The following is a 55,328-nucleotide window of genomic DNA, read 5'->3' as shown; positions in this document are numbered from 1 at the left end:
GCGGGACCTAAGCCTCTCAATGCGCAGGTGAAGACGCGTGAGGGTGGAAGGGAGAGATCACAGAGGAGGAGCCATGCAGGCAGCGAACGTCATCGCCTTCGACAAGCCGATCGTGGTCACGGAGATGCCGGTCCCGCGGCCGGGGCCCGGTCAGGTTCTCATCCAGGTCGAGGCCAGCGGGTTGTGCCATACCGACATCCACGCCGCGCGGGGGGAGTGGCCGATCAAGCCGCGGCTGCCCTTCGTGCCCGGCCACGAAGGCGTCGGGATCATCCGGGAGCTCGGCGCCGGCGTCACCGGGCGACGGGTGGGGGAACGTGTGGCCGTGCCCTGGCTGGGTTCGGCGTGCGGCACGTGCGCCTACTGCGTCAGCGGCCGGGAGACGCTCTGCGCGGAGCAGTCGAACACCGGATACTCCGTCGACGGCTGCCACGCGCAGTGGACCGTCGCCGACGCCCGCTATGTGGTGCCCGTTCCCGACGGCGTTCCCCCGGTCGAGGCGGCGCCTCTCACCTGCGCGGGTGTCACGTCCTACAAGGCCGTCAAGATGTCGCGGGTGCGTCCCGGGGAGGTCGCCGCCGTCTTCGGCATTGGCGGCCTGGGCCACCTGGCCCTCCAGTACGCCCGGATCTTCGGCGCGGAGACCGTCGCGGTCGACGTCACCGAGGAGAAACTGCGGCTCGCGGCCCTGCTCGACGCCGACCACACGGTGAACGCGGCCGAGCAGGATCCCGTCGAGGTGATTATGGAGATGGGCGGCGCGGACGTGGCGATCGTGCTGGCCGCCGAACCGGCCGTGCTGGAGCAGGCGCACGCCACCCTACGTCCAGGGGGCCGGCTCGTCCTGGTCTCGCTGCCCAAGGACAACGAGATGCGGCTGCCGATCTTCGAGACCGTGCTCCACGGGCTCAGCGTGATCGGTTCCATCGTCGGGACCCGCGCGGATCTCGCCGAGGTGTTCGCGCTGCACGCGGCCGGGCGTACCGAGGTCGTGTGTGAGACGCGCCCGCTCGACGAGATCAACGAGGCCGTGGAGGACGTCCTGTCAGGCCGCGTGGGCGCGCGCCTGGTGTTCACGTTCTGAGCCCGCGACCAGCCTGACGAACGCCAGCCCGGTGAGCGCCGCCACGGTCACGGCCATGGCGGCGCCACCCAGCAGCCCGATCAGGGCGATGAGCCAGACCGGCTGTCCCTCGTGCCAGAGCGGGGTCGCCACGGCGGCGAACACGCCGAGCGCCAGCGCCCACGCCCCGGCGGTCGCCGCGATCCACCACGCCGACCCCGGCGATCGGACGGCGAGCACCCGCCACTGCAGCACACCCATGGCGCACAGACCCGCCACTCCGAGCGCGACCCGGTCGCCGACCGTGGCCGGCACCGCACCCGCCGCCCAGGCGATCGCCGCCCCGCACGAGGTCGCACCGGCCCAGGCCAGGGTCGGCACCCAGCTCAGCACGGTCCGCAGCGCGTAGGCCTGGGCGAGGCCGAGCACCAGTCCCTCCACCGCGCCCGCCGCGATCAACGCCAGGGCCTGGAGCAGCGGCGACCCCGATCCGGCCAGGAACGCGGCCACCACGGCGGGCACGGCGAAGCCGGCCAGTTCGCCAAGGGTCACCGCACGGAACCATCGACCCCACCGGCCGGTCGGTGTGACCCGAGGGTCGGCCGGGCCGACGACCATGGAGATCGCCACCCCCTCGGCCAGCGACCTCACCACCGGCTGCCCGAGCTCGGTCAGCGCCGCGCGGACGGCCGCCGGGTCAGTGGTGGCCGAGCCGTGCGCCGGATGCGATCTGCCGCGCAGGACGACGGTCAGTGCCGCCCCGCCTTCCAGATTCCACCACCACGTTCGGCCACGCCGGCTGACCACCGTGAGGACGTCGCCGTTCTCGGCGTACCGGACCGGAATCGTGTAGGCACGGCCGGAGCGCCGCCCGGTGATCACCAGCAGAACCACGAAACGGGACAAAAGGTCGTGCAGCGGGGACATCAGAATCCGGCGCACCACCGCGTTGACGACGCGCATGAGGACCTCCTTCATCGGTCCCTCCACCGTCCAGGACGGCCGCCGCCGGGGCACGGGCCGAAGGTCACCCCGCCTGGTGCCTTTGTACTCAGGAACCCCCGCCCACCGGTCGCGATGCTGGAGGCGGAGGTGGTCGGACATGATCGACCTACTTGTGGGAAACGCCCTCAAGGCCCTGGACGAGTACGCCGCCTACACCCAGGAGCAGATCGACCACATCGTGAAGAAGGCGTCCGTCGCGGCGCTGGACGAGCACGCGGAACTCGCCGACCTGGCGGTCCGGGAGACCGGGCGCGGCGTGTTCGAGGACAAGGCGGTCAAGAACCTCTTCGCCTGCGAGCACGTGACCAACAGCATGGCGGCCCTGAGAACCGTTGGCGTGATCTCCCGGGACGACATCACCGGCCTGGTCGAGATCGCCGAGCCGGTGGGCGTGATCGCCGGGATCACCCCGGTCACCAACCCCACCTCGACGACCATCTTCAAGGCCCTCATCGCGCTGAAGACCCGCAACCCGATCGTCTTCGCCTTCCACCCGGCGGCCCAGCAGTGCAGCGCCGCGGCGGCCCGGGTCGTCAGAGACGCGGCGGTGGCGGCCGGCGCGCCGGAGCACTGCGTGCAGTGGATCACCGAACCGTCGCTCCAGGCGACGACCGCCCTGATGCGGCACGACGGCGTCGCGACGATCCTGGCGACCGGTGGGAACGGCATGGTGCGCGCCGCCTACTCGGCGGGCAAGCCGGCGCTCGGCGTCGGGGCGGGCAACGTCCCCGCTTACGTCGAGGCCACCGCCGACGTGCGGCGCGCGGTGAACGACATCGTGCTGAGCAAGGCCTTCGACAACGGCATGGTGTGCGCGAGCGAGCAGGCGGTCATCCTCGACGCCGCGATCCACGACGCCGCGCTCGCCGAGTTCGGCCGTCTGCACGCCCACCTGGCCACCCCCGACGAGAAGCGCATGCTGGAGGATCTGCTCTTCGTCTCGGGCGCCATCAATCCCGACGTGGTGGGCCGTCCCGTCGAGTGGATCGCCGAGCAGGCCGGGTTCACCGTTCCCGAGGGGACTTCGATCATCCTGGCCGAGGTGGCGGGCGTCGGACCAACTGAGCCGCTGACCCGGGAGAAGCTGTGCCCGGTGCTCGCGGTGCTGACGGCGGGCGACCGCCAGGAGGGCATCACGCTCGCCGAGCGCATGGTCGAGTTCGGCGGCCTCGGACACAGCGCCGCCGTCCACACCCGCGACGAGGCTCTGGCCGAGGAGTTCGGGGAGCGGGTGAAGGCCGTGCGCATCATCTGGAACTCGCCTGCCTCACAGGGCGGCATCGGCGACATCTACAACGCCTTCCTGCCTTCGCTCACCCTCGGATGCGGCAGCTACGGACGCAACTCGGTGTCGCACAACATCTCGGCCGTCGACCTGCTCAACATCAAGCGCATCGGGCGGCGCACCAACAACCTCCAGTGGTTCAAGGTCCCCGCCAAGATCTACTTCGAGCCGCACGCCATCCGCTATCTGACCGACATGGCGGACGTGCGCCGCGTGACCGTCGTGACCGACCCGACGATGACCCGTCTCGGCTACGTCGACCGGATCATCACCGTGCTGAACCGGCGTCCCGAGCGGGTCGCGCTCCAGATCATCGACGACGTCGAGCCGGAGCCCAGCGTCGCCACGGTGGATCGGGGCGCCGAGCTCATGCGTTCCTTCAAGCCCGACACGATCATCGCGCTGGGCGGCGGGTCCGCGATGGACGCCGCCAAGGTCATGTGGCTGCGCTACGAGCACCCCGAGGTCGTCTTTGCCGACATGCGGCAGAAGTTCTTCGACATCCGCAAGCGCGCGTTCCGGTTCCCGCCGCTCGGCGGGCTGGCCCGCCTGGTCTGCGTGCCCACGACCTCGGGGACGGGCGCGGAGGTGACGCCCTTCGCGGTCATCACCGACACGGCGACCGGGAAGAAGTATCCGCTGGCCGACTACGCGCTGACCCCGACCGTGGCGATCATCGACCCGGTGCTCGCCGCCGACCTGCCTCCGGTGGTCACCGCCGACAGCGGCTTCGACGCGCTCACCCACGCCATCGAGGCCTACGTGTCGGTGTACGCGAGCGACTTCACCGACGGCCTCGCCCTGCACGCCATCAAGCTGATCTTCGCCAACCTGGAGCGGGCCGTCCGGAACGGCGCGGCCGACCCCGAGGCGCGGGAACGTATGCACAACGCCGGGACCATCGCCGGCATGGCGTTCGGCAACGCCTTCCTCGGCATCGTGCACGCCATGTCGCACACCCTGGGCGCGACCTTCCACATCGCCCACGGCCGGACCAACGCCGTCCTGCTCCCGCACGTCATCCGCTACAACGGCACCGTCCCCGCCAAGCCCACCGGCTGGCCGAAATACGAGCACTACCGCGCACCCGAACGCTTCGCCGAGATCGCCCGCTCGCTCGGCGTCGACGGCGGCGCGGAGGAACTGGCCCAAGCCGTCGAGCGGCTGCGTGACGCCGTCGGCATCGAGCCGTCGTTCCAGGCCCTCGGCGTCGACGAGCGGGACTTCCTGGACGCCCTGCCCGCGCAGGCCCGCAACGCCTACGAGGACCAGTGCGCCCCCGCCAACCCGCGCATGCCGATGCTCGCGGACATGCGCGCGCTCATGCGCGCCGCCTATTACGGCGCCTCTCGTGGTGAGGAGTGACAGATGTCCTACGTACGTGACTTCACCGACGGTGGCATGGACCTCAAGGACCTGCTCGGCGGCAAGGGCGCCAACCTCGCCGAGATGACCCGGATGGGCCTGCCGGTGCCGCCCGGCTTCACCGTCACGACCGAGGCGTGCCGCACGTACCTCAAGCTGGGGGAGGCGCCCGACGGGTTGTTCGCCGAGATCTGCCGTCACCTCGGCGACGTCGAGCGGGCCATGGGCCGCCGTCTCGGCGACCCGGACGACCCGCTGCTGCTGTCGGTCCGGTCGGGCGGCAAGTTCTCCATGCCGGGGATGATGGAGACGATCCTCGACATCGGCCTCAACGACGCCACCGTCGAGGGCCTGGCCGCCGTCTCCGGCGACGACCGGTTCGCCTGGGACTGCTACCGGCGGCTCATCTCCATGTACGGCTCCACCGTGGCCCACATCCCACACGACCTGTTCGAACAGGCGCACGCCGCCGAATCCGATCCGCGCCGCCTGGTCGCCGCGTACAAGCGGATCTTCGCCGACCAGACCGGCCAGGAGTTCCCGCAGGATCCGCAGGCCCAGCTCGAAGGGGCGGTGCTGGCCGTCTTCCGGTCGTGGAACACCGAGCGGGCCCGTGTCTACCGCCGGGCCGAGCACATCCCCGACGACCTCGGCACCGCGGTGAACATCATGGCCATGGTGTACGGCAACCGCGGTCCCGCTTCCGGCACCGGTGTCGCCTTCACCCGCGACCCCGCCACAGGCGCCCGCGGCGTCTACGGCGACTATCTGCAGAACGCCCAGGGCGAGGACGTCGTCGCCGGCATCCGCGACACCCTTCCCCTCAGCCGGCTGGCCGAGCTGGACCGCCGGTGCTTCGACGAGCTCACGGCCGCCCTCGCGGCGCTGGAGGCCCGCTACCGCGACCTGTGCGACGTGGAGTTCACCATCGAGGAGGGCCGGCTGTGGCTGCTCCAGACCCGGGTGGGCAAGCGCACCGCGGCCGCCGCCTTCGTCATCGCGGCCCAGCTCGTCGACGAGGGCGTCATCACCCTCGACGAGGCCCTCCTCCGGGTTGACGGCGCCCGCCTCGCCCAGCTGATGTTCCCCCGATTCGACCTGGCCGACGCGCCGCCTCCGCTGGCCACCGGCGTGCCGGCCTCGCCCGGAGCCGCCTGCGGCAGAGTCGTCTTCGACTCCCGGAGAGCCACCGAGACGCGCGGCCCGGTCATCCTGGTCCGCCGTGAGACCAACCCCGACGACCTGCCCGGCATGCTGGCCGCGACCGGCATCCTGACCAGCCACGGCGGCAAGACCTCCCACGCCGCCGTCGTCGCCCGGGGCATGGGCCGCACCTGCGTGTGCGGCGCGCCCATCGAGGTCGACGAGGAGCGACGGGAGTTCCGCGCCGGAGACGTGGTGGTCGCAGAAGGAGACCTGATCTCCGTCGACGGCGCCACCGGCCACGTCTACCCCGGCGAACTCCCCGTCACGCCGTCACCGGTGGTCCGCTACTTCGACGGTGCGGTCTCCGCCGACTCCGGTCCGCTCGTCTCGGCGGTCGCCCGATTGGTCGGCCGCGCCGACGCGGTGCGCCGTCTGGGCGTGTACGCCAACGCCGACACCCCCGAGGACGCCGCCCGCGCCCGCCGCTTCGGAGCGGCCGGGATCGGGCTGTGCCGCACCGAGCACATGTTCCTCGGAGAACGACGCAGGCTCGTCGAGCGCCTGATCATCGCCCAGGACGAGACCGAGATCCGGGCCGCGCTCGACGCGCTGCTGCCGCTCCAGCGGGCCGACTTCACCCGCATCCTGGCCGCCATGGACGGCCTGCCGGTGACGATCCGCCTGATCGATCCGCCGCTGCACGAGTTCCTGCCGTCGTACGAGGACCTCCTCGGCGCCGCCGACGACCACTCCCGCGAGCTGCTGACCGCCGTACGCCGCCTGCGGGAGACCAACCCCATGCTGGGCCTGCGCGGAGTCCGCCTCGGTCTGCTCGTCCCCGGCCTCTTCGCCATGCAGGTCAGAGCCATCGCGGAGGCCGCCGCCGAGCGCACGGCCGCCGGAGGCCGGCCGAGGCCCGAGATCATGGTGCCCCTGGTGGGCGATGTCAGGGAACTGGCGGCCGTGAAGGCGGAAGCCGTACAGGTGATGGAGGGAATCTTCCCCGGCATCCCGATCGGCACGATGATCGAGGTGCCGCGCGCGGCCCTGACCGCCGGGCGGATCGCTTCCGAGGCCGAGTTCTTCTCCTTCGGCACCAACGACCTCACCCAGATGACGTGGGGTTTCTCCCGCGACGACGTCGAAGGGTCGATCTTCCCCGCCTATCTGCGGATGGGGATCCTGGAGGAGTCCCCATTCGAGACCCTCGACCAGCCCGGCATCGGCCGACTGATCACGATCGCCGTGGACGAGGGCCGGCGCGCCCGCCCCGACCTGCGGATCGGCGTCTGCGGCGAGCACGGCGGTGACCCCGCCTCGATCCGGTTCTTCCACGAAGCCGGGCTCGACTACGTGTCCTGTTCGCCCTTCCGGGTCCCGGTGGCCTGTCTCGAAGCGGCCCGTGCCGCCCTGCTGTCCCCGGAATGAGAGGAGAAAGACCATGCGTGTCAGCGTGCGGGACGTCATGACGCCCGAAGTGGTCTCCGTGTCGGCCGGGACGAGGACGATCGGCCCGCCTGGCGGGGACTTGCGGCTCTGCCCGCCGGCCCTCGCCCGGGATCGAATGGAACCGAACACAGCACACCAGGAGGTGGAGCGATGAGCACACTCACGCGCCGGGACAGGGGGATCATCCCCGAGATCTTCGAACTGCTGGAGACCCCGTTCCTGGGAGCCCGGCCCCTGCGGCTGGAGGGCGTCGTCCACGACGGACGCTACGTCCTGCGCGCCGAACTCCCCGGCGTCGACCCGGAGGACGTCGAGGTCACCCTCACCGGTGGCGTCCTGACGATCCACGCCGAGAGGCACCGCGAGGACACCGACGCCGTCCACACCGAGTTCAGGTACGGCAGCCTGACCCGGTCGGTCACCCTCCCGAAGGGTGCGGAGGAGAAGGACGCGACCGCCGTCTACGACAAGGGCATCTTGGAGATCACCGTCAAGCTGTCCGACACCAAGGAAGCGGGCACCCGCATCCCGGTCACCGTCCCCAAGTAGTCGACCCCGTCACGGGCCCGCCCCCGGGCGGGCCCATTGAGGACAAGATCATGCGTACCAAGGTGAAAGACATCATGACCGCCGAGGTCGTGACCGTCGGCGAGGACACGGCGTTCAAGGAGGTGGCCGGGACCCTGCTGAGCAACCGGGTCAGCGCCGTCCCGGTCGTCGATCGGGACGCGCACGTCGTGGGCATCGTCTCCGAGGCCGATCTGATGCGCAAAGAGGAGTTCCAGGACGAGTACAAGCAGCCCTGGAAGGTGCGGCTCCGCCACCGGCTGTCTCCGGAGGGCGCCCACCCCGCAGGCAAGGCGGAGGCGCTCACGGCCGCGGACCTGATGACCGCTCCGGTGCGGACCGTGGGTCCGGAAGCCCCGGTGGCCGCCGCCGCCCGGCAGATGGACGAGTTCGGTGTCAAACGCCTGGTGGTCACTGCGGCCGACGGGTCCCTGTGCGGCGTGGTCAGCCGGGCCGACCTGCTCAAGGTGTTCGTCCGGTCCGACGCCGAACTGGTGGAGGAGGTGCGGCATGACGTGCTGGGCCGATACCTGTGGGTCGACACCTCCGACGTGCGGGTCAGCGCCGAGCAGGGAGTGGTCACCCTCGGCGGCGCCATCGGCAGGCACAGCGACGCCGAGATCGCCGCTCGGCTCACCCGCCGGGTGGACGGCGTGGTCGACGTCGTCAACGAACTGGAATGGCAGCAGGACGACCTGCGCACCCGGCACGCCCGGACGGCGTAGCCCACGACATCAGGCCCCGGTCCTCCGACCGGGGCCTGATGTCGTCTTGGATTCGTCACGTCTGGCGGGGCCGGCGCCACCGCCGGTCGGCGGTCAGCCAGTCGGCGTCCCACCGGGTCAAGCGGCGACGGTCGAGGAAGGAACGCGCCCACATGTACACCACCGCCAGCAACCCGGTCGCGGTCAGGGCGGTGCCCAGTCCCGTGACGGCGGCGGCCAGAGCAAGCTCCTCCGGATCCCTCGGCCTCGGGGCGATCTGGTGCAGGCGGTCGATCCACACCTGGCGAACGGCGTCCGCCGGGTCCGCCGGACGGGTCAGACTCCTCCCGGTGACGACAGCGCCGTCGGGCGAGCGCCACTGGTCCGAGGCGAACCGGATGACCACCAGTTCCCGCCCCGGAGGTGCGGCCGCCTCGGCCTGGACCTCGCTGTCGTACATGGCGGAGGCGATCCACACGGCCGGCCACAAGGACAGCAGCGCCAGCGACACGAGGACGGCGACGACCGCGGCCTCCCCTCGGTCCGACGGGCGACGCAACGGATTGCGGTCGGGCCGGTACAACCGGACCATCCTCATGATTCGATCGGCCGATCTCATGGCCACGCCCTCCTCGGCAGGTCAGAGAGTCGAAGCCGTCTCGGCCAGAGACCGCCCCCAGTCGAACGCACGGGCCGCCTCCGTCTCCTCGAGCGGACCCTTGGTCGCGGTGACGTAGAAGTTCTCCGGCGGCGCGATGAGAATCATCCGATGGCGTCGCAGTGCCTTGTGGACCGCCTTCGCCGCCGAGCCTGCGAACAGACCGGCTCTGATCCGGGTGTCGAAGGCCGCCGCCGCGGTGGGCCTGTTCACGTGCAGCGCGTTCAGCCACTCGCGCACGCCGCCGCCCTTGGACACGAGGCCCTCCGGGGCCTGTTCGAGGGCCGACTTGCGGGTTCCCGGCCGTGACATGCCGAACGCGTGCGTGGGCCCGCCGACCACGAGAAGCCCCACGTCGGCGGGGAGGACGGCAGGCGCGGCACCGACCTCGACCACCTCGGCCGGCATGGTGCCGCCGAGGCCCCGTGCCACTTCCTCGGCGATTTTCATGGTGTTGCCGAACATGGATTCGCAGACGACAAGCGCACGCATGGCGCCCATCTCCCCTCGTGGGAAAGACCTCGACCTTGGCGTTCCCAGTGTCCGAGGAGGATTGAGGGCCGCATCAGTGCCGAAGACCACCGGCGACCGGGACTTTGGTCCATCACCGCGCGGACGCTACCGGCAGATGAGCCCAGGAGTGTGGCTGACCGGGGTCGTGCTCGCCACCGGAGATCACACACGGAGCAGCGCATCGCCGGAGACCAGCCCGCTGGAACGCCAGGTCCAGCGGTGGGGGCGCCGGCTGACAGGGTGCGGGGCCGGTCCGGCAGAGGACGGCGTCAAACGGTCGAGACCCTAGGTTTCCGACTTCGTGCGTCAGAAGTTCGCGGCCTGGCACGCCAAATACGCACGTCCTGTCGGAGGAGTCCCGCTCAGCCGACCTGGTGGTGGCCGGTTCACGCGGCCTGGGTTCGCTCGTGGCGGCCGCGATGGGGTCGGTCGGTCACGGTCTGCTGCACCACGCCCACTGCCCGGTCGCGATCGTGTCGGCCGAGGCGAACGCCGGAATGCGGCCGGGCCGTGGCGACGTACCCCTTGCAGGGGGTGGGGCCGATGGGTGTCAGGGTCGAAGAGGTCATGACCAGGCAGGTGGTCTCGGTCCGGGAGGACACGTGCTTCAAGGAGGTCGCCGCCGAACTCTTCGAGCACGGGGTGGCGACGGTCCCGGTGCTGAACGCCCGGGGCCGCGTGGCGGGCGTGATCTCGGAGGCCGATCTGCTGCGCACCGAGGAGTTCCGGGGCGGCCAGATGCCCGCCAGCTCCCATGCCACCTGGCGGGCGGCGGGCACCAAGGCGGGGGATCTGATGTCGGCTCCCGCGATCACCGTCACGCCGGAGACGTCGGTGACGGTGGCGGCCCGCATCATGAACGGCTGCGCGGTCAAAAGCCTTCCGGTGGTCGCCGCCGACGGGCGCCTGGTCGGCGTCGTCAGCCGTCACGACGTGCTGAAGGTGTTCGTCCGCTCTGACGCAGATCTGGAGCACCAGATCCGGCTGGAGGTGCTGAACAGGTCGTTGTGGATGGACGCGACGCGGGTCCACGTCGCCGTCGCCGACGGTGTGGTCACGCTCAGCGGGCGGATGTGCCTGCGGCGAGACACCGTGATCGCGACCTGGATGACCCGGCAGGTCAACGGCGTCGTCGATGTGATCAACGAGATCGACTGGGACCGCGACCTCGGCTGAGATCCCGGTGACCCGTGTCGTCGTCAGCGCGGGACGGGACCCGCACGACGGCGAGCGGGCACGGGGCAAGGTGCAGCAGCGCCTGGCTGACCGATCCGAGCAGCATCCCCGCCAGGGTGCCGTGCCCATGAGAACCGACGACCAGCAGGTCGGCCCGGTCGGCGGCATGGCGCAGCACGTCGACCGGATGCCCTTCGACGATCTCCGTCGACACCTGGACCTCGGGGTACCTGTCCCCGCGGCCCGCCAGTGCCTCCGCCAGACCCCGCCTGCTGATCTCGGGCTCCTCGCCGAGGGTCTGGTTCGCGGCGACGACCCGCCAGTTCCAGGCGAGCACGGCACGAAGGCGGGCGCCACGCGCCGCCGCCGCCGCGAACGCGAAGTCCAGAACGGTGTCCTGCGCCTCTGAGGCGTCGGCGCCCACGACCACCAGAGCACGACGATCTGGGGCCGTCTCGCGGACCACGACCACGTCGCAGTGGGCGTGACCGGCCACCCCCTGCGTCACCGATCCGACGAGCAGGCCACGAAGCGAGCTGAGCCCGGAGCCTCCCATGACGAGCAGGTCGGCCTGGCGGGAGATCTCGATGAGTTCTCGGCGCGGGTCGCCGCCGAGCAGCGCGGTGTCGATGGCGATCCCCTCCGCCACGTGCCGGGCGGCGTGGACGGCCTCCGCCAGCGCGCTCCGACCGCCCTCACGCATCCACGCGCCGATGCCCGCGACCGCTCCCGACAGGCCATCCTCCAGACACCACGCGGGAACCACGTAGACGATCTTCAACGCGGTTCCGCGCAGCAGCGACTCCCGGGCCGCCCATTCGGCCGCCGCGACGCCAGCGGGCAGCCCGTCAACTCCGACAACGATCACGTCACTAAGAGTAGTTATTCATGGGTGGCGGGCGCACCACTCCCTGAAGGCGGACACCGTCGTGGGGAGGGTGGGGAACATGAACTCCTCGCCGATCGACCTGCTCAGCCCGTAGGAGTCCAGATAGTCGCGCAGGTCCTGCTTGACCCGCGCGAGGCCGAAGACGATCCCACGCCTGGCGAGTTCGGTCCGCAGGGATTCGACGGCGTCCAGGGCGGTGATGTCGACCTCCACGTTGGCTTCGACGTTGAGCACGAACCACCGGACCACGCCGTCGTGATCGTCGACCGAGGCCAGGGCACGATGGCGGAAATCCTCGGCGTTGGCGAAGAACAGGGGCGAGTCGTAGCGGTAGATCACCAGGCCGGGAACGGTCCGCGCCGCGGGGTAGTCGTCGACGTCGTGCATGCCGGCCAGACCCGGGACCAGCCCCAGGACGGCGTCGTGGGGCCGGGCGATCCGGGCCAGCATCTCGGCGACCGACAAGGCGACGGCCAGCAGCACCCCGTAGAGGATGTCGAAGATCAGTACGCTCAGGCAGGTGGCCGACGCGAGGACGAACTCGCTGCGGCGGAAGGCCAGCAGCCGGCGGAACTCGCCGAAGTCGATGAGGCGGGTCGCGGCGAAGACGACGATGGCGCCGAGCGCGGCCATCGGGAACCCGGCCAGCAGCGGCCCCGCCGCGACCAGCACGACGACCACCGCGACCAGGGTCACCACGGAGTGGACCTGGGTCCGCGCGCCCGCCGTCACCCCGAGGGCCGTTCTGCTGCCGCTGCTGCTGATCGGGAAGCCGCGCAGCAGTCCGGCGCCGACATTGGCGCAGCCCAGGGCGAGCAGTTCCCTGTTGGCGTCGATCCGCTGGCTGGTGCGCGCCGCGAACGAGCGGCCGGTGAGCATGTTGTCACTGAAGCCCACGAGCAGCACCCCGGCCGCGGGCAGGATGAGTTCCCCCCATCCGGCTGGCGTCGGCAGTTCGGGAGTGGGGAGTCCGGCGGGGATGGGGCCGATCACGGCGATGCCAGTTCTCTCCAGCCCGAACATCGCCACGATCACCGTTGCCAGCAGGACGGCCAGCAGAGGGCCGGGGAAGGCGGGTAGCAGCCGGTCCAGCAGGAAGAGGAAGCCCAGCACGACCAGGGCGAACACCAGCGTCCACAGCTCCGCCTGATTCATGCCGGCGGCGAAGGACAGCAACTCCTCGAAGAAGGTCTCCCCTCGGACGGGGACCCCGGTGATCCGCTCCAACTGGCCGACGATCATGGTCAGGCCGAGACCGGTCAGATACCCGATCAGCACCGGCCGGGACAGCAGATCGGCGACGAAGCCCATCCGCAGCAGCCAGCAGATCAGTGCGAGCCCGCCCACCACGATGGCCAGCGCGGCGGCCAGTTGGGCGTACCGGACGGGGTCACCGGCGGCCAGCGGCCCGATCGCAACGGCGGTCATCAGCGCGGTCGACGACTCGGGGCCGATGGACAGTTGCCGGGACGACCCGAGCAGCGGATACAAGGCCAGGGCCGGAAGCGCCGCCCACAACCCGGCCACGGGCGGTAGCCCGGCAACTGTCGCGTACGCCATCACCTGCGGAACCAGGTATCCGGCCACGGTGAGACCGGCGAGCAGATCGCCTCGTAGCCACGCCCGCCGGTAGTTCCGCAGGTCGGTGACGACTGTCGGCGCATGGATCATGACCGTCAGTGTCGCATTCGGCGGGACCAAGGTCTCTCCTCAAAGGGCCCCCCGCCCCTGCGGCTCGCCCGGCCGCGGAGAGACAGTGGAGGTGAACCGAGAAAGCGCTGGTGAGACGTATGACCACGATGAACGGGGTCGTCGTCGGCTACGACGGCTCAGATTTCGCGATGCAGGCCCTGGACTGGGCCATGGACGAGGCGGAGATGCGGAAACTTCCGCTCACGGTCGCCCACGCCTGGCACTGGCCTTATGGCGAGGCCTCCGACGAGGCCAAGGATCATCTGCGCCGGGCCGCCGATCACGTGCTCTGGCACGGCGTCTCATGCGCGCGGTCCACCAGCGCGGTGACGGAGGTCAAAGGGGAGTTGTGGCAGGGGGAGGCCGACGACCAGCTCGCGGCCCTGTCCGGGTCGGCCGACCTGATCGTGGTCGGCTCGCGGGGACTGAGCCGGATCCCGTCCAAGATGATCGGCTCGGTCGCCTGCCACGTCGCCGCCCACGCCGCCTGCCCGGCCCTGGTCGTACGCGGGCCGGGCCCGGTCCCCGCCCCGCTCCACCCCGGGCCCGTCGTGGTGGGGGTCGATGGAGCCCCGGGAGGCAGGGCCCGGCCGGTGGTCGAGTTCGCCTTCGCCGAGGCCGCACTCCGGCAGCTCCCGCTGGTGGCCGTCCGGTGTGGCCTGACCGCCCCGTCGTTCGGCACCGCGATGGCTCTGGTCCCCGACCTCACCCTGGCCGAGGAGGCGCTCGGCGAGGCGCTCACCGCCTGGCAGGAGCGCTACCCGGAGGTGCGGGTCACCGCCAAGGTCACGCTCGACGCCCCGCGTGAGACCCTGACCAGCCTGTCGGCACAGGCCGGGCTCGTCGTGGTGGGACGCCGCCGCTTCGGCCACCTGGGCTCGACCGCCGACCCGCTGCTCCGGCACGCCGCCTGCCCTGTCGCCGTCGTCGCGATGGCCGACTGACCGCGCCACGAAAGGAGAACGAGCATGACCTCGACCATCGTCGTGGGCGTCGACGGATCAGCGCCCTCTCTGGCCGCGGTGGAGTACGCGGCCCGCGACGCGGCCCGCAGGAACGCCGCGCTGCGGATCATCCACGTCTGGCCGCCCCTCACCGTGGGCGACCAGGAAGTACACGAGACCGAGCGCCGCCACCACGAGGACGTCATCGCCGAGGCCCAGCGACGGGCCTTCGACTGCGCCCCGGACATCGAGGTCAGCACCCAACTGATCAGAGGCGACGTCACCGACCGGCTCGGCAGGGAGGCGATGGGCGCCGACGAGGTCGTGATCGGCAGCCGCGGCCGGGGCGGCTTCGCCGGCCTGATCCTCGGATCGGTCGGCCTGGCCCTCGCCGGTCAGACGGCAGGCCCCCTCGTCGTCGTCCGCACGTCTCCTCGGCACACCTACGGCCGGCTCGTCGCCGGGTACGACGGCAGCGAGGAATCCGAGACGGCCCTCGACTTCGCCTTCGCCGAGGCCCAACGGCGTGAAGCCAGGCTCAAGCTCGTGTACGCCTGGCAACCGCCGACGCTCGCGGCCTCCGCCGCCGGCTACGGCACCCTGATCCAGAAGTGCTTCGACGAGCAGATGACCTCCGTCCGCCAGCAGCTGGCGCCCTGGACGGAGAAGTTCCCCCAGGTCCCGGTCGAGCAGGTGGGCGTCTGCGGTCATCCGGTCTACGTCCTGTCGGAGGAGTCCCGTACCGCCGACCTGGTGATCGTCGGTTCACGCCGACGAGGAATGATCCGCTCCACCGCCCTCGGATCGGTCGGCTACGGCCTGCTGCACCGGGCCCACTGCCCGGTCGCCATCGTCACCGAGAAGGAGGACGGGCGATGATCGACCCGACGACGCTCGCCGCCGGAGACGTCATGACTCGGGTGGTCGTCACGGTCACCCCGGACGAGTCCCCGATCATGGCCTGGGAACTCATGCGCAAAGGTGACATGCAGGACATCGCTACCGGCTGCCCCGGGCACACCAGCCGAGCTGTCCCGCCGCAAGTGGGCGACCTCATCGAATCGACCCGGCGCTGTTCCGGGTGGAACCCGTGACCTGATCTAGGAAAGGACCTCCACCAAGGGGCGGCGGAAGGAACGGGTCGTCCCGAGCGGGTAACCCAGCCGCAGCACCACCTGCGGATACTCGCCGGAGCACAACTTCTCGCGGAGGAACTCGCGCAGATGCGGATACTCCAGGAGCTGGGTGTGGAAGGCGGCCTGTACGCCTCGGGAGGAGGCGTACAGGAGAACCGACTCCAGCGCCTGCCCCGCCTGGACCCAGTCGATCCGCTCGTCACCGGTCGTGGTGATCACCGCCACCACTCCGGTCGCCCCGGGCTGCTCATCGTCGGCGCCCCAGCCCTGGCCCCGGCTGTAGTCCCGCTGCGGAAACTCCGGGTGGGTCTGCGGGGTCCGCCGAGGATAGGCGTCGGCGGGCACGCCGTCCCTGCGCGGACTCCCGGGACGCAGCCCCCACCGGATCATCTCCAGCTCGAACTCCGGATCCCGTGCCTGCAACTCCTGCGCCACCGTGGTCAGCGCTCCGAGGATCCGCACGTCGCCCGGCGACCTGAACGGAATCAGCCGGACGTTCTCCATGGCGGCCATCGCCCTCAGCGACTCGACCAGGTCATCGGGGACGGGCCGCTCGGCGAAGCCACCCCGGTGGGTGCGCCGCCGGGGGATCTCCTCGCGCACGGTCGTGACCTCCTCGCACGGAGGCTCTCCGGGACCGACGCGCACCGTGGCGACCAGGCCCGGCCGATCGGGATCGGGCAAGGTCCTGACCTGCGGCTGACGGCCCATCGCCCGGACGACGGTCCGCATGTTGAACAGCGCCGCGCCGCAGCTGATCGTCAACTGGCGTCCCTGCGGATCGCTGACGGGAAGCCGGCGGTCGGGGTCGGAGCGCAGACTGATCTCCTCTCCGGCGATCGCGAAGGACCACGGCTGGGAGTTGTGGATCGACGGCGCCCAGGTCGCCGCCTCCACCACCGTTTCCATATCAGCCGCCGGCTTTCCCGGCGAGATCGAGGGCGGGGCAAGATCGCAGTTGACCTCCACGACGCCGTCGATCCCCCGGAGGGCTTCGACGAGGCGGGGGACCGGCGTTCCGGCGGGGACGGTTCCGGCGAGATCGACGACGCCCTCGCCGACAGTGATCGAGACGGTGCCGGGGTCGAGATCGGTGATCTCCCGGATCAGCGAGACGACCTCTTCGCGCACCTCGCCTGCCAGGTGGGTGATGATGGGCAGCACATCCGCCTGCGCGACGACACCGGCGATCTTCCCGTCGGCGGGGTCCACGACGGGCAACTGATCCACATCGTGGATGTACATCAGCCGCGCCGCCTCCCTGACGCTGATGTCAGGCGTCACCGTGACGGCCGGTGAGGTCATCAGATCGCCGGCGGTCAGCCGGTCGCTCCGTCCCTTGTCGGAACGCAGATCGGTCTCCGACACGGTGCCCACCGGGCGATTGTCGTGATCGACGACCGTGACCTGCCTGATTCCGTACGTGTCCAGCGCCGACACGATGTCCGCACGACGCGTTCCGCGCCGTACCGCCACCGCGGTCCGGCCCATCACCTGTCCCACCTTGATCGGCATGGGACCCCCTCCAGCACCGCCGCCCCATTTCTCAGATGAGGCGGAAGGTAGAATAAGGAGTAGTTACCTTCTTCCTTCCTAGCAGACCGCAGTCAGCCGGGCGATACCCGGGCGAGGAGAGGAGATCCCATTGAGTGCGATGCGCGATTCGGGTTCGAGCACTCTGGAGGAACTGAGCGAAAAGGAGTGCCTCCAGCTCGCTGAGCAGGGCGGAATCGGGCGTGTGGCGTTCGGGGGAGCGGGGGGCCCGACCGTATTCCCGGTGAATTACCGGTTGATCGACGGTCAGATTGTGTTCCGTATTCGCAAAGGCGGAACCATGGATGAGAGCATTTCATCGGGAATCGACGATCTGGAAGTGAAAATCGCCTTCCAGGTCGACCATATCGACGAGCAGAACCGCGACGGCTGGAGCGTCCTGATCCAAGGGCCCGCCCATCACGTCTCGGAGGGTGAGCTGGCGGCGACGGGTGCCGAGGACGTCGACTCCTGGGCCGGAGACAGCCGTGACCACTACATCCGCATCGCACCCCAACGCGTGACGGGCCGCAAGATCAGCCGGATCTAGCTCTCGGGCGGAAGCACACGCCGTGCGAGTAGGGAACAAGTGATCTTGGTCAGGCGAGCCTCAGCAACCATATGCTTGTGGCGCAGATCCGGCCTCAACGGCAGACCATCTCGCTCACCACAGCTGCCTTTCTGGGCGAACCGGTTGAGGCGGATGGCCGTGTCGCCAGCATCCGGAGAGCCGTGCAGGCGGCCGGAACCGAGGAGACCGTGACCACTCATGACTGGTTTCTTCTCACGATCAGCTGGCGTCGACGGGCCGCCGGCCGCCCGCGATGCAGGCCAACCGGCACCACCGACTTGATTAGAGAATCGTCTAATCAAGTCGACGTCGCCGAGGTGCTGTGGCAGTTCGCCATCCGGCCGCTCGGCTGGGTCGAGATCTACAAGGTCTTCGCGACCATCAAGGCCAGCATCAAACCCGTCAAGCTCGACACCACGGGGTGGGTGACCCGTAAGGACCTGAGCCGGCTGACCGAGAACTGCAACCGGCCCGAACTCGGCGGCCCCACCGCCCGGCACGCCCGTCTGGCGGGACACCTGGGCTCAGACCCGCCCACGATCACTGATCACCGTGATCACCCGCCGGTGGGTGGAGAGCCTCAGCTGACCGCGGTGGGGTGTCAGTGGCTGCCGGACAGTTCACCCGACAAGGTGGAGTGCATCCTGGCGCTGGCCTGGTTGAGGCCGATGATCTGTACGGTCTTTCCGCGAGCGGCGTATTTGGCCTCGACCGCGTCCAGGGCCGCGACGGAGGAGGCGTCCCAGATGTGGGCGTCGGTGAGGTCGATGACCACCTCGTCGGGGTCGTGCGCGTAGTCGAACTGGGACACCAGGTCGTTGGAAGAGGCGAAGAACAGCTCTCCGGTGACGGCGTAGACGACCTGGCCGCCGTCGGGGTCGAGGACGGCGGAGACCTGGGCCAGGTGAGCGACGCGGCGGGCGAAGATGACCAGGCCGGTCAGCGAGCCGACCACCACGCCGATGGCCAGGTTGTGGGTGGCGACGACGACGGCGACGGTGACGACCATGACGGTGATCTCACCGGCGGGCATGCGCCGGAGCGTGGCCGGGGCGATGGAGTGCCAGTCGAAGGTGCCGACGGAGACCAGGATCATGACGGCGACCAGGGCGGCCATCGGGATTTGCGACACCCACGGGCCGAACACGATGCACAGGACCATGAGCATGATGCCGGCGGTGAAGGTGGACAGGCGGGTGCGGGCGCCGTTCTTCACGTTGATCATGGTCTGGCCGATCATGGCGCAGCCGCCCATGCCGCCGAAGAAGCCCGTGACGATGTTGGCGATGCCCTGGCCGATGGACTCGCGGGTCTTGGACGAATGGGTGTCGGTCAGGTCGTCGACGAGTTTGGCGGTCATCAGCGATTCCATCAGCCCGACCAGCGCGAACCCGAGCGCGTACGGCGCGATGAGGGTGAGGGTGGCGAAGGTGAAGGGGACGTCCGGCAGGCCGGGCACGGGCAGCGCCGATGGCAGTGCGCCACGGTCGCCGACGGTGGGTACCGCCAGGGCGGCGCCGACGGTGATGGCGGTCAGTGCGGCGATGGACACCAGCGGTGCCGGCACGGCCCTGGTCAGCCGGGGGAAGAACACCATCAGTGCCAGGCCTGCGGCCACCAGCGGATACACCATCCACGGCACATCGGTGAGTTCGGGCACCTGCGCCATGAAGATCAGGATGGCCAGGGCGTTGACGAAGCCCACCATGACGCTGCGAGGCACGAACCGCATGAGCTTTGCCACACCGAGGGCGCCCAGCGCGATCTGGATCAGCCCGCCGACGATGACCGTCGCGACCAGGTAGCCCAGGCCGTGCTCGCGTGCCAGCGGCGCGACGACCAGGGCGATGGCGCCGGTGGCCGCGCTGATCATGGCAGGGCGGCCACCGGCGACGGCGATGACGACAGCCATGGTGAAGGAGGCGAACAGGCCGATGCTGGGGTCGACTCCGGCGATGATCGAAAAGGAGATCGCCTCGGGGATGAGGGCGAGGGCGACGACCAGGCCGGAGAGAATCTCGGTGCGGGCCACCGAGGGCTTGAGCCAGGCTGGCCGTGTCAGCCGCGGGCGGCCGGGAGACGACGTGGATGCGCGGGAGGGCACAGAGGGCAACGGACGTCCTTCGTGGAGCGGCCCCTGGCAGGGGCGGCGAGCCGGCATGCCATCGGCCGACGGCGCGGTGGCAGCGGATGGGGAAGCGGCCGAGCGGAGGGCCGCTGGGAACGCCGAGACGTACCCGCGTCAGGGAGAAGGCGGCCGACCGGCGATGACGGCGGTGTCTGCGGCGCTACCTTGGGCAGATCACGGCGGGCAGCAGGCGGCGATCAAAGGCATGCGCGCGTCGATGTTCCTTGCCTTGTGATGGAGGCGGCGCTCGTACAACGCCGGAATGTGTCGCCGAACGGGGTGTGTGCCAGGATGGCGCGATTCTGGTCGCGCCGCGCACCCCGATGCTGTCCGATCACCGGAAACTCTACCCTAACGTTAGAGTAGAGATTCGGCGGATCGGCGGTGAACGCCCGCACCGCCCAACCAGCCGAGCAGTGAGCCCGAGCAGTGAGGTCGTGCAGGACATGGACGAATCGGCGCCTTCCACCCCCGAAAGCGGAGTTTCGGCACCGGCGCCCAGCGGCGGAGATCACATGCACATCGGGCAGGTGGCGACCCGCACCGAACTGTCGTTGCGGACCATCCGGCACTATGACGAGGTCGGTCTGGTGCGGCCCTCGGCACGCAGCCAGGGCGGTTTCCGTCTCTACACCGAGGCCGACGTGGCACGGCTCATGGTGATCCGCAGGATGAAGCCGCTCGGCTTCACCCTGGAAGAGATGGGTGAAGTCCTGGAGATCACCGACCGGCTCGACGACAGCGGTGCGGCACCACCGGACGCGGCCGAACAAGAATGGCTGCTGGCCAGGCTGGGCCGGTTCGAGCAGGCCACCCAGGACCGCTGCCAGGCGCTGCGTACGCAACTGAGCAGGGCCGAGGAGTTCGCCGCCGAACTACGGCGACGCGCCGTCCATCTGACCGGCGGAACTTCCTGATCAGCAGCGCGACCTCCGCCGCCGTGCCATCGGTGCCGATGAGGTGACGGCACGGGTTCATCTGGCGGCAGGCGACAGTGTCAGCAACCACGCACTCAACGGGCTTGCGGCCGGAAGGACCGGCCGATCGCCGACGGCCGTGTCGGCCTTGCGGCAGCTTGCTCCACTGCACGTGCGCAGTGTCCCCAGCCGGGAGGCCAGGTAGGACTGCAGGGTGCGGTCGACGCTACCCACGAGGTTGTGCAACTGATGGGGGTCGGCGAGGTTGTCGTAGAGTTGCCGCTCGCCGGTGGCGTATTCGACGTAGGTGTGGTCGGCGGTGCGCAGCGCGGCGTAGCTGGGCGGGCAGCCGCCATCGGCGTATGGCGGGCGCTGGAATTCCACCAGCAGGGCGTCCCGCCAGGGCACCGGCCCCCCGGCCAGCACGGGCAGCAGCGAGCGCCCTTCGGAGATCGCCGGTGTCGGCGTTTTTGCGATGTCGGCGAAGGTCGCCCCGAAATCCACGGTCGAACCCAGTGCCGTCGTCGTGGTGCCGGGGGTGATCCCGGGGCCGGCGACATACATGGGCACCCGGATGTCCTCTTCGAACGGCGTGGTCTTGCCGCCGCGCAGGCGGTGCTCGCCCAGGTGGAAGCCGTTGTCGGAGGTGAAGAAGACATAGGTGTTCGCCAGCTTGCCCGCCGCATCCAGGGCCTTGGTGACCGTGCCGACCAAGTCGTCCAGGCCGAGCGTGGAGCGCAGCCGGTCGCGGTACTGCTGGTCGAGGTCGGCCATGGTGGCTTCGCTCAGCCGCTTGCGTTTGTGCAGGTAGTGAGGTTCGACGGAGAGATCGGCCTGGTCCCAGGAAGGGCCGCGGGGGGCTTGAGCGTCGGGGAAGGCGGCCTCGTGGCGGGGGGCGAAGTTGGCCGGCCGGTGCGGCGCCGTCGGGGACAGGTAGAGGAAGAAGGGGTCGTCCCGCTGGACGAACTCGGCGGCCTTGGCGGCCAGCACGTCGGTCAGGTACGCCTCGGGCTCCTCGCCGTACTCGACGATCTTGCCGTTGTCGTTCAGGGTGTAGTCGTACTCGCGGTACAGGTTGCGGATGGGCGAGGCCCATTCGTCCCAGCCCGGCGGGATGTACGTCGGGTCGGCGCCCTTGGGGTACTGGTTGAGGTACTTGCCGAACAGGGCGGTGCGGTAGCCCGCATCATCCATCCAGGTGGCGATCGTCTCCTTCTCCAGCGGGCGGAAGCGCACGAAGCCGCCCGTCGGGGCCCGGTTGCTCAGCACGCCATGGCTGTGGACGTACTGCGAGCGCAGAATCGAGGCTCGCGACGGACAACACCACGGATTGGTGGCGTAGAAGCGGGAGAACGTGGCGCCTCTCGCGGCCAGCGCCGTGATGTTGGGGAACTTGTCCGCGAAACGCTCCAGGATGCCCGCGTCGAGATCGTCAGCGACGATGAACACGACGTTGGGACGGGCCTTCGCCGCGACCGTCGACACCGGGACCGCGGCCATCGCGATCGAGGCGAAGACGACGAGTGGGACACCAGCGGCGAAGGTTCTTCTCAGCATGGGGCAGATCATTGCCGAAGCAAGTTCACAGAAAACGCGCAATTCGGAGTTGAGTGATCACACTCTGCAACCAATGTGCTGACATCAGAGCCTGGGCGATCACGCCCAGGCGGTCCGTGTTGCAGGCCGCCGTGCTCAACGCCGCCGATCCAGCCGAGTTGAACAGGTCGGCCTGCGGCCATCGGCCTGTTTGCAAGGCGGCGAAGTCGGCGTGAGCCTGAGTTTTGTCGTGGTCGGCCAGGGCGTGGCCCTTGCGCCTGCCGGTCGGGATGATGAGGTCGGGGCGGATCTGCTCGACGGTCTCGCCGCCGGCGCGGCGGCGCAGCACGGTGTGGAGCATGTCGTCGGTGATGACGGGCGGGCGGCGGTGTGCCGGGCCGCCGGGGCAGCGGTTGGCGGGAGTCTGCACCCGCAGGCGCTCGGCGAGCCGGGCAGGCCGCGTGGAGCGGCCGGTGTGACAGGTCCCAGCGACGGCGCCAAATCGGGATCTGCAAGGCGATCCGGGCTCGACGCCGCATCACGGACACGGCTGGCGTTCGACTTCGTCGGCGCCGGTCAAGTCGATGGCGGAATCGGGAGAGCCGGGAAGATCGTTTCACAAACATTTCTCGGAACAGAGTCGCCTGTGTGTTTGAGTGAGAACGAGCGCTGAGAGGAAGTCCGCCTTGTCGAGGCCCTCGCGCGGAGGCGTACGCTCAGGTCGGAATGGACCGTTGATGCGAACCTGTGATGCACAACCCCGTTGGGCTACAGGCTGCGTGATAGGAGCGGCGGCCTGTCCGGCCATGAAGCGTCGATTGCCTTTCACCGCCGGACCAGCAGCATGGCGGCGTCATCTGGCAGCGGGCCGCCGACGTGGTCGATGAGGTCTGCTCGCAGATCGTCCAGTGCTCTCTGAGGATCGGCGTGGCCGAGCAGAACGAGGCGGTCGGTCAACGGATAGAACGTCCCGTTCCCGTCGCGGGCCTCGATCACACCGTCGGTGTAGAGCAGCATCTGGTCGCCCTCTGCGAACGGCACCCGCAGTGGTTTCGGGCCCGGGAGCCCCAGCGCTGCGAGCCCGAGGGGAAGGCTGTCCTCCTCCGGTTCGAGCAGCACGGCTCGCCCGTCGTGGCGAATGACCAGTGGTGGGGGGTGCCCGCAGTTCAGAATGGAGATCTCGCTGTCGTAGGCTTCGGCGATGACGGCGGTCACGAAGGTCTCTCCGCTCAGATGCCGGGCGAGGCTGGCCTCCAAACGCTCGCCGACCCCGGTGAGGTCATCCTCCTCATAGGCAGCTTCCCGGAAGGCCCCGAGCACCCAGGCGGCCGTCTCAACGGACGCCAGTCCTTTGCCCTGGACGTCGCCGATCAGCAGACGCACCCCCTTGGGTGTGGTCACCACCTCATAGAGATCGCCGCCGATCTGGGCTTCCGCGGCGGCGGAGGTGTAGGACAACGCCACCCGCAGAGGGCCGGCCCGTCGCGGGACCGGCCGCAGCAGGACACGTTGGGCCGCCTCTGCCACCAGCCGGAGGTTGGCCAGTTCCCGCTCCCTTTTGAGCCTCAGATGGCTGACTACGGTGGCGGCGCAGGTCACTCCGACGATCGTTGCCAGAGTGACGTTGTTCTGCCTGGTGAACAGCAGGTCGTTGTAGGCCGCAAGCGGCAGGCACAGGGCGAGGGCCACCAGCCCGGTCACGGCTGTGCGCCGGACGCTGCCCACGGCGGCGCCGAACGTCGGGCCGAGAGTCAGAAGAGGGAGAAACCCCAGCGTCGGTCCCGCCATGACGTCGGCGATCGCGACGGCGAGCATAACCGTGAACGGCAGCGCCCCGAGAACCGCCTGCGGCCTCATCTCATGCACCTCTTTCCGCGCTGACCCGCTGCTCTACCCAGTCACAACGATTGCATACTGCAATTGTTTGGTGCGCGGCTTCTCAGCTCGCCGACGGATCGGCACTCGTGGGTTCCGGCCTGGCACGGTGACGTAGACGGCGGGCGAGGCCGTGCCAGGCCGGGTCGAGGAGTGCAGCAGGATCGACAGGATGATCGTCACGGCGACGAGCTGGAAGACCTTTTCGGCCGCGGCGATTCCCGAGGCGAGCACGAGCAGTCCGTACACGACCGAGGCGAAGCTCTTGAGTCCGAACCCGGCGAAGGTCGCGATGACGTCGTCGTCGGGACGCAGATGGACGAGACCGAACGCGCCGTCACCCAAGAGAAACCCGGCGACCAGGAACAGCCCAGCTGTCGACAGGATCGTGGGGTTGGCCAGGCTGGAGAGCCCGGCGAACGCGGGCAGCAGTGCGGCCATCACGGGCCTCCGGTAAGCGCAGATCAGACGACTCGAACATTGCCGACCAGACTTCCCGGCGCACCGGAACTCACCTTAACAGCGGCTTGATTGCTTGCGATAGCAAACATTGCACATTGCATCCTTCTGCTAACGTGGGCGTCAGGTGTGCCGGGAAGTCTGGTCGGCGAGTCCGTTTTCGCGCTCCATTCTGGAGGCCACCCGTGCTCGTCCCCGATTGTCGCTGAGTCTGTAATGGCTGAGTTGTCGGTCTCCCAGTTCCTGATCGTCGGCCAGATCGTCATCCTCCGGATCGGCGGAGAGCTGGCGGTGGACAACTGCGCCGCCGTTCAGCGGGGCCTTGCCCGCGCTCTGGCCGTTCATGATCCGCCTCGCCTCGTGGTCGACCTGAGCGAGCTGTCCTCGTCCGACTCCTACGGACTCGCCGCTCTCATGGGGGCTGATCGGCACGCCCGGGAGACGAACGGCCAGATGCTCGTCGCGGGTGCCACAGACGTCTTCCGGGTGGAGCTGCGGAGGCGAGGTCTCGACGAGATGCTGACGCTCCGGCGAACGGTCAGCGAAGCCATCGTCGAGCTCCGGATGGCCTTTCCTGACAGCTAGAAGGAGGGCCAGCCGAGGGGATGCGCGGCGGTGGGCGGTTCGCCGCCGGCCTCGTTGAACGCCGCCATGGCATGCACGAGGGCCTGCCGCTGATCACTCGTGAGACGCGAGACGATCTTCTCGATCTCGGCGCTCCGGCGGGCGGTGACCTCATCGACGATGCGTCTGCCCTCGGGGGTGAGGCCGATCAGGCTTTCCCGCCGGTTGTCCGGATTGGTCGCCCGCACGATCAGGTTCGCGTTGACCAGCCTGTCGGCCATACGCATCGCGGTGGACGGGTTGACGTCCAGGGCCTCGGCCAGTGTCACCAGCTTGGCTTCACCTCGTCCGGCCAGGACCACCAGCATCCGGAACTGGGGCAGCGTGACCGCCTCGTCGACCGATGCCAGGGAGCGGGCCGCGATCGACACCAGTAGCCGCGACCCCGTCAGCACCGCGGAGACGACGGCGTCGAGACCACCCTCGTCGGCACGCTCACCACTCATGAGGAGTTTCTACACGCATGCCTGCACTGCGCAGAACAGCACGGGGATGTTGCTCAGACGGAGCCGCGGGTCGAGAAAGCCGCAGCTTCCAAGACGGCCTCGGAGAGAGGGGCCTGAATACGGAAACGCCGGTCCAGCCGGGTCAACGTGAGCAACTGGGTCATCTGCCGGTTCGGAGTGCTCAGCACCACGATCCCACCCGACTCGGCGCCTCGGCGGACGGTGCCGATCAGCACGCCCAGGCCGGCCGGGTCGCACGACATCAGGTTTTCCAGGTCGATGACGAGTCGCGGCGGAGAGAACAGGGCGAGCGCTTCTCGGGCGGATTCACGGAAGCGGGGAGCGACGGTCAGGTCGAGATGCCCGTTCGCCCAGAGGACCACGACCTGATCGTGCAGTCCGAGAGTGCACGAGAAGACGGCGATCTCCTCTTCATCCGCGTTCATTCGCACTCCTGTAGCCGCTGTACTTAATCATTGCACCATGCAATAGTTCCAGGTCAAGTGGAGGGAACGGACCCCGCGTTCGGCTACGTGCTCAGGTCTGGCGCTGGTCGTCGGCCGGGAGTACCGTGATCGCTGGTGCGCCGGGAAGCCTGGTCGGCAATGTTCTGTCCGATCGGTTTCTGGAGGCCTCGGTGCCGGAAGACTCCGCCGTCCTGGTTGACGGCCTGACCAAGCGCTTCGGTCGCGTTCACGCCCTCAACGGTCTCGATCTCGAGGTCCATACCGGTGAGGTGCACGGTTTCCTCGGCCCCAACGGCGCCGGGAAGACCACCGCTCTGCGGATCATGCTCGGGCTGCTGCACGGCGACGAAGGCCGCGTCGAGGTGCTGGGCGGGCATCCCTTCCGGGACGCGGTGGCCCTGCACCGCCGCCTGGCCTACGTCCCGGGCGACGTCACGTTGTGGCCGACGCTGTCCGGCGGCGAGGCGATCGACCTGCTCGGACGACTACGCGGCGGGCTCGATCCACGTCGGCGGGCCGAGCTGGTCGACCGGTTCGACTTCGACCCGGCCAAGAAGGGCAGTACTTACTCCAAGGGCAACCGGCAGAAGGCCGCGCTGATCGCCGCGCTCTCCTCCGGCGTGGAGCTGCTGTTGCTCGACGAGCCGACAGCCGGGCTCGACCCGCTCATGGAGGCCGTCTTCCGCGAGTGCATCCTGGAGGAACGCCGGGCCGGTCGCACCATCCTGCTGTCCAGTCACCTGCTGGCCGAGGTCGAGGCCCTGTGTGATCGGGTCACGATCATCCGCGACGGGCGCGCCGTGGAGTCCGGGACACTGGCCCAGCTACGGCACCTGACCCGAACGTCGGTCACCGCCGATCTGAGTTCCGTCCCGGATTCACTCGGCGGCCTGCCCGGGGTGCACGACCTGACCGTCACCGGCACCCGGGTCGGCATGGAGGTCGACGCCGAACACCTCGCAGCGGTGTTGCGCGTGCTCACCGGCGCGGGGCTACTGGGGCTCACCTGTCAGCCCCCCACGCTGGAGCAGCTCTTCCTGCGCCACTACCAGACCACCGCGTCATGAACCGGGCCATGACCGGGACGGGTGTGTTGTTGCTGCTGGCGCTGCGCCGCGACCGTGTGGCGGCGCCGTTCTGGGTCCTGGCGGTCGTCGCCCTGCCGGTCGGCACCGCTTCGGCCATCGCCGAGCTGTATCCGGACGCGAGCCAGCGGCTGGCCCTCGGCATGACGATCATGTCCAACCCTGCCCTGAGGGCGTTGACCGGGCCGGTCTACGACGCCGCCTCGGTGGGCGGACTGACCGCCTGGCGGGCCACCAACGTCGCCGCCGTGCTCGCCGCCCTGATGAGCGCGTTCCTGGTGGTTCGCCACACCCGGGCCGAGGAGGAGAGCGGTCGCGCCGAGCTGATCGGCGCGGCCCCGGTCGGCCGGTACGCGCTGCCCACCGCCGCGGTGCTCATGTCACTCCTGACCAACCTCGTGATCGCCGTCCTTCTCACGGCGGGGCTGATGGGGCAGGGGCTGCCCGTGGCCGGGTCGCTGGCCTTGGCCGGTGCGGTCGCCGGGGTGGGCCTGGTGTTCACCGGGGTCGCCGCGGTGGCCGCGCAGGTGACCACGAGTGCCCGCGCGGCCAATTCGATCGCCGTCAGTGTGCTGGGAGTGTTCTTCCTGGTCCGGGCGGCGGGAGACGCGGCGGCCGTGGACGCCGTGTCATGGCTGTCGCCGGTGGGCTGGGCACAGCGTGTCCGCGCTTTCGCCGGGGAGCGCTGGTGGCTGGTCGCCCTGTTCGCGGTCGTGGCGCTCGTGCTCCTGGTGGGCGCCGACCTGCTGGCCCGGCGGCGTGACCTCGGTGGAGGCCTGCTGGCCGAACGCCGAGGGCGTGCCGTGGCCGCGCCGTGGTTACGGTCGCCGCTGGCGCTGGCCTGGCGGCTGCAACGCGGCCCGCTGGCCACCTGGGCGGTCGCGTTCGCCGCGGTCGGGGCCGTGTTCGGGTCGCTGGCGGCCAGTGTGGGCGACCTGGTCGGCGGCAACGAGCAGATCGCCGCAATGCTCGCCAGACTGGGCGGCGCCGACGCTCTGATCGACAACTTCTTCGCCGCCCAGTTTCATCTGTTCGCCCTGGTGATCGGCGGCTACGCCGTGCAGGCCGCGCTGCGGCCCCGAGCGGAGGAGATCGCCGGACGGGCTGAGCCGGTGCTGGCTGCGGCGGTGCCGCGCGGGCGCTGGCTGCTTGGGCATGTGGCCTGCTCGCTGGCCGGATCGGCGCTCATCCTGACGGTCGTGGGGCTGGCCGCCGGGTTCGCCCACGGGCTGCGGGTCGGCGAACCGGTGCGGCAGGCGGTCAGGCTCCTCGGGGCCGCCTTGGCCCAGGTTCCGGCGGTGTGGGTGTCGGCCGCGATCGCGGTCCTGCTGTTCGGCTTCCTGCCACGAGCCGTTGCGGCGGCGTGGGCGTTCCTGCTCGTCTTCGCCGTGCTGGACCTGTTCGGCCAGTTGTTCCAGCTCGACGAGACGGTCCGCATGCTCTCGCCGTACGCCCACGTCCCGGCCCTGCCCGGCGGGGAGCCGGCTGCCGGGCCGTTCGTGTGGCTCTTCCTGGTTGCCGCGCTGGTGATCGGCGCGGGTGTGGCCGGATTCATGCGACGGGATCTGGCGGCCGACTGACCGGGCGTCAAGGACACGTCAAGATTCCGGACATCTCGGTGGACCGCCGATAGCGTTCCGACCTGTGCCGATACGGGCCGTGGTGCTGGGGTTCGCCGTTGTCGTGGTCGCCGGAACCGGCTGCCTGATGTTGCCGGGCGCGACCGCCTCCGGCGCGTCGGCCGACTGGGTGACCGCATTGTTCACCTCCACCTCAACGGTGTGCGTGACCGGGCTGGTCGTGGTCGACACCGGCGCCTACTGGTCGGTCTTCGGCGAGGTGGTCATCGCCGTCCTGATCCAGGCCGGCGGGCTCGGCATCATGACGCTCGCCACGGTGCTGACGCTTCTGGTCTCCAGACAGCTCGGCCTTCGTGCCCGGATGGCCGTCCAGGCGGAGACCAAGGCGCGGACGATGCTCGATCTGCGGAAGGTCGTGCGCTGACGATGCGGTTCGCACTCGGATACGACTGGTCCATCGGAGACGCTACATATCTGGGCCTGTTCCACGCGGTGTCGGCGTTCAACAACGCCGGGTTCGCGTTGTGGCCCGACAGCCTCGTGCGTTTCGTCGCCGATCCGTGGATCTGCCTGACCGTCGCCGCTGCCTCCATCGTCGGCGGGCTGGGTTTTCCCGTGGTGTTCGAGCTGCTGAGAGGTCGTCGGCCACGGCAGTGGACGATGCTGACACGGGTCACCGTGTCCGTCACCGTTTTCCTGCTGGCCGCCGGGACGCTGGCCTTCCTGGCCGTCGAATGGCACAACCCCCAGACGCTCGGCCCACTCGGTGACGGCGCGAAGCTGCTGGCCGCCTTCTCCGCGGCGGTCATGCCGCGGACCGCCGGGTTCAACAGCCTGGACGTCGCGCAGATGAGCGATTCGAGCTGGCTGATCACCGACGTGCTGATGTTCATCGGCGGCGGCAGCGCCGGAACCGCCGGAGGAATAAAGGTCACTACCTTCGGCATGCTGGTCTTCATCGCGTGGGCGCACTGCCGAGGTCGCGCGAGCGTCGAGATCGGGCACCGCAGTCTTCCCGCCGACACCCAGCGCCAGGCCGTCGCGGTCACCGTGCTCAGCGCCGGCCTGGTCGCCGTGCGTGTACGCGCTGCTGCTGTGGTCTGCGCACTCGCTGGACCGGGTGATGTTCGAGGTCGTCTCCGCCTTCGGCACCGTCGGGTTGTCGACGGGCATCACCGCCGGCTTTCCCACGGCGGGCAAACTCCTTCTGGTGGCTCTGATGTTCGTCGGCCGGGTCGGGCCGCTCACGCTCGGGGCGGCGCTCGCGCTCACCAGCCGTCCGCGTCGTTATCAACTTCCCGAGGAGCCGCTGTTCATCGCCTGACGGCCACCGACTCCAAGACCTTGATCGCGGCGGCGACCCCATTCTCCGCCCGCATCGCCTCCTCCAGAAGGCGGGCGCGCTCGGCGAGCCCGGGATCGGTGACCGCCCGGCCGATCGCCTCGCCCAGACCGTGGGCGGTGAGGCGGCGTTGTGGCTGGGGTTCGGGCGCTGCTCCGGCCGCGTGGACCCGGGCCGCCCAGAACGGCTGGTCGGCGACGAACGGGCAGATCACCTGAGGTCGCCCGGAGGCCAGCGTGGCCCCGGTCGTGCCGCCTCCGCCGTGGTGCACCACCGCCGCCATGCGGGGGAACAGCCAGTCGTGCGGGGCCTCGTCGAGCAGCATGACGTTCGGGGGCAGGTCGGCGACCCTCATGCCGCCCCAGCCCGACACCAGGATCGCCCGCACCCCGGCCAGCCGGATCGCCTCCAGCACGACGCGGCCCAACCGCTCGGGGTCGGTGCCCGCCATGCTGCCGAACCCGATGGACACCGGAGGCGGGCCCTCGTCCAGGAAGGCCGCCAGTTCGGGGGACGGCGTCCAACCGCTGGATGCCGGCAGGTACCAGAAACCGGTGGTGTGCACCCAGGCCGGATAGCGCGGGTCGGAGGGCAGCAACCGCGGGCTGAAGGCTTGGAACACGGTGGCCGGGCCGCCAGGCTGCCGGAGCGGATCGTGGCGGCCGCGCCGCCGGGGCAGCTCCAGCTCCTTTTTCCTGACGGCGTCGGTGACGCCGGCCAACGACCGCAACATCAGCTTGATCGGCCAGTAGCTGGCGCGGTTCAGCGCGCGTGGCAGCGGGACGGGCAACATCGGGTTCGGGAACGCGCTGGTCGGCACCCAAACCGGTTGCAGGGCCACCGGCACCGAGGGCACGCCGAGCTTCTCGGCCACGTGGTGGCCGGGGATGCCGAAGCTGTGGACGACGAGGTCGGCTCCCTCGCGGCTGGTCTGGGCCATGTCGTGGATGACCTGCCCCATCAGGGGCTTGCTGCGGCGCATGACCCGCAGGGCGGTTCTCATGCCGTGCGGCCCGCGGTAGTTCGTCTCGATGGCCTCGCGGATCTCCGGCTCGTCCATCAGGGTGTTCGGGCCGTCGTGCAGCGGCTGGAACGGCAGGTCGTAGCGGCTCGCCAGGGACGCCGACGCCGCCGGGGCGGCCAGCACCGCCTCGTGCCCCGCCTGGTGGAGAGCGTGGGCGAGGGCGGCGAAGGGCTGCACGTCGCCGCGGGTGCCGTGGGTGAGGATGAGGACCTTCATCGGGATTCCCGTTCCTTCTTGACGGCGTCCCAGGCGGTCAGCGCGCGTGCGTCGGCGAAGACGCCGCGGGTGAGCATCTCGACGACGACCCGGGAGTAACGCAGGGTCGCGTCCATGCCGTGCAGGTCGTCGACGTCCAGTGCCCTGGCCAGATGGCTTTCCAGGATCAGCGGGGCCAGCAGCCAGGAGACGTAGAGGGCGGCGCGGGCCTGCGGGTCCTCCGACGGCTGGGCCCAGCCCTCCAGGGTTCCTTCGGCCAGCCAGGCTCCGGTCAGGGTCACGATCTCGTCGAACAGGGCGGCGGCGTCGGCCGAGCCGTCGACCAGAGCGCGGGCCAGGTAGCGGCGGACCGGAGCGGCCGCTTCCAACATCGCGGCCAGGCCGGAGGTGTCGGACAACACGTCGGGGTCGGCGCCTCTGATCACCGCCACGACGTGGGCGTCGCAGGCACGGCGCAGGCCCTCCTTGGAACCGAAGTGGTGCAGCACCAGGCCGGGAGAGACCCCCGCGGCAGCGGCGACGGCCCGCACGCTCACCCCGTCGGGGCCGTCGGCGCCGAACAAGTCCAGGGCGGCGTCCCGGATCCGGGCGCGTGCCGTCAGGTCATCGGTTGAACGCATGTTCAGCATGCTAACCAGATGTTCAATCGGTTGCCCGTAGGGAAAGCGTCAAGAATCCCGCGATGGGCGTATTGATACGATCAGGGAAGGTGTGCCGGGAAGTCTGGTCGGCGGAAGTTGTCGCGTTCCTCCTACCAGAGTGGAGTTCCATGCCCGGCACCCAGATCCGTCGTGCCCCTCGTTTGTTCGACCGCAGCACCTGGCCCGAGGCCAGGCGGATCGCCGACATCCTGCGCAAGGAGACCATCGGCGGCGCGTTGCTGCTGGCGGCGGCCCTGGCCGCGATGGTGTGGGCCAACTCCCCATGGGCGCAGGCATACCGGGACCTCGGCGCGGTCGAGGTCGGCCCCGCCGCGCTGCACCTGGACCTCGACCTGGCCACCTGGGCGGCCGACGGCCTGCTGGCGATCTTCTTCTTCGTGGCCGGGCTGGAGCTCAAACGCGAGTTCGTCGCCGGGGACCTGCGTGACGTCCGCCGTGCGGCGGTGCCCGTGGCGGCGGCCTTCGGCGGGGTGCTGATCCCCGCCCTGCTCTACCTGGCCATCGCGGGAGAGGCCGGAGCACGAGGGTGGGCGATCCCGACGGCCACCGACATCGCCTTCGCCCTGGCCGTGCTGGCCGTCGTCGGCCGGAACCTGCCCGCCGGGCTGCGTACGTTCCTGCTGACCCTGGCGGTGGTCGACGACCTGATCGCCATCGTCATCATCGCCGTCTTCTACACCGCCCACCTGTCGGTCCTGCCCCTGCTGCTGGCCCTGGCGCCGCTGGTGGTCTTCGCCGCGCTGGCGCGGCGGCGGGTGCGCGCCTGGTGGCTGCTGCTGCCGCTGGCCTTCGCCACCTGGACGCTGGTGCACGCCTCCGGCGTCCACGCCACGGTGGCCGGGGTGCTGCTCGCGCTGACCGTCCCGGTGCCCCGCCGCGACGGCGGGGAAGGCCCGGGGCTGGCCGAGCACTTCGAGCACCGGTTCCGGCCGATCTCCGCCGGGATCGCGGTGCCGGTCTTCGCCTTCTTCTCCGCCGGCGTCACGCTCGGCGGCCTCAGCGGCCTGGCCGGCACCCTGAGCGACCCCATCGCCCTGGGCGTGGTCGCCGGTCTGGTGGTCGGCAAGCCGGTCGGCATCCTGCTGGCGACCTGGCTGGTGGCCCGCTTCACCCGGGCGAGCCTGGACGACGGCCTGGCCTGGATCGACCTGGTCGGACTGTCGGTGCTGGCCGGGATCGGCTTCACCGTCTCCCTGCTCATCGGCGAGCTGGCCTTCGACGGGCAGAGCGGGGTCAAGGTCGCGGTGCTGGCCGGGTCGCTGGCCGCCGCCCTGCTCGCCACGGTGATCCTGCGCATGCGGGCCCGCGTCTACCGGCGGTTACACGAGGCCGAGACCCGCGACTCCGACGGCGACGGCATCCCCGACTGCTACGAGTGAGGCCGCGCCGTCCCCAGCACGTGGGGGATTCGGCGGTAGGAGAACCGCGCCAACTTCTCGATCACGAAGCCCGCTCGTTCGATCGCGGCGACGGTGTCCCTGGCCGGGCGGCACCCTCCGGCGGCGGGTGACCAGATCGGCGTCACCAGCGTCTGGGCCATCGCGACCAGGGGGCTGGGCGATCGCTGGTGCTCGTAGAAACGCAGCCGTCCGCCCGGCCGCAGCGCCCGGCGGATCTCCTCCAAAGCCCGTTCGGGGCGGCGCGAGCAGCACAGAACCAGCGAGCAGATCACCGCGTCGCACGAACCGTCGGCGACCGGCAACCGGTCGAGGTCGCCGGTGATGATGCGCAGCGGAGTGGAGATCGTGGTGTTGCCGGCCGCCGCGCGCAGGAAGCCGTCGGGCTCGATGAGGATGATCTCCGCGACGGCGGGCGGATAACAGGCGAGCTTGACCCCGTCGCCCGCGCCGATCTCCAGGACGGTGCCGGTCAGCCCGGCCATCAGCTGTTCGCGCTCCGGCGTCGGCCGCAGCCGGTCGTGATGGCCGCTGCAGACCGGGCGGGGATGGTGGAACTGTTCCATTCCGCGTTGGCTCCGCACCCCTTCATAGTGCGGCCGGTGAGCCGTTTTCTCAGCCGGTCGGTACGCGACCATGACGCCCCGGTGTGATTTCTCTACGCGATCCCTACAGCAGGTACCGCAGCCACAGGTAAGGGGTGACCAGGGCGACCGTGACCACGGTGACGACCAGGCCGTACTTGGTGAAGGTCCAGAAGCTGATCGGCTGGCCGTTGCGGGCGGCGATGCCGATCACCACCACGTTGGCCGCCGCGCCGACGGCGGTGGCGTTGCCGCCCAGGTCGGCGCCGAAGGCCAGCGCCCACCAGAGCACCTGGGCGTGCTCGTTGCCGCCGTTGGCCTGGACAAGGTCGGCGGCGATGGGGCTCATCGTGGCGACGTACGGGATGTTGTCGACGATCGCCGAGATCCCGGCCGACCCCCACAACATGACCATCGTGGCCAGCCCCAGACGGCCTTCGGTCGCCTCGGTGGCCAGGCGGGAGACCTGGCCGATGACGCCGGTCTCGACCAGGGCGCCGACCATGACGAACAGGCCGATGAAGAACACCAGGGTCGGCCACTCGACCTCGGCGATGGCCTCCTCGGTGGTGACCTTCGTGGCTGCCACCAGGATGCCGGCGCCGAGGATGGCGACGACCGAGGGCTCGTAGTGGAGCACCGGGTGCAGCACGAACGCCACCAGGACCAGGCCGAGAACCACGAGGCTCTGCCAGAGCAGCCGACGGTCGGAGATCGCCTCGCGTTCGTCGAGCTGCATGATGTCGGCGGCGCGGCGTTCGTCGTACACGAACGCTTTTCTGAACAGCACCCGGCACAGGCCCAGGAACACCAGGACGAGGACCACCACCATCGGCGCCATGTGCACCAGGAAGTCGTTGAACGACAGTCCGGCCCGGCTGGCGATGATGATGTTCGGCGGGTCGCCGACCAGGGTGGCCGCGCCGCCGATGTTGGAGGCCAGCGCCTCGGCGATCAGATACGGGACCGCGGACAGTCCGAGCCGGGCACAGACCAGGAACGTGACCGGGGCGATCAGCAGCACCGTGGTCACGTTGTCGAGCAGCGCCGAGGCGCCCGCGGTGATCAGGACGAGCAGGACCATCAGCCGGTAGGGGCGGCCCTTGGCGCGCTTGGCCGCCCAGATGGCCAGGTATTCGAAGACGCCCGTCTGTTTCAGCACGCCGACGATGACCATCATGCCGAGCAGCAGGAACACGACGTTCCAGTCGATGCCCGTCTCTTCGGAGAAGAACGCCGCCCCCGCGTCGGTGGCGTGGATCCCCAGCATGATGCCCGCACCGCCGAGCGCGGCGGCCACCCGGTGGACCCGCTCGGAGGCGATCAGGGCGTAGACGCCCAGGAAGACCGCCAGTGACACCCAGGCGAGCGCGCTCACGCGCCGGAGACCCGGTCGAACAGCACCGTGAGAGTGATCGCCCCGAGATAACGATCCCCTTCCACGACGGCGATCAGCGGACTGCGGGTCCGGGCCATCAGCGCCGCCACCTCCAAGATCGTGGCCTCGGGGTCGATCACGGGGAGTTCTCTCGGCTGGGGCGGCAGCGCATCCCGCACGGTTCGGTCGCCGACGTCGTCGAGGAAACGGTCAGCGTGTGCCTCGTCGACGACGCGGGCCAGCGCAGGGTCGTCCTGGCAGTAGCCGGGCACCGCGAGCGCGAGGACCTGGGTCCCCGGCAGCACGCTGTGCGGAAGCCCGTCCTCGTTCAGCACGATCAGCCCGGCCAGGTCGAGCTCGGCCATCAGCCGGGCGGTTTCCCTGATCGGGGTGTCGAGGGAGACGGTGGGGAAGTCGGTGAGCAGATCGCGTGCACGCATGGCGCTGGGCCCTTCGAAGACGGCAAAATCGCGCCGACCAGACTTCCCGGCTCACCAGGCACGAACTCTAACAACTGGTAGCGGAAAAGGCACCGGCAAGGTGCATCAACGAATGTCCACACGATCTAGAAGCATCCGCGCCGAACTCTCGGCTCTCGCCGTCTTCTTAAGAAGCCAGAGAACATGCCGTCGTATTGGGCTATGTGAAAGGCATCTGTCACCGCACGACAAGGGATCGGAAGACGATCCTTAAGCGAACCCTCGATAGCTCGACCGGCCTCAACTCCTGTGCGACACCGAGGTGCAGCTGAGGCCCACCGCTGATTTCTGCACTCATCCTCCCCGGAGGCCAGTACACCGGCACCTACACGATCCCGGCTGGCCAGACCACGACGCGCTTCTGCATCGCCTGGGCGATCAGCGCGGCGCGCTTGTCGGCCTGCTCGGTGAAATGCAGTAGCCAGCGACAGGTGCGCCCGTTTCGGGGGCGGCCTGACGGTGCCTGCGGGCCTGGTCCTTACAGGCCTCGCAGCAGTAGCGGCTCGGTTTGGTCTTCGGCTTGGGCAGGGGCCGCGGCTGCCCATCGGGGGTCTCCCGCAGCTCGGCGCACCCGGGATTGCCGCATCGCCCATAGGGAGCACCCGAATCCGTGCTCGATTTCAGATCGAGACCCAGCCCGGGTTCCGCATCCCACGGATCATCCTCAGTCGACGGATCCCTGTCATTCCTTATCGGAGGTCAGAGACCGGTCCGTGAGCACCACGGACACCCGACCGAATAGGGGCATGAAAGCCGCATGTAGGACGAGACCGGACCGCTCGCGCTCCCGGAGCCGCACCGAACCGGCGGCGGGCATCCACTCGCCCCCGCAGCCGGGCCGCAGGATGCCGGGGGTGGCGTCGCGCACACCGCGGCCGACTACGTCCTCAGCGAGGCGGCCCGGGCGCTGCCCGCCACCGGTCACACGCTGGCCGAATACACCGCGGCGCTGTGCGCCGCCGACCAGGCACCGACCAGTATCGAGCAGGCCATCGCCGCCATCCGCACCATGCACCGGCTGTCCGGACACCCTGGCCAGCCCGCCACCGAGGCCGCCCGGCTGGCCCTACGCACCCACATAAGACGCCGCGCCACCAGCGGAAACGTCCGCCGCCAGGCGCCGCCGCCGACCATCCCGGACCTGCGCGCCATGATCGACGCCTGCGACCTGACCAGCGTGATCGGGCTCCGGGACCGGCTGCTGCTGGTGCTCGGGCCGGCCCTGATGGGCCGCCGCAGCGAACTCGTCGCGCTACACCGCGCCGACGTCCGGGAGGTCCCCGACGGGCTGGAGGTGCGAATCGCCATTTCCAAGACCACAAGGACTCGGCCGGGCAGACCATGGCCATCCCGAGCGGCAGCCACCCGCTGACCGACCCGGTCGCTGCCTGGCGGGACTGGCTACAGGCCCTGGACCAGGCCGAACAGCATCGCGACGACGGCCCTCCAGGCACCGCACCGTCGGCCCCTCACTGACCGGCGACTCGGTGAACGTCATCGTCGGCGATCTCGCCGTCCGGGCCGGGGTTCCCAACGCCGAGACAGCCACCGCGCACAGCCTGCGCGCCGGCGGAGCGACCGTCGCCTACGCCGCCTCGGTCATCGCCGCACACGGCCGCTGGGCACCCAACTCCCCGGTGGTGCTGAACTACATCCGCGCCGTGGACCGCTGGCGCGACAACGCCATGCGCAACGTCGGCCTCTGACCAGGGAAAACAGACTCAATCTCGGCTTGGCCACGCAGTCTCATCGATGTCGGCCGCCGCTTCGTTGTGCCAAGAAGTCCGCGCATCCAGTGTCAAAGGTCCGCGTTCGACAGACGCTTAGCGATCATTTGGTGCCACTTTCACTGGGCCGGGACATGTTCCGTCTCGCTCAGCACTGGATGAGCAGGCCGACTCCCGCCAGGATGGCCACGGTGACGGCGAGCGCCGCGATCAGTATGAAGAAGCGTGGGTCGGGTGCGGACAGGTGGCGGGGTGGTGACCCTCCGTGCGCCTGTTAGCGGTGGCGGTAGGCGTACGCGCCGAGCAGCACGGCGATGGCCAGGCTAAGCGCCCCCGCCGCCAGCAGGGCGTCATTGCGCCCGACGGTCAGTATCACCAGGTCGGCCACCAGCGCGGTGGCGGCCGCCAGGCACCGGTTCTGGGTCGCCTGACGTGCCCGGTTCTGAGCGTCATCGACCGGCAACCATGGTGTTGTCATTCTCAGCCTCCCTGATATGGGGCGGAGCACCCGCGAGCGAGTCAATGGCATAGGTCAGCGCGTCCAGCCCGGTCAGTGCGGTGTGGACGAGGACGGCATTGGTACTCCTCCAGCGCGCCAGCACGCTCCCTGTTTACTCTGCGGCGGCGGGAGTCAGCTGGAGGTGGGGCGTACGGACGGCTTTGCGGGCCGGGGCGAGGGCGGCGGCGAGGGCGGCTCCGAGCAGGAGGAGGGTCAGCGCGGAGAAGCTGTGGATGTAGCTGGAGTCGTACGGCAGGCCGGAGGGCTGGAGGTGGCTGGTGACCAGGAGGCTGGTGATCGCGGTTCCGATGGCGCCGCCGACGGAGCGGAGGTTGGCGTTCATGCCGGTCGCGGCGCCGGTCTGCTCGGCAGGTACGCCGCCGACGATGAGGTTGGCCATGGATGCGAAGGCGAGACCGACGCCGAGGCCGAAAACGCCCGCCGCGACGGCGATCTGCCACTCCTGGGTGTGCCACAGGGCGAAGATGGCGCAGGCGACTGCGGCGGAGACGGCCCCCGAGATCAGCAGGCGTCTGGCGTCGACCTTGGGTTCCAGGCGTCCGCTGACCACACCGGCGACGAACATCGCGATCAGCATGGGCAACATGAGCAGTCCGGACGTGGTGACGCTGGCGCCGAATCCGTAGCCGGCGGAGCGGGGTGTCTGTACGAAGCCGGGCAGGAACGACCAGACCGAAGACATGCCTGCGCCGAACAGCAGAGCGGCGGCGTTCGTGGTCCACACGGACCGCACGCGCATGATGCGCAGGTCGATCAGCGGGCTGCGGGAGCGGGACTCCGCGAACAGCCACAGGGCGAAGAGCACGACGGCCGCGGCGAACAGCGCGATCACAGCAGCGGAGCTCCAGCCCCACCGGCTGCCGCAGCTGACCGGCAGGAGCAGCGCGACCAGCCATCCGGACAGCAGCACCGCGCCGGACCAGCTGACCCGTCCCTTCGCCCGTCGGGGCGACTCGGGGACATAGCACAGGGCTAGCAGGGCGGTGACGGCGACGATGACGACGGGAAACCAGAACAGCCAGCGGTAGTCGAGCCCGGCCACGATGGGACCGGCAGCGACTATGCCGACGCCGCCGCCGGCGGCGATCACGGCGGACAGGTTGCTGATGCTGCCGCTGACCCTGCCGGGTTCGAACTGGTCGCGGATGATGCCGAAGGACAGTGGGAACACCGCGCCTCCGGCGCCCTGAATGATGCGGGCGATGATCAAGACGCCGACGTTCGGAGCGAGGGCGGCGAGCAGACAGCCGGCGAGGACGGTCAGCAGCACTGCGACGAGGGTGCGCTTCTTGCCGGCCAGGTCGCCGACCCGGCCGATGATCGGGGTGCACACCGAGGCGGACAGCAGGTAGGCCGTCATTACCCAGGTGGCGGTGGATTGGGAGGTGTGCAGTGCGTGTTGGATAGTCGGCAGAGCCGGCGCGATCAGTGACTGCAGCATGGAGAACACGCCCGCCCCGCTCGCGAGGACCGCGAAGATGAGGCGGGTGGACTTGCTGGGCATGGGGTTGTCTCTCCGGGGAAACGGGGGCGTCTTGACGACGGCGCGGGACAGGTCGCGGGTCTCGCGCATGCGGGTGGCACGCCGGTACAGCGATTGCGGGGAGCGGTCACGGCCAGGAGGTGGGGCCTGCCGACCGCACTGCGGGTGGTTCCGGCCCGGTAGGTCTGCGCCTCTCCGGTCGGCTACGGCTGCCGGAGCCGGGTGATGGACTTGTGCTCGATGTAGCCGGTGAGTCCGACCTTGCCGTACTCGCGGCCGAGGCCGCTGGCCTTGTAGCCGCCGAAGGGGCCGTCGAAGCTGATGGGCGAGCCGTTGAGGGTGATGGTTCCGGTGCGCAGCTTGCGGGCGACGGCCAGGGCGTGCTCGGGGTCGGCGCTCCAGATGCCGCCTGAGAGGCCATATTCGGAGTCGTTGGCGATGCGGACGGCGTCGTCCTCGTCGTCGTAGGCGATGACGGCCAGGACCGGGCCGAAGATCTCCTCCTGGGCGATGCGCATGGAGTTGTCGACGTCGGCGAAGAGGGTCGGGGTGACGTAGTTGCCCTTTTCCAGGCCCTCGGGGACGTGCGGGCCGCCGGTGACCAGGCGGGCGCCCTCCGCTATGCCGATGTTGATGTAGTCGATGACGCGCTGCTGCTGGTCGGGGCGGATCATCGGGCCGATGAAGGTGTCGGGGGCGGAAGGGTCGCCAACCTTCAGCGATTCGACCATGTCCTTGAGCGCGGCGACGACCTCTTCGTAACGCTCGCGGGGGACCAGGATGCGGGTCTGCAGGATGCAGGCCTCGCCGTTGTTGCCGAGTGAGCCGAAGCGCAGGCCCTGTACGGCGGCGTCCAGGTCCGCGTCCTCCAGGATCAGAGCCGCGGACTTGCCGCCCAGCTCCAGGCTGACCCGCTTGAGGTGCTCTCCGGCGATGGAGGCGATGCGCCGGCCGGCACGCGTGGAGCCGGTGAAGGCGATCTTGTCGACGTCCGGGTGGGAGACGAGGTGCTCGCTGGTCTCGCGGTCGGCGGGAAGGATGCTGAGCACGCCCGCGGGAAGCCCGGCCTCGTGCCACAGGTCCGCCAGCAGCATCATGCTGAGGGAGTTCTCCGGGGAGACCTTCAAGACAACCGTGTTGCCGGCCAGCAGGGCCGGGATCAGTTTGGCGGTGGCGGCGGAGAACGGCGAGTTCCACGGGATGACCGCGGCGACCACGCCGATCGCCTCACGCCGCACGATGGTGTCGAAGGCCACCGACGGGTCGGAGGGTTCGATGACCTCCTCCCAGCCGAACTCCTCGGCCGCCTTGAGATAAGCGTTGACCTGGCGGGTCAGGAAGGGCTGGCCGACCTTGGTGAACCAGCCGGCCGAGCCGTTCTCGACGGAGATTGCCGCAGCGACCTCGTCGGCGCGGGCGGTGCGCAGGGCGTCGTAGCGCCGGATGATCTCCTGCCGCTCCTCGGGCGTGGTGCGCGGCCAGGGGCCGTGGTCGAAGGCCTCGCGGGCCGCGGCGACGGCCGCGTCCACGTCGGCGGGTGCGGCCTGGGCCACGCGGCCCAGCACCGACTGGTCGTGGGGGGAAAGGATGTCGAGCAACTCCGGGTTGCTGGGGGTGACCCAGGAGCCGCCGATGTAGAGCTTGTCGCGAACAGTCATGTCTGTCGATCTCTTCATGTGAAACGTGGTGGGTGCGAGGGCCGGGCGGGAGTGCGTCCCGGGCGATGCCGCAGGAGTGGAGGAGACCACCGGAGAGAGCGGGTATCCGCGCTGTCGCCGGGCCCGTGGTCGCGTGCCGTCGGGCAGGCGACCGACGGCACGCGAAGCTTCAGGGTCGTTACGCGGTCTGGTGGTCGGTGGAGCGGCTCGCTTCGGCCCATGCGTCGGCCTCGGCCAGGCGAGCCTTTTCCGCGCTGACAGCGATTTCCAGGGCGTCGCTGCCGAGCAGGAGCCGGCGTGGGGGCTCGGGCGCGTCCACGGCGGCGATGACGGCCCGGGCCATTCGGGCGGGGTCGCCGGGCTCGTTGCCGCTGTAGGCCGCGAACTGCTCCAGCCATGCGCCGACCGTCTGCTGATAGTCAGGAGCGATGGGTCCGGACGGCTTCGCGGCGCCGGCGGCCCAGCCGGTGCGGATACCGCCCGGCTCCACGATGACCACCTTGATGCCGAACGGGGCCACCTCGTTCGCCAGCACCTCGGAGAAGCCTTCGACTCCGAACTTCGCTGTCTGGTAGGCGCTGAGCCCGGGCGTGCCGCCGACCCGGCCGCCGATGGACGAGATCTGCACGATGTGCCCGGACCGCTGGCCACGCAGTACGGGCAGGGCAGCCCGGGTGACGTTGATCACGCCGAACAGGTTCGCCTCGACCTGCGCCCGGAACTCGTCCTCCGGGAAGTCCTCGATCGAACCGCTGGTGGCGTAACCCGCGTTGTTCACAACGACGTCGACGGTGCCGAATCGCTCCACTGCGGCCGCCACCACGCCCCGAGCCTCGGACGGCGACGTGACATCCAGCGCCATGGTCTCCAGCCGCTCCGGATACTTCGCCTTCAGATCAGCCAGAGCCTCCGGCCTGCGGGACGTCACGACGACTCGATCACCGTCCTCAAGAGCCTGAAGAACCAGGGCCCTGCCCAGCCCCTGGGAACCACCGGTGATCAGCCAAGTCCGTGACATGGCGTGCTCCTCTCATCTCGCTTCTTGCCGCCCTTGGGGCGCGACCTCAATGTAGCTGTTTCTTCGTCAAATGCAACATTGATGTTGCAGTAGATGGATGAGATGAATCTTGCTATGGGATGATGGCGCTGTAATCACCACTGCTGGTTAGGATCGCCCGACCATGAGAGCCGATGCCGCACGCAACCTGTCCTCCGTCCTCCGCACCGGGGCCCGCCTCCTGGCGGAGGATCCAAGCACGTCGATGGCGGCCATCGCCGCTGCGGCGGGTGTCGACCGCACCACCGTTCATCGCCGCTTCGCGAATCGGGAGGCGCTGCTGCGCGCCGTCTTCCAGGCCAAACTCGACTCGGCCGAGCGGGTGTTGGACGAGGCGCGGCTGACCGAGGCCCCGGTGCCGGTCGCTCTCCACCGCTATCTGGAGGGGATCATCCCGGTCGCCCGCGAGTGGCCTGTCGACACGCGCCGCATGATGCAGAAGGACCCCGAAGCCAGCGCTCGCCGTGAAGCGCAGAGTGCGCGCCTGAGCACCTTCATCCAGCGCGCTTGCGATGAGGGCTACCTGCGCGCCGATATCGATGCGGCCTGGGCACGTGCGGTCCTCGACGCACTCGTCGACAGCATCGCCCACCAGTTCCCCGCAGTGGATCCCCCGCAGGCGGCCGACCTCGTCGCGGACGCCTTCCTGCGCGGCCTCGGCGTGACCTGACCCTGCGGGTGAGCCAGTCGTCGGCGCCCAAGGCTTCTTCCGCGCCGTCGGTACCCTGGCCGGCGAGATCATCGCCGTGTCCTGCGGTGCGGACCAGACGCTGCGAGTGTGGATCTTGGGATCGCCGTAGCCGGTCCCCGGGCCGATGCTGGGTGAAGTTCTTTGGTTGGTCGGGTCACGATAGGGTCCATGGCCGGCGGCCGGAACGGCATAACGGCGTGGCGACGCTACGCCCCAGGCGACGACCACCCATCAGTTCAGACTCATTGAGTAGGCGACACCTGTATAGGCGAGGTCGCCAGCGTGACAACCCTCCTGGCCCGGCACGGCGACGGAGCGGGTGCCCTCGCCCTGTCCACCACATCTGCGGCCACGCCCACCGACGAGTAGGGCACCGCCGACCTAACCCGGTGGATTCGGGCTGGGAAGCGGCGCGCACCCGCCCCCTTGTCATCGGGAGGTGGGCAACTCCGGATCGGGTCTTAACAGACTGGGTTCGGAGGCCACGGTGAAGGACTACGGCGTAGCCGTGGCGATGCCGCAGGGGTAGAGCCGGGTGCCTCACCCGTCGATCGGGCGGCAGTGAACGTGGGAACCGTCCGCGATCGATCCCGGCTGCGCGCCGTCCAGGTGCGCGGTGCCGGGATAGGCCCGACGTCGGCCGAAGGCGCGACCGGGGCGGAGCCGCCGTAGTACTCCGAGCGCGGGAAAGCCGTGTGCATGGGGAGGGGCGGCAGCGTGTCAGACGATGAAGGGAACGCAACAGCGTCTGGCCATCCAACGGCGCTGCGGCTAGCTCAGCGAACACAAAATCCCCGGCCGCAGTTGGTGAAACAGCACTGGCAGAACTGCTACGGGATCGCCGACAGCGTTGGCACCGTCCAGCAGCGGAGTCGGAATCATGAACACCTGCCGCAACCGGGCTCCGTAGTCGTGGTTGTCGCAGCGAGGATGGCGATAGCCCGCTAACCAGCGGACATTGGCAGCCAGCACTGGATCCAGTGCGCCCGCCCGTTTGGAGGCCCATCCCACCGCCTCACATGCCGCTGCGGTCACCGAGAACGCTTTGGCGTCGGTGGGCTCTATGCGGTCATCTGCCCGGACGTCAATGACGAGGCCTGTTGCATCGTCCAGTCGCGCGAAGAAGTCGGGTGCGTGCTTCCGCGGCGTGCCGTCCTCCGACCAGAGGAGCCGGAACGGCTGGCAGGAGAACCCGATCACTCGAGGGGAGAAGTCAAGCGTCATCGCCTGATCGGGTTCCAACCATGATTCGAATCCCACGTGTTCGCCGGTCGTGGCAGACCACCACAGCCCCGGGAAGTTGCGCTGCCCTTGGTGTGAGGAGAACGTTCGTCAGGGCGGCGCGTTCTCGAAACGGGCGCTCCAGCAGTGAACCAGCGGCCCTTGGCGCTCAGATACACCAGCTCGAATTCAGTAGCCCGCGTTCGCTGCTCTGCCCATGCCTTCAATGCGGGTCCAGGGTGATCGGGAGCTGGGACATGAAGCGGGGGCGGGTGCCGTGGTGGGTTTGGGCGGCGTGGACGAGGAGCGGGTGGCAGATGTAGACGTCGCCCGGCTGGCCGGTCGCATGGGCGAGGGGGCGGTGGCGGCTGGCCTCATCCAGGCGGGGGCCGTAGGCCATCAGGTCGACCTCGTCCTGGACCCCGCCGAAGACACCCCGCTCGGCGCCGCCCTGCGATGAGACGAACACCAGGATGCCCCAGTTTCAACGAGACAGGACATTCGGAGCCGGAACAGCCGGCGAGCTTGCGCGTCACATCCGTAGGGATCCACCAACATAACGAGGATTATGTTGGAAGATCATCTACGCCTCCAACACAACGGATCTCTATTTCTGATTTTCTGTTTCCAGAAAATCAGAAATGCTAGAGTGATCTTCGTGACCTGCAAGCACTGCGGCAGACCCCTGGAACTGCGCCAAGGACGCGGCCGCCCAAAGGAGTACTGTCCCGAGAGCGACTGCCAGGCCGCCGCCAAGAAATCCCGCGAACTGCGCCGCTCCACCCCCGGCCTCGACGGATCCCTGGCCCGCGCCGAAGAGCTCTACGACCGCATGGAGAAGGGCCTGGCCGCAGCCATCGCCCCCCTGGCCCAGGTCCTGGCCGACGAACTCTCGCCGGCAGGCGTCGAAGCCCGCCTCAGCGCCGTGCAGGCCGAGGCGCACACCCGTGTGGCCGTCGCGCGGGCCGAGCGGGAACAGGCCTTCGAGCAGGTACGCCTGGCCCGGGCCGCCACCGAAGACGCCCGCAGGAATGCCCAACAGGCCGAACACCGCGCCGACGAGGCGCTGGCGGAGCGGGACAACGCGTTCACCGACGCCGAGAACGCCCGGGAGCAGGCGCTGGCCGCGCTCCGGGAAGCGGCGGCGACCGAGCGGGTCGCCAAGCAGACCGCGGACGAGGCGCGGAGGCGGGCCGAGCAGGCCGAGGCGCGGCGCGATCACGCGGAGGCCGAGACGCAGGAGGCGCGGGCGGCTGCCACGGAGGCCGAGAAGAAGGGCCGGCGGGCGGAGGCGAAGGCGGCCGCTGCGCAGCGGGACGTTCAGGAGGCGCGCAAGGACGTCGCCACCGCCGAGAAGGCGACCGCCGCGGCGACGGCGCGGGCCGACGCGGCCGAGGCCGAGCGTGACCGGGCCGTCACGCGGGCCGAGGCCGCCGATCAGGCGCGGGCCGATGCGGCCGCTGGTGCGGCCGAGGCCAAGGCGGAGGTGTCCCGGGTCACCGGGTTGCTGGCCGCCTCGGATAAGGCGATGGCCCAGGCCCGGAAGGAGAGGGACGCGTTGGCTGCGGATCTGAGCGCCAGCCAGGCCGAGGCGGCCGCGCTCAGGACTTCGGGGGAGGCGGCCCAGGCCGAGGTGACCCGGCTTCGTGCCGAACACGCGGCTGTTCAGGAAAGCGTCGCCACGTTGCGCGCCGAACTCGCCCTTGAGCGGGCTCGGCTGGGTGATCTGCGGTCGGAGCTGGAGTCGGCTCGTACGGAGGCGGCCGTGCTGAGGGAGCGGGCGGTCGCGGCCGAGCTCAGGTCCGCACCTGCCGTCGATGGGTGAGGGCCCCATCCGCGACCGCGTCCTGGAAGCGATCGAACTCGTCGAGTGTCATCGTTCATGAGCCCGCTTGGTCATCCGGCCTCCTGGGGTACCGGTAACCCCCGCACCGACCGGCTTGCTTACGCACGGCCGCACGTCTCGGCCTTCACCGCGACCGTGCTGGTCATGGTCTCCATCGCTGGAAGCACTCCTGGAAGCAGCAGAACTCCACGCTCGTGTTCACCGGGACCGCCACCTGCCGAAGGATCCGCAGGCAGCCCTCTACACCGGCTTGCCAGTCGTCTCGCGCGAGCGGAAACCACCGCCGGCAACGGTCTCGCCCAGCGGGAATCCGGGCCGCACCGGCCGGAGGCCGCGGAACCAGCTGTCAGTTGCGCAAGGTGAACGTCAGGATGGTGCGGTCGTCAGGTTGCCGGTCGGCGTCGTTCTGCACCCGGATCTGCCTGGTGGCGGTCTGCCCCGGCCAGAGCAGGAATTTGCCGATGCTCCCTTTGCCTTTCAGCCAGGGAGTGTCGGCGCTGTTGCCCTCGAAGAACCACACGGCGATGTCGTCCACGGTCAGGATGCCCGAGGCGGCCCACTGGAGCCGGTAGTGGATCTCGGTGCGGATCTCTCCGCCGCACTTCGCCCAGGCCTTGTAGCTCTTGGCCGGCCCGCCGATCCGCCCGGTTTTGCTGAGAGGGAGGGTGTAGCGGCAGCGCTCGTTCTTGCCGAAGTTCTCGTAGTCCATCATGTCGAACGTGACGTTGCCGGTCGCGGTCCGATCAGCCAGAGCGGAGGCTGTGGCGGCGGGTGCGAACAGGCCCAGGGAAAGGGCTCCGGCGGTGGCGCCGAGGCCGAGTATGCGGACGATGCGGTTCACCGGATTCTCCTTGGTGAGGACGACGTTGTCCGCAGTAGAAGCCGGTCTGCTTGCAACGTGCCTTCACGACACCCCCGTGCGCCGCGAGAAAGCTGCGCGCGCAAATACCTGTCAGGTGAGGTTGGTGACGGTTCGCCAGTTGCGCATCGTCGCCGGGGTCCTGAGACGGCGTCCGACAGCCGGGGGCAGTTTGGCCCGGCCGGTGCCGTTGGGCAGGTGGAAGTAGATGTCCCGGCCCGCCGTCCACAAGGCCTCAGGTGTGAAGGAGCCGGCGTCGAACCCGTCGAGCCAGTCGGGCGCGGGCTGGTCGCGCAGGAAGAGCACCGACACCTTGGTCGGGTCGCTCACCTCGACGGGGCAGCCGTCGACCAGGGCGCGCATCTGATCCGCGGTCCGCAGGATGACGTCCGTCGTCAGGCCCAGCCGGGCGGCGAGCGCCTCCTCAAGGTCCTGGGCGACCTTCTCGGCCACGGTTTCGGCGGTGGAGAAGACGACGTTGCCGCTCTGCAGATAGGTCTGGACGTCGTCATAGCCCAGGCCCGCGCAGACCGCGCGCAGGTCGGGCATGGCGATCTTCTTGTGGCTGCCGAGGTTCACGGCGCGCAACAGGGCCACGTATCGGGTCACCCGCCCATGTTGGCAGCTCGTTCAAAAACCAGGGCGATGCCGGGGACGGCGAAAACCGCCCCCCGGACCACCGCTAGTCTCCGGCCAGCACGGTGAAGGAGAACCCGAGGCTCGTCGCACGGCGCAGTGAAACGTCGCACTTCACCCGCCGCGTCACCTCGCCCCGGCTCAGGCCGAGCCCCTGGGCGATGAGCCGGTCCGGCCGGACCGGCACCGGGTCGTCGAAGCCCACCTCCACCCGCACCGGCCACCCGCCGTCGAGCGGGACCGCGGGGCCGAGAAGCCGCCACGCCCCCGTCCAGTCGAGGGCGAACCCGTTCCGGTACGCGACCAGGGGGTCGAGCAGGGTCGACGCCACCAGGCCGGGGTCGTTGTCCCGATAGCCGCGCAGCGCCGCCGCGTCGAGGCTCCCGACCGGCACCCGCGAACGCACGGTCAGTTTGCTCGTGCGGTCGCAGCGCACGCATCGCGCGAGCAGCCACACGTCGAGCAGTTTCCCGTTGGCGTTGACCCGGAACCGGCCCTCTCCGGTCGTCGCGGACGCCGACGCGCAGTCGACGCAGCGTAGGGACAGCAGCGGCAGCCTGGTTCGGCGGACGGTCCAGGGCAGCACGATATGAGGTTGTGAAGACATGGTCTCTCTGGATCTGACACGAGGCCGATTGACGCGCGGCCTCAGACGCCGTGTGGCCGGGGCAGCCCGGCGGAGCCGACGGCGAGGGTCGGCTTACGGTGTGCGGTGGTACGTGTCAGATCTGGAAAGCAGGCGGGGTCACTCGGTCGTCCTCTGTCTTCACTGCGGTGGCCGCAGGCAACCTACGGGCCCGCCGGCAACGGGGACAAACGGTTTTCTACATCGGGGTCAGCACGCAGAACTCGTTGCCCTCGGGGTCGGCGAAGACCGTCCACGGCACGTTGACCTGCCCGATGTTGATGTCGACGGCACCCAGCGCCCGGATCCGCGCCGCCTCGGCCGCCTGCTCGTCGCCGGGATAGGGCCGCAGGTCGAGGTGCACCCGGTTCTTCACCGTCTTCACGTCAGGGGTGCGGACGAACTCCAGGTAGGGCCCGCCCCCCTTGGCCGACCGCAGCCGCGCGTGGTCGTCGGTCACCTCGTGGAGGGTCCAGTCGATGGCCTCGTCCCAGAACCCCGCCATGGCACGCGGGTCCACGCAGTCGACGACGACAGCGGCGACCGGCCCGGTGTCGCGGTAGATCTCGCGGGGTTCGAGCACGCAGAACTCGTTGCCTTCGGGGTCGGCGAGCACCGTCCACGGCACGTCGCCCTGACCCACGTCGACCGGCGTCGCGCCGAGGGCGCGGAGCCGGGCGAGCAGCTCGGCCTGGTGTGCCACCGAGGTGGTGGCGAGGTCGAGGTGCACGCGGTTCTTGACCGTTTTGGGCAGCGGGTCGTGGACGACGTCGATGTAGACGACCGTCGGGTCGGGATAGGTGAGCCCTTCGGGTTCGAGGTTGGTCACGCCCGGACCCTCGCTGGACAGGCCCCAGCCGAGGGCCTCGGCCCAGAAGCGGCCGACCGCTTCGTCGTCGGCGGCTTTCATGTGAATCTGTACCAGCCTCGTCGCCATGCGGACGATCTTATGCGTGGGTCTAATGGAGTCATGCCGAAGCTCTTCGCCCGGATGTGGCCGCGGTTGCGGCAGACCATGGACCGTCGTGGCATGACCGAGCACCGTCGTGCCCTGCTCGCGGGGCTGTCGGGGCAGGTCGTGGAGGTAGGGGCGGGGGACGGCGCGAACTTCGCGCACTACCCGCCGGCCGTCGCGCGGGTGCTGGCGGTGGAGCCGGAGGCGCTGCTGCGGCGGCACGCCGCGACCTCCGCCGCCGCGGCGCCGGTGCCCGTCGAGGTGCTCGCGGGGTCGGCGGCGCGGTTGCCCGCGCTCGACGCGAGTGTCGACGCGGTGGTGTTCTGCCTGGTGCTCTGCTCGATCCCCGATGTCGGCCAGGCGCTCGCCGAGGCGCGGCGGGTGCTGCGGCCGGGGGGTGAGCTGCGGTTCCTGGAGCACGGGAGGGCCGATTCCCCGGGTCTTGTACGCATGCAGCGCGCCCTCGACGCCACGATCTGGCCGCCGCTCGCGGGCGGGTGCCACACCGGGCGTGACACCGTCGCGCTGCTGGAGGGCGCGGGGTTCACGGTCACCGGGGTGCACCGGTACAACTTCCCGCCGGTCCGCACCCCGTGGTCGTTCCACGCGCGGGGGTCAGCCCGTCAGGCCCTTCACCAGGGTCGTGAGGCCGCCGGCCAGGGCGAGTGACAACACGGTCCACCGGGCGGGGCGTTCGGGCACGTGCCGGGCCAGCAATGATCCGGCGGCCAGCCCGGCGGCGATGCCGGCGCCGACCAGGGCCCAGGTCGGGGCGGTGAGCTGGGGGAGTCCTTTGGCGGCGATGGAGAAGACGTTCACGACGACGCCGTAGAACTGGGCGTTGGGGACGAACTCGCGTACCGTCCAGCCGGCGTTGACGGCGTACAGGGAGACGGCGGGGCCGCCCACGCCGGCGGAGGCGTTGAGGAAACCGCTCGCGGCGCCGGCCGCGAGCGCGCCGCCGCGCCCGCGCAGCGACCGCACCCGGACCCCGGCCATCACCAGCAGGGCGGCGGCGGTGACGAACGCCCCGGTGACGGCGAGCAGCGCGGGTTCGGGCAGGCCGCGGGCGAACCAGGCCCCGGCCGGTACGGCCGCCGCCGCGGCGAGCACCAGCGGGATCATCGCGCCCGGCCGGACCGACCGCCAGGTGGCCGCCAGCCCGGCGGCGCTGATGACCAGCGCGCCGCAGTTGGCGAGCCGCACCCCGTCGGCGGGTCCGAGCAGCAGCGCCATCGCGGGCACGCCGACCAGCGCGAACCCGATCCCGGTGAGCCGCTGCACCGACGCCCCCACCACGACGATCCCGAGCAGCAGCACGCACCCCAGCCTCACGAACCGGGCCCGTCCCGCTCAACGGGATTTCACCTTCCGGACATCTCGGCCCGCAAAGTTGGCTATACAACTTTTGCGAACGAGGACGATGACATGCTGGACAACCCGATGTGGCTGCGGGACAACTGCCCGTGCCCCGACTGCCGCGACCCGCACAGCGGCCAGAAGTTCTTCCAGATCACCGACCTGCCCGACGACCTGGCCATCGGCACGCTGGCCGAACGCGCGGACCAGATCGAGGTGACCTGGTTCCCCGACGGGCACCGCTCGGTCTACCCCCGCGCCTGGCTGACCGCCCCGGCCGCAGTCGACCACCGCAGCGAAGCGGGCAAACGCCTGTGGTCCGCCGCCGACCTGACCCAAGCCCCGGAAGCCCTTCCCGAAGCCGACTGGCACACTTACCTGTCCATGCCCGCCGAACGGCTCCGTGTCCTGGAAGCCGTGCAGCGGCTCGGGTTCGCGCTGCTTCGAGGGGTGCCCGTCGAGGAGGGCCAGGTCCTCGAGGTGGCGGAGTCGTTCGGGTACGTCCGGGAGACCAACTACGGGCGGCTCTTCGACGTGCGGGTGGAGCCCGCGCCGGGCAACCTGGCCTTCACCTCGCGGGCCATCGCCCCGCACACCGACAACCCCTACCGCGACCCGGTGCCGACGATCCAGCTGCTGCACTGTCTCACCAACGCGGCCGAGGGCGGCGACTCGGGGCTCGTCGACGGGTTCCACGCCGCCGCGCTGCTGCGCGCGGAGGACCCCGGCGCGTTCGCGGTGCTGGCGCGCACGCCGGTGCCGTTCGTCTACCGTGACGCGCAGACCGAGCTGAGCGCGTTCCGGCCGCTCATCGACGTCGATCCGCTCGGGCACGTGCGGGAGGTCCGGTTCAACAACCGGTCGTTCGGCACGCTGCGCTCACCCGGCGGGTTCTATGACGCCTACCGCGCCTTCGCGAAGGTGCTGGCGCGGCCCGAGCTGATGTTGACGTTCCGGCTCGGGCCGGGCGACTGCCTGATCTTCGACAACACGCGGCTCCTGCACGCCCGCACCGCCTTCGAGCAGAGCGGCGCGCGGCACCTGCAGGGCGCGTACGCCGACCTCGACGGCCTGGCGAGCACGCTCGCGGTGCTGCGCAGGACTATCGCGCTGGACGAGCTCGAGGCGCTCTTCACCGGGCCCGGCACCGGCGACTACCTGGGCGAACCGGTCACCATGGCCGAGCACATGCTCCAGGCCGCCGCGCTCGCCGAGGCCGCCGGGGCGTCCGCGCACCTGGTCGCGTCGGCGCTGCTGCACGACCTGGGGCACCTCGACGGCGGTGCGGAGCTGATGGCGGGCGTCGACAACCGGCACAGCCACACCGGGGCCGACCTGCTGGGCCGCTGGTTCGGGCCGGAGGTGACCGAGCCGGTCCGGCTGCACGTCGCCGCCAAGCGTTACCTGTGCGCGGTCGAGCCGGACTACCGGGCGCGGCTCTCGGAGGCGTCGGAGTTCACCCTCCAGGTCCAGGGCGGCCCGATGAGCGCGCAGGAGGCCGCCGGGTTCGCGGCGCTGCCGGGCGCGGCCGACGCGGTCGCGGTGCGGCGTTTCGACGACGCGGCGAAGGTCGCGGGGGCGGCGACGCCCGCGTTCGCGCACTTCCGGCCGCTACTGGCCCGGCTGCTGCGCGGCTGAGCGCAGCCGCGACAACGTCGAGGTCGCGATGGAGTTGTGCACGGTGAACGCCACCGTCCCGGGCAGGTAGCGGTCTTCGGACCACTCCACCGGCCGGCCGGCCGGGTCGGTGGTGCGGCGGCGTTCGCGCAGCAGCGCGGCCCCTTCGGGGCAGCCGAGCAGGCGGGCGTCGTCGGGGTCGGCGAAGGCCAGGTCGATGGTGTGCTCGGCGTCGGCGAAGACGATGCCGTGGCCGAGCAGGCGTTCGGTGTAGGAGACGGTGTCGGCGGGCAGCGCGGCCACGATGCGGCCGACCCGCGACGGGTAGGCGGTGCGCTCGATCATCACGGGGCGTCCCGACAGGGTGCGCAGCCGCAGGGCGGCGTACACCTGAGTGCCGGGGCGCAGCCGCAGCCGGGTCAGCTCCTCCTCGTCGGCGGGCCGCACGGTCAGCGATTCGAGCACCCCGCCCGGCTCCTCGCCGATGGAGCGGGCCCAGGTGGTGAAGCTCAGCAGTTCGGCGAAGCTCTGCGCCGGGGCCGCGCCGAGCACCACCCGCCGGGTGCCGCGCCGCGAGGTGACCACGCCGCCGGCGCGCAGCAGCGCCAGCGCCTGCCGGATCGTGCCGCGTGAGACGCCGTAGTGCTCGGCCAGCGCCGACTCGGCCGGGAGCCGGCCGTCGGAGCCGTAGACCCCGCCCGCGACGGCCTCGCGGAGGTCGGCCGCCACCCGGCGGTAGAGCACGTCACGGTCGTCCACCCACCTATGATCCAGGCCATGACGGATCGTTGTGACTGCGGGGCGCCCGCCGGGCCGCTGGGCCGGTGCGCCGACTACTACTACGCGATCCTCGCCGAGGAGCAGTCGAACCCCGGGATGTACCGCTGGCACAACCCCGTCGTCTGCGCCTACCTGCTGCAACACCCGGCCGAGGGCCACGCCAAGCACCTCGACGTGCAGTTCCGCTGGTTGCAGCTGCTGCTCGACCAGGGGGTCGACGCGGTGATCCGGGTCGCGGCCCACCAGGTCGCCCGCAACCGGCACGCCTCCCGGCAGGGCTATGACATGACGCCGTTCGAGAAGTACACGCCGCTGCCGCCCGACGCGCCGGCGACGGGCTTCGCGGCCTCGTTCAGCGCGCTTCCCGTCGTCGGCGGCAGTTTCGTGTTCGACGGCGCCGAGCCCTACGGCCGGCGCGTCGAGGCCGTCGCCGCCGCGACGGTCGAGCGGCTCAGCGGTCGAACCTGACCTCTTTGAGCCGGTCGGCCCCGGCCCGCGTCAGCACGTGGGCCGTGAGGGCGGGCGCCGGGTCTCCTTCCTGTACGCGGCCAAGAAGCCGCCCCCACCTGCGGATGTGCCGGCCGAAGGCGGCCTTGGGCACCACCCGGCCGCGGGAGCGCTGCCCGTCCATCGCCAGTTCGGGCGGGGTGTCGAGCATCAGCAGGTGCAGCCGGGTGCCGCGCCGCACGGCCAGCCACGCCAGCACGTAGAGCGGGAGGACGCCGCAACCCCGGTTGTGGGCGATCACCGGGCCGGTGCGCATGGCCCGCGAGATGCGGGACATGTGGGTGACCCAGGTGATCGCGGTGCGCACCGGTTTGGGCGCCCAGGGGATGCGGGCCCGCCAGTGGAGCCGCGACTGGTAGCTGTCGATGACGGTCAGCCCGCCCCGGGCGACGGGCCGGGTCTCGTCGCCGTCGAGGGCGTAGAGGCGGCGCAGCAGCGTGGTCTTCCCGGCGCCCGGCAGGCCGGTCAGGATCACCAACGATCCCGGCGGATAACTCAGTGTGTCGGCCGTCCTGCCGGCGGCCGGTACCCCCAGGGTCAACCTGTCCCCTCCCGTTGTCCTTCATGATGGCGAAGAAATCGGGACGATGGGCTCACTGTCGCGGAAGCGCTTCGCGGCGGGCCCGGCCGCGCTCCGACTGCGGGAAGCGGTCGAGCATCGCGCGCAGTTCGGCGGCCTCGACGTTGGCGCCGAACGGCTCGGTGCCCGGCTCCATCCGCACCCCCTCGGCCAGCGGCCCGGCGACGACGGGGTCGAAGCCCAGGTCGTCCACGATCCCGGAGACGACCGCCACGTCGGCGGGGTCGTCGCCGGCGACGGCGATGGCGCGGCGGCCGGGCGCGCCCGGCGGCAGCGCGCCGTCCTCCAGGTCGTGGTAGCCCATGTGGTTGAACGCCTTGACCACCCGCGCGCCCGCCAGGAACTCCTGCACGATCTCGCTGGAGGTGGTGCGGGGGTCGGTCAGGTCGTCGCGCACGCCGTCGACCTCCCACCAGTAGTTCATGGCGTCGATCACGAGCTTGCCGTCGAGCGCGTCGGCCGGGACGTTGCGGTGCTTGCCGAGCGGCAGCGCCAGGATCGTCACGTCGGCCTGGGCCGCCGCCTCCCGCGCGGTGACGACGGTCGCGCCGGGGGTGAGCACCTCGACGATGAGGGCGATCTTGGCGGGGTCGCCGGAGCCCGCCAGGAGCACGCGGTGTCCGGCCGCCAGCGCCAGCCGCGCCAGGACGGTGCCGACCTTGCCCGCTCCCAGGATGCCGATGGTCGTCATGAGCGCTCGCCCAGGATGTCGCGGACCATCGGGATGACCTTGCCGCCGAACAGCTCCACGGCCTTGGTGCGGGCGGCGACCGGCTGCGGGCCGACGCTGTAGATGAGGTCGAACCGGGCGACGCCGAGCGTGCCGACCGCCTTGGCGATCTTGCGGGCGACGGTCTCGGGCGAGCCGATGTAGAGGGAGCCGTGGGCGATCTCGGCGTCGTACTCCGAGCGGCTGATCGGCGGCCAGCCCCGGGTGGCGCCGATCCGGTCGCGCATCACCTTGTAGCCGGGCCAGAACCCCTCGCGCGCCTCCTCGTCGGTGTCGGCGACGAAGCCGGGCGAGTGCATGCCGACCGGGTGGGCGGTGGTGCCGAACTGCTCGGCGGCCCGCTTGTACAGGTCGATGTAGGGCGCGAACCGGTCGGGCGCGCCGCCGATGATGGCGAGCATCAGCGGCAGGTCGTAGTGGGCGGTGCGGACGACCGACTGCGGCGAGCCGCCGACGCCGACCCACGTCGACAGGCGGCCCGACTCGGTCTTGGGGTAGACGTCGGCGTCCTGGAGCGGGGCGCGGACGGTGCCGTTCCAGGTGACCGGCTTCTCGTCGAGGAGCTTGACGAACAGCTCGATC

The 55,328-nt window shown here is 70.1% G+C and carries 56 protein-coding genes and 3 pseudogenes (1 of these 59 running past the window's edge); 26 read left to right on the top strand and 33 right to left on the bottom strand.

Translation table 11 applies throughout. The annotated features are described in order from the left end of the window. The first annotated feature begins 73 nt into the window (after window positions 1–73). Window positions 74–1,084 (top strand): zinc-dependent alcohol dehydrogenase, encoded by a 1,011-nt coding sequence (locus tag AW274_RS24555; protein ID WP_062436671.1) that lies wholly within the window; start codon window positions 74–76, stop codon window positions 1,082–1,084. Here the strand turns inward: AW274_RS24555 and AW274_RS39500 are convergent. Beyond that, window positions 1,046–2,041, bottom strand: a complete 996-nt coding sequence (locus AW274_RS39500; protein ID WP_062436670.1) for a nitroreductase/quinone reductase family protein — start codon at window positions 2,039–2,041, stop codon at window positions 1,046–1,048. The two genes, AW274_RS24555 and AW274_RS39500, sit on opposite strands and share 39 nt — an antisense overlap. 124 nt (window positions 2,042–2,165) lie before the next feature. Between AW274_RS39500 and adhE the strand changes: the two genes are divergently transcribed. From adhE to AW274_RS24530, 4 genes are all read left to right on the top strand, one after another. Continuing rightward, window positions 2,166–4,718 carry a bifunctional acetaldehyde-CoA/alcohol dehydrogenase gene (adhE, locus tag AW274_RS24545; RefSeq protein WP_083974755.1) on the top strand — a complete coding sequence of 851 codons (2,553 nt, stop codon included), beginning with the start codon at window positions 2,166–2,168 and terminating at the stop codon, window positions 4,716–4,718. 3 nt (window positions 4,719–4,721) lie between these two features. Beyond that, entirely contained in the window at window positions 4,722–7,292 is a 2,571-nt protein-coding gene (ppdK, locus tag AW274_RS24540) for a pyruvate, phosphate dikinase (RefSeq protein ID WP_062436666.1), read from the top strand. Window positions 7,293–7,463: 171 nt separating this feature from the next. Next, entirely contained in the window at window positions 7,464–7,862 is a 399-nt protein-coding gene (locus AW274_RS24535; protein ID WP_062436664.1) for an Hsp20/alpha crystallin family protein, read from the top strand. Window positions 7,863–7,912: 50 nt separating this feature from the next. Next, complete coding sequence (locus AW274_RS24530; protein ID WP_062436662.1) at window positions 7,913–8,605, top strand: CBS domain-containing protein; 693 nt, start codon at window positions 7,913–7,915, stop codon at window positions 8,603–8,605. A gap of 55 nt (window positions 8,606–8,660) precedes the next feature. Here AW274_RS24530 and AW274_RS24525 read toward each other — a convergent pair whose 3' ends face one another. Next, window positions 8,661–9,176 carry a hypothetical protein gene (locus AW274_RS24525; RefSeq protein ID WP_157520699.1) on the bottom strand — a complete coding sequence of 172 codons (516 nt, stop codon included), beginning with the start codon at window positions 9,174–9,176 and terminating at the stop codon, window positions 8,661–8,663. Window positions 9,177–9,224: 48 nt separating this feature from the next. Next, window positions 9,225–9,734: a flavodoxin family protein gene (locus AW274_RS24520; protein ID WP_062437925.1), complete on the bottom strand. Its 510-nt coding sequence runs from the start codon at window positions 9,732–9,734 to the stop codon at window positions 9,225–9,227. A gap of 365 nt (window positions 9,735–10,099) precedes the next feature. Here AW274_RS24520 and AW274_RS39495 point away from each other — a divergent pair. Together AW274_RS39495 and AW274_RS24515 are read left to right on the top strand one after the other, a co-directional pair. After that, window positions 10,100–10,219, top strand: a pseudogene (locus AW274_RS39495) (universal stress protein); the annotation flags it as partial. Between the two features lie 79 nt (window positions 10,220–10,298). Beyond that, window positions 10,299–10,931 carry a CBS domain-containing protein gene (locus tag AW274_RS24515; protein ID WP_062436659.1) on the top strand — a complete coding sequence of 211 codons (633 nt, stop codon included), beginning with the start codon at window positions 10,299–10,301 and terminating at the stop codon, window positions 10,929–10,931. On the opposite strand, the gene AW274_RS24510 is transcribed toward AW274_RS24515, so the two are convergent. Both AW274_RS24510 and AW274_RS24505 read right to left on the bottom strand, forming a co-directional pair. Next, window positions 10,897–11,799, bottom strand: coding sequence for a universal stress protein (locus AW274_RS24510; protein WP_062436657.1), 903 nt, complete (start codon window positions 11,797–11,799; stop codon window positions 10,897–10,899). The two genes, AW274_RS24515 and AW274_RS24510, sit on opposite strands and share 35 nt — an antisense overlap. Window positions 11,800–11,817: 18 nt before the next feature. Continuing rightward, entirely contained in the window at window positions 11,818–13,491 is a 1,674-nt protein-coding gene (locus AW274_RS24505; protein WP_062436656.1) for a SulP family inorganic anion transporter, read from the bottom strand. A 119-nt stretch (window positions 13,492–13,610) separates the two neighbouring features. On the opposite strand from AW274_RS24505, the gene AW274_RS24500 reads away from it, so the two are divergent. Genes AW274_RS24500 through AW274_RS24490 form a run of 3 tightly spaced genes read left to right on the top strand, consistent with a single transcriptional unit; the run spans window position 13,611 to window position 15,550 of the window. Beyond that, window positions 13,611–14,456, top strand: coding sequence for a universal stress protein (locus tag AW274_RS24500; protein WP_232320339.1), 846 nt, complete (start codon window positions 13,611–13,613; stop codon window positions 14,454–14,456). A gap of 24 nt (window positions 14,457–14,480) precedes the next feature. Continuing rightward, on the top strand, window positions 14,481–15,335 hold the full coding sequence (locus tag AW274_RS24495; protein WP_062436654.1) for a universal stress protein: 855 nt from the start codon (window positions 14,481–14,483) through the stop codon (window positions 15,333–15,335). Beyond that, window positions 15,332–15,550, top strand: a complete 219-nt coding sequence (locus AW274_RS24490) for a hypothetical protein (RefSeq protein WP_062436652.1) — start codon at window positions 15,332–15,334, stop codon at window positions 15,548–15,550. The genes AW274_RS24495 and AW274_RS24490 overlap by 4 nt, the downstream gene beginning before the upstream one ends. A 6-nt stretch (window positions 15,551–15,556) precedes the next feature. Here AW274_RS24490 and AW274_RS39490 read toward each other — a convergent pair whose 3' ends face one another. Further along, entirely contained in the window at window positions 15,557–17,107 is a 1,551-nt protein-coding gene (locus tag AW274_RS39490; protein WP_083974753.1) for an Acg family FMN-binding oxidoreductase, read from the bottom strand. Between the two features lie 139 nt (window positions 17,108–17,246). On the opposite strand from AW274_RS39490, the gene AW274_RS24480 reads away from it, so the two are divergent. Then, window positions 17,247–17,675, top strand: a complete 429-nt coding sequence (locus AW274_RS24480) for a pyridoxamine 5'-phosphate oxidase family protein (protein ID WP_062436650.1) — start codon at window positions 17,247–17,249, stop codon at window positions 17,673–17,675. A gap of 622 nt (window positions 17,676–18,297) precedes the next feature. On the opposite strand, the gene AW274_RS24475 is transcribed toward AW274_RS24480, so the two are convergent. Then, window positions 18,298–19,728, bottom strand: coding sequence for a SulP family inorganic anion transporter (locus tag AW274_RS24475; protein ID WP_232320337.1), 1,431 nt, complete (start codon window positions 19,726–19,728; stop codon window positions 18,298–18,300). Window positions 19,729–20,339: 611 nt separating this feature from the next. Here AW274_RS24475 and AW274_RS24470 point away from each other — a divergent pair. Next, window positions 20,340–20,741, top strand: coding sequence for a MerR family transcriptional regulator (locus tag AW274_RS24470; RefSeq protein WP_062436646.1), 402 nt, complete (start codon window positions 20,340–20,342; stop codon window positions 20,739–20,741). A 57-nt stretch (window positions 20,742–20,798) separates the two neighbouring features. Here AW274_RS24470 and AW274_RS24465 read toward each other — a convergent pair whose 3' ends face one another. The 4 genes from AW274_RS24465 to AW274_RS41460 form a co-directional block, all read right to left on the bottom strand. Continuing rightward, on the bottom strand, window positions 20,799–22,298 hold the full coding sequence (locus tag AW274_RS24465; protein WP_062436644.1) for a sulfatase family protein: 1,500 nt from the start codon (window positions 22,296–22,298) through the stop codon (window positions 20,799–20,801). 25 nt (window positions 22,299–22,323) lie between these two features. Continuing rightward, complete coding sequence (locus AW274_RS41465) at window positions 22,324–22,638, bottom strand: hypothetical protein (protein WP_062436642.1); 315 nt, start codon at window positions 22,636–22,638, stop codon at window positions 22,324–22,326. A 464-nt stretch (window positions 22,639–23,102) separates the two neighbouring features. Further along, complete coding sequence (locus tag AW274_RS24455; protein ID WP_062436640.1) at window positions 23,103–24,134, bottom strand: PP2C family protein-serine/threonine phosphatase; 1,032 nt, start codon at window positions 24,132–24,134, stop codon at window positions 23,103–23,105. A 33-nt stretch (window positions 24,135–24,167) separates the two neighbouring features. Beyond that, entirely contained in the window at window positions 24,168–24,593 is a 426-nt protein-coding gene (locus AW274_RS41460; RefSeq protein WP_198169385.1) for a hypothetical protein, read from the bottom strand. Between the two features lie 234 nt (window positions 24,594–24,827). Here AW274_RS41460 and AW274_RS24445 point away from each other — a divergent pair, with 234 nt between their 5' ends. Further along, on the top strand, window positions 24,828–25,196 hold the full coding sequence (locus AW274_RS24445; RefSeq protein ID WP_062436635.1) for an STAS domain-containing protein: 369 nt from the start codon (window positions 24,828–24,830) through the stop codon (window positions 25,194–25,196). Here the strand turns inward: AW274_RS24445 and AW274_RS24440 are convergent. Both AW274_RS24440 and AW274_RS24435 read right to left on the bottom strand, forming a co-directional pair. Then, window positions 25,193–25,681: a MarR family winged helix-turn-helix transcriptional regulator gene (locus AW274_RS24440; protein ID WP_062436633.1), complete on the bottom strand. Its 489-nt coding sequence runs from the start codon at window positions 25,679–25,681 to the stop codon at window positions 25,193–25,195. The two genes, AW274_RS24445 and AW274_RS24440, sit on opposite strands and share 4 nt — an antisense overlap. A 53-nt stretch (window positions 25,682–25,734) precedes the next feature. Next, window positions 25,735–26,127: an STAS domain-containing protein gene (locus AW274_RS24435; RefSeq protein ID WP_062436631.1), complete on the bottom strand. Its 393-nt coding sequence runs from the start codon at window positions 26,125–26,127 to the stop codon at window positions 25,735–25,737. 191 nt (window positions 26,128–26,318) lie between these two features. Here AW274_RS24435 and AW274_RS24430 point away from each other — a divergent pair, with 191 nt between their 5' ends. The 5 genes and pseudogenes from AW274_RS24430 (at window position 26,319) to AW274_RS43030 (ending at window position 30,137) form a co-directional block, all read left to right on the top strand. Then, window positions 26,319–27,215: an ABC transporter ATP-binding protein gene (locus AW274_RS24430; protein ID WP_062436630.1), complete on the top strand. Its 897-nt coding sequence runs from the start codon at window positions 26,319–26,321 to the stop codon at window positions 27,213–27,215. Window positions 27,216–27,223: 8 nt separating this feature from the next. Beyond that, on the top strand, window positions 27,224–28,813 hold the full coding sequence (locus AW274_RS24425; protein ID WP_062436628.1) for an ABC transporter permease: 1,590 nt from the start codon (window positions 27,224–27,226) through the stop codon (window positions 28,811–28,813). A 64-nt stretch (window positions 28,814–28,877) separates the two neighbouring features. Beyond that, entirely contained in the window at window positions 28,878–29,237 is a 360-nt protein-coding gene (locus AW274_RS43040) for a hypothetical protein (protein WP_369408665.1), read from the top strand. Between the two features lie 2 nt (window positions 29,238–29,239). After that, a pseudogene (locus AW274_RS43035) lies at window positions 29,240–29,704 on the top strand (potassium transporter TrkG); the annotation flags it as partial. Window positions 29,705–29,891: 187 nt separating this feature from the next. Further along, window positions 29,892–30,137: a potassium transporter TrkG gene (locus AW274_RS43030; protein WP_369408664.1), complete on the top strand. Its 246-nt coding sequence runs from the start codon at window positions 29,892–29,894 to the stop codon at window positions 30,135–30,137. On the opposite strand, the gene AW274_RS24415 is transcribed toward AW274_RS43030, so the two are convergent. After that, window positions 30,127–31,395, bottom strand: a complete 1,269-nt coding sequence (locus AW274_RS24415) for a glycosyltransferase (protein WP_062436626.1) — start codon at window positions 31,393–31,395, stop codon at window positions 30,127–30,129. The genes AW274_RS43030 and AW274_RS24415 overlap by 11 nt on opposite strands. Continuing rightward, window positions 31,392–32,015 carry a TetR/AcrR family transcriptional regulator gene (locus AW274_RS24410; RefSeq protein WP_062437917.1) on the bottom strand — a complete coding sequence of 208 codons (624 nt, stop codon included), beginning with the start codon at window positions 32,013–32,015 and terminating at the stop codon, window positions 31,392–31,394. The genes AW274_RS24415 and AW274_RS24410 overlap by 4 nt, the downstream gene beginning before the upstream one ends. Before the next feature lie 149 nt (window positions 32,016–32,164). Between AW274_RS24410 and nhaA the strand changes: the two genes are divergently transcribed. Beyond that, the gene (gene nhaA / locus AW274_RS24405) at window positions 32,165–33,436 is read left to right on the top strand and encodes a Na+/H+ antiporter NhaA (RefSeq protein ID WP_062436624.1); all 1,272 of its coding nucleotides are present in this window, start codon (window positions 32,165–32,167) and stop codon (window positions 33,434–33,436) included. Here nhaA and AW274_RS24400 read toward each other — a convergent pair. The 3 genes from AW274_RS24400 to AW274_RS24390 all read right to left on the bottom strand — a co-directional run bounded on the left by AW274_RS24400 (window position 33,427) and on the right by AW274_RS24390 (window position 35,856). Continuing rightward, window positions 33,427–34,020: a class I SAM-dependent methyltransferase gene (locus AW274_RS24400; RefSeq protein ID WP_062436622.1), complete on the bottom strand. Its 594-nt coding sequence runs from the start codon at window positions 34,018–34,020 to the stop codon at window positions 33,427–33,429. The genes nhaA and AW274_RS24400 overlap by 10 nt on opposite strands. Before the next feature lie 103 nt (window positions 34,021–34,123). Continuing rightward, a complete protein-coding gene (locus AW274_RS24395) occupies window positions 34,124–35,416 on the bottom strand; it encodes an ArsB/NhaD family transporter (RefSeq protein ID WP_062436619.1) in 1,293 nt (430 codons plus the stop codon). Then, window positions 35,413–35,856 carry a CBS domain-containing protein gene (locus AW274_RS24390; protein WP_062436617.1) on the bottom strand — a complete coding sequence of 148 codons (444 nt, stop codon included), beginning with the start codon at window positions 35,854–35,856 and terminating at the stop codon, window positions 35,413–35,415. Before AW274_RS24390 ends, AW274_RS24395 begins: the two co-directional genes overlap by 4 nt. A 1,048-nt stretch (window positions 35,857–36,904) precedes the next feature. Between AW274_RS24390 and AW274_RS40550 the strand changes: the two genes are divergently transcribed. Together AW274_RS40550 and AW274_RS40545 are read left to right on the top strand one after the other, a co-directional pair. Further along, complete coding sequence (locus AW274_RS40550; RefSeq protein ID WP_157520697.1) at window positions 36,905–37,267, top strand: site-specific integrase; 363 nt, start codon at window positions 36,905–36,907, stop codon at window positions 37,265–37,267. A gap of 115 nt (window positions 37,268–37,382) precedes the next feature. Next, window positions 37,383–37,601 (top strand): site-specific integrase, encoded by a 219-nt coding sequence (locus tag AW274_RS40545; RefSeq protein WP_157520696.1) that lies wholly within the window; start codon window positions 37,383–37,385, stop codon window positions 37,599–37,601. A 295-nt stretch (window positions 37,602–37,896) separates the two neighbouring features. On the opposite strand, the gene AW274_RS24370 is transcribed toward AW274_RS40545, so the two are convergent. The 4 genes from AW274_RS24370 to AW274_RS24355 form a co-directional block, all read right to left on the bottom strand. Further along, window positions 37,897–38,100, bottom strand: coding sequence for a hypothetical protein (locus AW274_RS24370; protein ID WP_157520695.1), 204 nt, complete (start codon window positions 38,098–38,100; stop codon window positions 37,897–37,899). Between the two features lie 133 nt (window positions 38,101–38,233). Next, complete coding sequence (locus tag AW274_RS24365; protein WP_198169384.1) at window positions 38,234–39,715, bottom strand: MFS transporter; 1,482 nt, start codon at window positions 39,713–39,715, stop codon at window positions 38,234–38,236. A gap of 113 nt (window positions 39,716–39,828) precedes the next feature. After that, window positions 39,829–41,283 carry an aldehyde dehydrogenase gene (locus tag AW274_RS24360; RefSeq protein ID WP_062436609.1) on the bottom strand — a complete coding sequence of 485 codons (1,455 nt, stop codon included), beginning with the start codon at window positions 41,281–41,283 and terminating at the stop codon, window positions 39,829–39,831. 178 nt (window positions 41,284–41,461) lie between these two features. Beyond that, on the bottom strand, window positions 41,462–42,301 hold the full coding sequence (locus AW274_RS24355) for an oxidoreductase (RefSeq protein WP_062436606.1): 840 nt from the start codon (window positions 42,299–42,301) through the stop codon (window positions 41,462–41,464). A 163-nt stretch (window positions 42,302–42,464) separates the two neighbouring features. Here AW274_RS24355 and AW274_RS24350 point away from each other — a divergent pair, with 163 nt between their 5' ends. Continuing rightward, on the top strand, window positions 42,465–43,010 hold the full coding sequence (locus tag AW274_RS24350) for a TetR/AcrR family transcriptional regulator (RefSeq protein WP_062339347.1): 546 nt from the start codon (window positions 42,465–42,467) through the stop codon (window positions 43,008–43,010). Between the two features lie 792 nt (window positions 43,011–43,802). Here the strand turns inward: AW274_RS24350 and AW274_RS39480 are convergent. Further along, window positions 43,803–44,351: pseudogene (locus AW274_RS39480) on the bottom strand (TnsA-like heteromeric transposase endonuclease subunit); the annotation flags it as partial. Between the two features lie 124 nt (window positions 44,352–44,475). Continuing rightward, window positions 44,476–44,721 (bottom strand): hypothetical protein, encoded by a 246-nt coding sequence (locus AW274_RS42140; protein ID WP_062436605.1) that lies wholly within the window; start codon window positions 44,719–44,721, stop codon window positions 44,476–44,478. Between the two features lie 189 nt (window positions 44,722–44,910). Between AW274_RS42140 and AW274_RS24340 the strand changes: the two genes are divergently transcribed. Next, a complete protein-coding gene (locus AW274_RS24340; protein WP_232320335.1) occupies window positions 44,911–46,077 on the top strand; it encodes a coiled-coil domain-containing protein in 1,167 nt (388 codons plus the stop codon). A 367-nt stretch (window positions 46,078–46,444) separates the two neighbouring features. On the opposite strand, the gene AW274_RS24335 is transcribed toward AW274_RS24340, so the two are convergent. The 4 genes from AW274_RS24335 to AW274_RS24320 form a co-directional block, all read right to left on the bottom strand. Beyond that, window positions 46,445–46,939: a hypothetical protein gene (locus AW274_RS24335; RefSeq protein ID WP_062436602.1), complete on the bottom strand. Its 495-nt coding sequence runs from the start codon at window positions 46,937–46,939 to the stop codon at window positions 46,445–46,447. Window positions 46,940–47,050: 111 nt separating this feature from the next. Further along, window positions 47,051–47,566 carry a DUF1697 domain-containing protein gene (locus AW274_RS24330; RefSeq protein WP_062436600.1) on the bottom strand — a complete coding sequence of 172 codons (516 nt, stop codon included), beginning with the start codon at window positions 47,564–47,566 and terminating at the stop codon, window positions 47,051–47,053. Between the two features lie 73 nt (window positions 47,567–47,639). Next, window positions 47,640–48,179, bottom strand: coding sequence for a DUF1062 domain-containing protein (locus AW274_RS24325; protein WP_232320333.1), 540 nt, complete (start codon window positions 48,177–48,179; stop codon window positions 47,640–47,642). 238 nt (window positions 48,180–48,417) lie between these two features. Continuing rightward, window positions 48,418–49,155, bottom strand: a complete 738-nt coding sequence (locus tag AW274_RS24320; protein WP_062436595.1) for a VOC family protein — start codon at window positions 49,153–49,155, stop codon at window positions 48,418–48,420. Window positions 49,156–49,188: 33 nt separating this feature from the next. Between AW274_RS24320 and AW274_RS24315 the strand changes: the two genes are divergently transcribed. Then, window positions 49,189–49,842, top strand: coding sequence for a class I SAM-dependent methyltransferase (locus AW274_RS24315; RefSeq protein ID WP_062436593.1), 654 nt, complete (start codon window positions 49,189–49,191; stop codon window positions 49,840–49,842). Here AW274_RS24315 and AW274_RS24310 read toward each other — a convergent pair. Then, window positions 49,789–50,493, bottom strand: a complete 705-nt coding sequence (locus tag AW274_RS24310) for a TSUP family transporter (RefSeq protein ID WP_232320331.1) — start codon at window positions 50,491–50,493, stop codon at window positions 49,789–49,791. The genes AW274_RS24315 and AW274_RS24310 overlap by 54 nt on opposite strands. Before the next feature lie 108 nt (window positions 50,494–50,601). On the opposite strand from AW274_RS24310, the gene tmpA reads away from it, so the two are divergent. Continuing rightward, window positions 50,602–52,170, top strand: a complete 1,569-nt coding sequence (tmpA, locus tag AW274_RS24305) for a 2-trimethylaminoethylphosphonate dioxygenase (protein WP_062436590.1) — start codon at window positions 50,602–50,604, stop codon at window positions 52,168–52,170. Here the strand turns inward: tmpA and AW274_RS24300 are convergent. Beyond that, window positions 52,144–52,908: a GntR family transcriptional regulator gene (locus tag AW274_RS24300; RefSeq protein WP_062436588.1), complete on the bottom strand. Its 765-nt coding sequence runs from the start codon at window positions 52,906–52,908 to the stop codon at window positions 52,144–52,146. The two genes, tmpA and AW274_RS24300, sit on opposite strands and share 27 nt — an antisense overlap. A gap of 18 nt (window positions 52,909–52,926) precedes the next feature. Here AW274_RS24300 and AW274_RS24295 point away from each other — a divergent pair, with 18 nt between their 5' ends. Further along, window positions 52,927–53,397, top strand: a complete 471-nt coding sequence (locus AW274_RS24295; protein WP_157520694.1) for a DUF5946 family protein — start codon at window positions 52,927–52,929, stop codon at window positions 53,395–53,397. Here AW274_RS24295 and AW274_RS24290 read toward each other — a convergent pair. The 3 genes from AW274_RS24290 to AW274_RS24280 all read right to left on the bottom strand — a co-directional run. Then, window positions 53,381–53,911 carry an ATP-binding protein gene (locus AW274_RS24290; RefSeq protein ID WP_232320329.1) on the bottom strand — a complete coding sequence of 177 codons (531 nt, stop codon included), beginning with the start codon at window positions 53,909–53,911 and terminating at the stop codon, window positions 53,381–53,383. The genes AW274_RS24295 and AW274_RS24290 overlap by 17 nt on opposite strands. Window positions 53,912–54,029: 118 nt before the next feature. Then, a complete protein-coding gene (locus tag AW274_RS24285) occupies window positions 54,030–54,707 on the bottom strand; it encodes an NADPH-dependent F420 reductase (RefSeq protein WP_062436584.1) in 678 nt (225 codons plus the stop codon). Further along, on the bottom strand, window positions 54,704–55,328 hold the 3' portion of the coding sequence (locus tag AW274_RS24280) for an LLM class flavin-dependent oxidoreductase (protein ID WP_062436582.1). It continues 413 nt past the right edge of the window; 625 of the gene's 1,038 nt are visible here — the last part of the coding sequence; its start codon lies beyond the right edge, outside the window; its stop codon occupies window positions 54,704–54,706. Before AW274_RS24280 ends, AW274_RS24285 begins: the two co-directional genes overlap by 4 nt.

Origin of the sequence: Herbidospora daliensis (genome assembly GCF_001570585.1) — a bacterium.
In the GTDB taxonomy this organism is placed as follows: Bacteria; Actinomycetota; Actinomycetes; order Streptosporangiales; family Streptosporangiaceae; genus Herbidospora; species Herbidospora daliensis.
The sequence above is the reverse complement of the archived record's forward strand: the minus strand, read 5'-3'. Positions and strand labels throughout refer to the sequence as shown.

Coding starts and splice junctions, on each gene's coding strand:
- AW274_RS24555 (WP_062436671.1), top strand. CDS start 74: ATGCAGGCAGCGAACGTCATCGCCTTCGACAAGCCGATCGTGGTCACG.
- AW274_RS39500 (WP_062436670.1), bottom strand. CDS start 2,041: ATGAAGGAGGTCCTCATGCGCGTCGTCAACGCGGTGGTGCGCCGGATT.
- adhE (WP_083974755.1), top strand. CDS start 2,166: ATGATCGACCTACTTGTGGGAAACGCCCTCAAGGCCCTGGACGAGTAC.
- ppdK (WP_062436666.1), top strand. CDS start 4,722: ATGTCCTACGTACGTGACTTCACCGACGGTGGCATGGACCTCAAGGAC.
- AW274_RS24535 (WP_062436664.1), top strand. CDS start 7,464: ATGAGCACACTCACGCGCCGGGACAGGGGGATCATCCCCGAGATCTTC.
- AW274_RS24530 (WP_062436662.1), top strand. CDS start 7,913: ATGCGTACCAAGGTGAAAGACATCATGACCGCCGAGGTCGTGACCGTC.
- AW274_RS24525 (WP_157520699.1), bottom strand. CDS start 9,176: ATGGTCCGGTTGTACCGGCCCGACCGCAATCCGTTGCGTCGCCCGTCG.
- AW274_RS24520 (WP_062437925.1), bottom strand. CDS start 9,734: ATGCGTGCGCTTGTCGTCTGCGAATCCATGTTCGGCAACACCATGAAA.
- AW274_RS24515 (WP_062436659.1), top strand. CDS start 10,299: ATGGGTGTCAGGGTCGAAGAGGTCATGACCAGGCAGGTGGTCTCGGTC.
- AW274_RS24505 (WP_062436656.1), bottom strand. CDS start 13,491: ATGATCCATGCGCCGACAGTCGTCACCGACCTGCGGAACTACCGGCGG.
- AW274_RS24500 (WP_232320339.1), top strand. CDS start 13,611: ATGACCACGATGAACGGGGTCGTCGTCGGCTACGACGGCTCAGATTTC.
- AW274_RS24495 (WP_062436654.1), top strand. CDS start 14,481: ATGACCTCGACCATCGTCGTGGGCGTCGACGGATCAGCGCCCTCTCTG.
- AW274_RS24490 (WP_062436652.1), top strand. CDS start 15,332: ATGATCGACCCGACGACGCTCGCCGCCGGAGACGTCATGACTCGGGTG.
- AW274_RS39490 (WP_083974753.1), bottom strand. CDS start 17,107: ATGCCGATCAAGGTGGGACAGGTGATGGGCCGGACCGCGGTGGCGGTA.
- AW274_RS24480 (WP_062436650.1), top strand. CDS start 17,247: ATGCGCGATTCGGGTTCGAGCACTCTGGAGGAACTGAGCGAAAAGGAG.
- AW274_RS24470 (WP_062436646.1), top strand. CDS start 20,340: ATGCACATCGGGCAGGTGGCGACCCGCACCGAACTGTCGTTGCGGACC.
- AW274_RS24465 (WP_062436644.1), bottom strand. CDS start 22,298: ATGCTGAGAAGAACCTTCGCCGCTGGTGTCCCACTCGTCGTCTTCGCC.
- AW274_RS41465 (WP_062436642.1), bottom strand. CDS start 22,638: ATGCTCCACACCGTGCTGCGCCGCCGCGCCGGCGGCGAGACCGTCGAG.
- AW274_RS24455 (WP_062436640.1), bottom strand. CDS start 24,134: ATGAGGCCGCAGGCGGTTCTCGGGGCGCTGCCGTTCACGGTTATGCTC.
- AW274_RS41460 (WP_198169385.1), bottom strand. CDS start 24,593: ATGGCCGCACTGCTGCCCGCGTTCGCCGGGCTCTCCAGCCTGGCCAAC.
- AW274_RS24445 (WP_062436635.1), top strand. CDS start 24,828: ATGGCTGAGTTGTCGGTCTCCCAGTTCCTGATCGTCGGCCAGATCGTC.
- AW274_RS24440 (WP_062436633.1), bottom strand. CDS start 25,681: ATGAGTGGTGAGCGTGCCGACGAGGGTGGTCTCGACGCCGTCGTCTCC.
- AW274_RS24435 (WP_062436631.1), bottom strand. CDS start 26,127: ATGAACGCGGATGAAGAGGAGATCGCCGTCTTCTCGTGCACTCTCGGA.
- AW274_RS24425 (WP_062436628.1), top strand. CDS start 27,224: ATGACCGGGACGGGTGTGTTGTTGCTGCTGGCGCTGCGCCGCGACCGT.
- AW274_RS24415 (WP_062436626.1), bottom strand. CDS start 31,395: ATGAAGGTCCTCATCCTCACCCACGGCACCCGCGGCGACGTGCAGCCC.
- AW274_RS24410 (WP_062437917.1), bottom strand. CDS start 32,015: ATGCGTTCAACCGATGACCTGACGGCACGCGCCCGGATCCGGGACGCC.
- nhaA (WP_062436624.1), top strand. CDS start 32,165: ATGCCCGGCACCCAGATCCGTCGTGCCCCTCGTTTGTTCGACCGCAGC.
- AW274_RS24400 (WP_062436622.1), bottom strand. CDS start 34,020: ATGGAACAGTTCCACCATCCCCGCCCGGTCTGCAGCGGCCATCACGAC.
- AW274_RS24390 (WP_062436617.1), bottom strand. CDS start 35,856: ATGCGTGCACGCGATCTGCTCACCGACTTCCCCACCGTCTCCCTCGAC.
- AW274_RS40550 (WP_157520697.1), top strand. CDS start 36,905: ATGCACCGGCTGTCCGGACACCCTGGCCAGCCCGCCACCGAGGCCGCC.
- AW274_RS24370 (WP_157520695.1), bottom strand. CDS start 38,100: ATGACAACACCATGGTTGCCGGTCGATGACGCTCAGAACCGGGCACGT.
- AW274_RS24365 (WP_198169384.1), bottom strand. CDS start 39,715: ATGCGCGAGACCCGCGACCTGTCCCGCGCCGTCGTCAAGACGCCCCCG.
- AW274_RS24360 (WP_062436609.1), bottom strand. CDS start 41,283: ATGACTGTTCGCGACAAGCTCTACATCGGCGGCTCCTGGGTCACCCCC.
- AW274_RS24355 (WP_062436606.1), bottom strand. CDS start 42,301: ATGTCACGGACTTGGCTGATCACCGGTGGTTCCCAGGGGCTGGGCAGG.
- AW274_RS24350 (WP_062339347.1), top strand. CDS start 42,465: ATGAGAGCCGATGCCGCACGCAACCTGTCCTCCGTCCTCCGCACCGGG.
- AW274_RS24320 (WP_062436595.1), bottom strand. CDS start 49,155: ATGGCGACGAGGCTGGTACAGATTCACATGAAAGCCGCCGACGACGAA.
- AW274_RS24315 (WP_062436593.1), top strand. CDS start 49,189: ATGCCGAAGCTCTTCGCCCGGATGTGGCCGCGGTTGCGGCAGACCATG.
- tmpA (WP_062436590.1), top strand. CDS start 50,602: ATGCTGGACAACCCGATGTGGCTGCGGGACAACTGCCCGTGCCCCGAC.
- AW274_RS24295 (WP_157520694.1), top strand. CDS start 52,927: ATGACGGATCGTTGTGACTGCGGGGCGCCCGCCGGGCCGCTGGGCCGG.
- AW274_RS24285 (WP_062436584.1), bottom strand. CDS start 54,707: ATGACGACCATCGGCATCCTGGGAGCGGGCAAGGTCGGCACCGTCCTG.